Below are 56,567 nucleotides of genomic sequence, written 5' to 3' on the forward strand. Positions count from 1 at the left end.
CCAGGCGCCGACGTCGTCGAGCGGCTCGAGCCGGAGGGTGTAGTACCGCTTCTGTCCCACGGCGCGGGTGGTGACGAGGCCGGCGTCGCGGAGGACCTTGAGGTGCTTGGACACCGTCGGCTGGCTCGCAGCCAGCGCCTCGACGAGTTCGCCCACCGCCTTGTCCCCCGACCGCAGCGTGTCCAGGATGTCCCGGCGGGTGCGGTCCGCGATGACGGCGAAGATGTCAGTCACCATGCCTCCAGCCTACCCACTGTCGAGCGCCCCCTTGACCCTGCCGCCTGTTCCACCCGCTCAGTCGAACCACGGGTCGAGGCCGTGCAGGGGGAAGACCTCCTTGCGCGTGGCCATCACCGCCCGGTCCACCGGATCGTTGGGGTTGAAGCCGATCTCCCACGAACGCCACCAGGTGTCCGCGCCCTCCCCCATGAGGGTCGGGGCGTCCTTCCCGTACCGCTCGCGGACGTAGTCGCGCCACGGCTGCGGCGTGGGCGTCTGCAGGTGGACCGGGTGGCCGGCGGCGATGCCCACGAGATGGGCCCACGCCCGCGGCACGACCTGCACGACCTCGTACCCGCCCCCGCCGGTGGCGATCCACCGGCCGTCGCAGAACCGCCGGGCCAGGGCCGAGACGGACAGGGCGAGCTCGCGCTGGGCGTCGACGGTGACCTTGAGATTGGTGAGGGGGTCGAGGTGGTGGGCGTCGCAGCCGTGCTGGCTGACGATCACCTCCGGCCGGAAAGCCTCCACGAGCGGCGGGACGACGGCGTGGAACGCGCGCAGCCACCCGACGTCGCGCGTCCCGGCGGGCAGGGCCACGTTGACCGCCGTGCCCTCCGCCCCGGGTCCGCCGACCTCGCTCGGGAAGCCCGTCCCGGGGAAGAGCGTCAGGCCGCTCTCGTGGAGCGAGATGGTCATGACCCGCGGCTCGTCCCAGAAGATCCGCTCGGTGCCGTCGCCGTGGTGGGCGTCGACGTCGACGTACAGGACGCGCCCCACGCCCCGGTCCAGCAGCCGCTGGATCGCGGCCGCGGCGTCGTTGTAGATGCAGAAGCCCGAGCCGCGGTCCGCGGCTGCATGGTGCATGCCGCCAGCGAAGTTCACGGCGTGGACCGCGGAGCCCTCGAGGATCGCCTCCGCGGCGAGGAGGGAGCCTCCCACGATGCGGGCGCTCGCCTCGTGCATCCCGGCGAACGCCGGATCGTCCTCGGTCCCGAGGCCGCGTTCCGGCTCGGGCCGGTCCGGGTCGGCGCTCACCCGCCGGACGGCGGCGACGTACTCGCGCGTGTGCACGGTGGCGAGCTCGTCGTCGGAGGCGACATAGGGCTCGGCGACGCTCACCCGCGGGAGGTCGAACAGGCCGAGCTCCCGGCACAGTCGAGCCGTGAGGTCGAGGCGCGTGGGGCTCATGGGATGGTGCTTGCCGAAGTTGTACTCGAGGAGGTCCTCGCCCCACACCACGCGCGTGGTGTACTCCGTCCGGACCACGGCGCTCGCAGACGTCGGAGCCTGCTGCGGCGGTGCACCTTCGGACATGCGCCTAGGCTACCGGAAGGGCCTCCCCGTCCCGCTCCCGCGGGCGGTTGGTGGTTTACTGTGACACGTAGCGCCGCCCGGCACCCGGGCTGCCCGGACCTCCACAGGACGCGCATTCCATGCCCGAGACCCCGCCGACATGGCATCCAGCCCCTGACCGGGAGGGCCTCGGTCCGCTCACGGGGCTGCGCGACGTCGTCGACCGGCTCGCCGCGTCCTCCCCCGCCCGCCTCGCGATGCTGGCGTTCGCCGTCGTGATCGTCGTCTTCACCTTCCTGCTCTCGCTGCCGGTCTCGGCGGCCGACGGCGCGGTCACGCCGCTGCACGAGGCCCTGTTCACGGCCGCCTCCGCGGTGTGCGTCACGGGCCTCACGGTCGTCTCGACGGCGGTGCACTGGTCGTTCTTCGGCCAGTTCGTGATCCTGCTGGCCATCTTCGTCGGAGGCCTCGGAACCCTCACGATCGCCTCGCTCCTGACCCTCATGGTGAGCCGCCGGCTGGGCCTGCGCAGCAAGCTCATCGCCCAGGAGGCGCTGAACAACTCGAGCCGCCTCGGGGAGGTCGGCGAGCTTCTGCGGATCGTCATCATCACGTCGGTCGTGATCGAGGGCTCGCTCGCCGTCGTGCTCACGGGGAGGTTCCTGAGCCTGGGCGAGGACTGGTGGCAGGCGGTGTGGCACGGGGTCTTCTACTCCATCTCCTCGTTCAACAACGCGGGCTTCACGCCGCACTCCGACGGGATCGTCCCGTACGAGGAGGACCTCTGGATCCTCGTGCCGCTGTCCGTCGGAGCCTTCGTGGGATCGCTCGGCTTCCCCGTGATCCTCGGGCTGCGCCAGTCCGGGCTGCGCTGGTCGAAGTGGACCCTCCACGTGAAGCTGACAATCCAGGTCTCGGCGATCCTGGTCCTGGTCGGGAGCGTGCTGTGGGGTTGGATGGAATGGGACAACCCGCGCACCATCGGCGCCATGGGAGTGGGCGACAAGCTCATCCATGCCGTCTTCGCGTCGATCATGACGCGTTCCTGCGGCTTCAACCTCGTGGACCAGAACCAGATGGAGGGCACCACGCAGCTGCTCACCGACGCGCTCATGTTCGCCGGCGGCGGCTCGGCGTCGACCGCCGGCGGCATCAAGGTCACGACCATCGCCGTGCTGTTCCTGGCCATCGTGGCCGAGGGCCGGGGCGACTCCGACGTGAAGGTCTACGGCCGGACCATCCCCCAGAGCGCGCTGCGGGTGGCGATCTCCGTCATCGTCGCCGGAGCGACCCTCGTGCTCGTGGGCTCGTTCCTCATGTCCGCGATCACCCAGCAGTCCCTCGACAGGGTCTTGTTCGAGGTCATCTCCGCCTTCGCGACCTGTGGGCTGAGCTCCGGCCTGAGCGCCGAGTCACCGCCGGCCGGCATGTACGTCCTGACGGGCCTGATGGTCGCCGGCCGCCTCGGCACGATCACCCTCGCGTCCGCCCTCGCGGTGCGACAGCGCATCCAGCTGTACCACTACCCGGAAGAGAGGCCGATCATTGGCTAATCCCACTACCTCTGCAGCGGCCGCGAGCCGCCGCCCCAATCCCAACGCGCCCGTGCTCGTGGTCGGCCTGGGCCGGTTCGGGTCCGCCACAGCCGAGCAGCTCGTGAAGCAGGGCCGCGAGGTCCTCGCGATCGAGCGCGACGTCGACCTCGTCCAGAAGTGGTCGGGGACGCTCACGCATGTGGTGCAGGCGGACGCGACGAACATCGACGCGCTCCGGCAGCTGGGCGCCCAGGAGTTCCAGTCCGCGGTGGTGGGGGTGGGCACCTCGATCGAGTCCTCGGTGCTCATCACGGCGAACCTGGTGGACCTCGGCATCGAGCACCTGTGGGTGAAGGCGATCACGCCCTCGCACGGCAAGATCCTCGCCCGCATCGGGGCGAACCACGTGATCTATCCGGAGGCGGACGCGGGGGTGCGCGCCGCGCACCTCGTGAGCGGTCGCATGCTCGACTTCATCGAGTTCGACGACGACTTCGCCATCGTGAAGATGTACCCGCCCAAGGAGACCCAGGGATTCACGCTGGCCGAATCGGCGGTGCGCTCGAAGTACGGCGTGACCATCGTCGGCGTGAAGAGCCCCGGCGAGGACTTCACGTACGCGCAGCCCCACACCAAGGTCACGAGCCGGGACATGCTGATCGTGTCCGGCCACGTGGACCTGCTCGAGCGGTTCGCCGCACGGCCGTAGGCTGTACCGCCCCCATCCCGCACGACGGCGCGTGGCCTGCCGCCGCCCGCCGGCGGCGGGTCCGCTCACAGGCGGCGGAGCACGGCGTCGAGCATCTCCTCGGTGAGCCTGCGGGTCGAGGTGTTGTGCGGGCTCACGTGGTAGCAGCCGAGGAGCCGCACCTCGCCGCCGTTCGGCAGGCCGAGCCGCGCCTCGGCGCCGTGCCCGAACGGCGGCTTGGGCCGGGGCACGGCCCAGCCGAGCCGCCGGGCCGCGGCGAGCACGGCGTTCCACGCCACTCCCCCGAGGGCCACGACCGCGTCGAGCCCCGGGGATGCGGCGGTGAGCCCGAGGTCGCGGTCGAGCCAGTGCCCGCACGCGGCGAGCTCGGCCGGCGTCGGCCGGTTCTCGGGCGGGGCGCACCGCACTGAGGCGACGATGCGGACCCCGGTGAGCACCATCCCGTCCCCGGCGCCCGTGGAGGCGGGCTGGTTTGCGAAGCCGGTGCGGTGCAGTGCCGCGTAGAGCCAGTCGCCGGAGCGGTCTCCGGTGAACATCCGTCCCGTCCTGTTGGTGCCGTTCGCCGCCGGTGCCAGGCCCACGATGAGGCGCGACGCCGACGCGTCGCCGAACGAGGGCCCCGGCCGGCCCCAGTACGGCTGATGGGCGAAGGCGGCCCGGCGCCCCGAGACGGCCACCGACTCGCGCCACGCGACCAGGCGGGGGCATGCCCGGCACACCGAACTGAGGGCATCGAGGTCGCGGACCGTGGAGGCGGACGCCGCGAGGCTCGCGGCCTCGGCCGCGGTGTGCGCCACAGGCGTCTGCGCCGTCGCGGGGTCGCCCGGCCACCCCGTCCCCGGCGGCACGGGCGAGTCGAAGGGCTGGCCCGTGATCGGGTGGGGTTCGGCGTGCATGGGTCCACCGTAGCCTCGGCGTCCCGCGAGCCTCGGCGTCCCGCGGCTGGACCGCTGGGGGGGGTGCCGCGGCCGGGGCGGCGGGGAGATCAGCGGGCCGTGGCGGCCGTCCCCGTGCCTACGAACTCCGCGAGGGCTCCCGCGAGGAGCTCTGGGGCCGTCATGTGGGCGGCGTGGCCCTGCCGCGGAAGCACGGCAACCCGGGCGTCCGCGAAGAGGCCGGCCATGGATTCGAACCAGGACCGCCGCATCGCTTCGGTCTCGGCCCCGACGATGAGCAGCACAGGCACCGCGATCTGCTCTGTCGGCACTGGATCGGCGCCGTGCTCGGCGAGGCTTCTGAGTTCGCGCGGGATGGTGTGCGCCGACCGGAGCCGCCCCTGCCAGTTCGGCTGCGCCCTGAGAGCGGCCAGCTCCGAGGTTCGCAAGCCAGCGGCATGGGGCATGAAGAGGTCGAGTGCCTGTTCCCGGAGTCCGGCAGAGACGAGCCGGTCCAGCTCGGCGATGAATGAGGCCGAGAACAGCTGCACACCGCGCGGCAGGAGTCCGCCCTCGTACAGCGCGAGGCTCGCGAGGTTCGGAACCCGCGGTGCGGCGTGCAGGGCGAGGTATCCGCCGAACGAATGTCCATAGAGGTGCACCGGGCCGGGGAGTGCGGCGGCGACGGCGACCAGGTCGTCCACCTCAAGCCCGATCCGGTAGGGTTCGACGTCCCCGCTCTCGCCGCGGCCGCGACGGTCGACGACGGCGACTGTCGCGTGTGGCGCCAGGAGCGGCACAACCCGGTCCCACGCGGTGTGGTCGGCCGCGGTTCCGGGGACCGCGAGCAGCGTCGGGCCCACCCCGGTGATCCAGACGGCGATCAGCGTCCCGTCTGCGGAGGCGACAGTCATCCTGCGCGTCGGCTCCATCTCACGCCTCCATCCGCACGCCGCTGGCGCTCGGCGAAGTGGAAGCCTTGCTTGGGCCTGCCGGCGTGCTGCGCGCCGGAGTAGTGCGTGCTTCCGCCCAGAGCGCCGCTAGCGACGCCGCCACGCGTTCCGGCTCGACCCGGTGCGGGGGATCGAAGTGGTGGCGGCCAGGGAAGACTTCGAGCCGGAAGTGTGGGAAGACGGCCGAGAGACGCTCGGCGATCTCGCCGTAGTCGTCCGGATTCGAGAGCGCCCCGAGCGCGAAGTAGACCGGCCGGTCGAACCGGGCGAGCGCCTCCCGGTCCAAGTCGTAGGTGGCGAAGGTGGCCAGGAAGGCGCGTATGCCGGCGGGCCGCTGGGCCATCCACGGCGGCTGCTCGCCGCCGCCGGTGGGCAGCCCGGCGGTGACCCCGGGACGGACGCCGAGCCGGACGAAGCGCCGCATGAAGTCCTCCGGGCCGAGCCCCTCGAGCTGGCGGTACTGCTCCCACAGCGCCCGGTGCGCCGCGCTCCACCCCCACCGGCCCGCCCACGCGGGCTCGAGGAGTGCGAGCGACTCGAGCCGTTCGGGGTGCTTCGCGGCGACGGCGAGCGCGGAGGCTCCCCCGCCCGAGTAGCCGACGAGGTGGAACGTGTCCCACCCGAGGCCGTCGGCCGTGCGGAGGACGCCGGCGACCTCGGCGTCGAGGGAGTAGTCCCGGGGTGGCGTCGGGCCGGAGTACACCTCGAGGTCCTTCGCGACGGCCTGGACCGCGTCGCCGAGCCTGGTGCGGAGCGCGGCGAGGAGCGCGCCGTAGGCCGGCGCGGCGGGGAGGACGCTGCCGGGAAGCAGGATCACGCGGTGGGGGGATGCTGGGGTGATGTCCATGGACCGAGTGTGTGCCCGAGGCTGTCCAGGCCGCATCGCGCGTTCGCGCGCCGGGGCTATCCGCGGGCGCCGCGCGGGGCGATGATCGGACCATGACCCAGCCCCTGCGCCTCGCGGAGTTCATCGCGGCGATGTCCCTCGCGACGGACCTGGGCATGGGGCAGCCCCTCGAGCAAGGGCTGCGGACATGCCTCATCGCGCTCGAGCTTGCCGACGACGCCCGCCTCCCTCCCGAGGACCTGCGCACCGTGTACTACACCGCCCTCCTGCGGTTCCTCGGCTGCACCGCGGACGCCTCTGACGCGGCGTCCCTCGCCGGAGGCGACGAGACGGCCCTCCGCGCGGCGATCGCCCCTGTCCTCGGGGCGCCGCCCGCGCAGTTCCTCACGGCGGTGCTGCCGGCACTGGGCGGCGGGATGCCGGCCCCCCGTCGCGCGGCGCTCGCCGCCCGCTTCCTCGCCACCGGGAAGCAGCGGATGCGCGAGGGCGTGCGGGCGCACTGCGAGGCTGCGGAGATGCTCGCCGTGCGGCTCGGGCTCCCCCAAGGGACCCGGGCCTCCCTGGCCGCCTCGTTCGAGGCCTGGGACGGCAGCGGGTTCCCGCTCGGGCTCTCCGGCGAGAGGATCCCGCTCGCGGCCCGCATCGTCTTCATCGCCAGGGACGTGGAGGTGATCGGGCGGCTGCGCGGGCGCGAGGCGCTCGCAGCGGTGCTGCGTGAGCGGGCAGGCGCCGCGCTCGATCCGGAGCTGGCCTCGGCCGCCCTGGGCGCCCTAGACACCCTTATCTACGCCAGCCTGACGGACATGCCGTGGGAGGCGGTGCTCGCGCGCGAGCCCCATCCCGCCGCCTCGATCCCGGCTGATCGGCTCGACGAGGTGCTGAGCGTGTTCGCCGATTTCGCCGACCTCAAGGACCCGGCCCGCGCGGGCTTCTCCCGCGACGTGGCCGCCCTCGCCGCCGGGGCGGCGCCGGACCACCGGGCCGTCCTGCACAGCACCGGCCTGGCCCAAGATCTGGGCCGCGCCGCCGTCCCCGCCGGTCCAGCCGGCACGGCGTCCCCAGCCCGTGACGAGCGGCTCCGGCTCCACCCCTACTACAGCGAACGGATCCTCGGACGCCTCGCGGCCTCCGCTCCCCTCGCGCGGCTGGCCGGCATGCACCATGAGCGCCTCGACGGGTCCGGCTACTACCGCGGAGCCATCGCGGCCGAGATCCCGTGGGAGGCGCGCATCCTCGCCGCAGCCGACGCCTTCCAGACCCTCCTCCTCGCACCTCCGGGGCGTCCGGACGAGGCCCGGACGCCCGCCCGGGCGGCGGAGGGGCTCCTGCGGCTCGCGCCGGCCCAGCTCGACGCCGACGCGGTCGACGCCGTGCTGGCCTCCGCAGGCGTGCGGTCACGGCGGACGCGCCCCGCATGGCCCGGAGGGCTCACCGAGCGCGAGGTGGAGGTCCTGAGGCTCCTGTGCCGCGGCGCGCGGAAGAAGGACGTCGCCGCGGCCCTGCGGATCTCACCCAGCACCGCGGACCACCATGTCCGGCACATCTACGGCAAGATCGGGGTCTCCTCGCGCGCGGCGGCGACCCTGTTCGCCGTCGAGCACGATCTCCTGTAGCCCGTCCCGGTGCGGGGAGCCGGGGCTGAGTCTCTCAGTCGAGCTCGTTCGAGGGTCAGTCGAGTTCGCGGGTGATCTCCCGGGACCGCTCGGCGGCCGCGCGGGCGCCGTCGGCGATGATGGCGGGCAGGCCCCGCTCCTCGAAGACCGCGATGGCCCGCTCAGTGGTGCCCTTCGGGCTCGTGACGGCGCGGCGCAGCGCCACGGGGTCCGCACCGGGCTCGGCGAGCATGTGGGCGGCGCCCACCACCGTCTCGCGGGCCAGCTTGAGCGCGAGGTAGGGGTCAAGCCCGAGCGACTCCCCGGCCTTCGCCATGGCCTCGGCGAGGTAGAAGACGTACGCGGGGCCCGACCCGCTCAGCGCGCCCACAGCCTCGACCTGGTCCTCGGGCACTTCGACGACGAGGCCCACTGACTTGAAGAGCTTGACGACGCGTTCGACGTGGTCGCGCGAGGCGTTGGTGCCACCCGACACCGACACGACGCCGTGTCCGAGCCGCGCGGGCGTGTTGGGCATGGTGCGGACGACCGGCTGGCCGGCGGGGAGCGCCTTCTCGAGCTGGGCGATCGAGACGGCGGCGGCGACGCTGACGACGATGGCGTCGGGACGCAGCGCGGATGCTATCTCGCGGGCGACGTCGGCGATGCCGACAGGCTTGACCCCGAGGACCACGACCGAGGCGCCGCGGACCGCCTGGGCGTTGACGTCGTCGTCCTCCGCCGTGGCCATGGCGGTCACCCCGTACCGCTGGGCGAGCTCCGCGGCCCGCTCGCCCCGGCGAACGGTGGCCGTGACGTCCGACTTGGGGAAGCCCGCCGCGAGGAGCCCGGCCATGATGGCCTCGTTCATGGACCCTGTGCCGAGGAATGCGATGTGATTCGTCATGCTGCCCATCCTGCCAGTCCCGGGGTGCGGCCCGCATTCCCAGCATCCTCCCATGCGTCCCCAAGGGCCCTCACAAGGTCGGTCCTTAGAGTAGTAACTACCTCACAGGGTGCGAGTGATGGGGCGACCGGCCTCCCCCCAAGGCCGGCCGCCGCGGCACTGGCAGTTCGGGTTCCGAATCCCTCCGGATTCGCTCGACTGCCAGTGCCGAACTCATTTAAGGATCTGATGTGCGCCCTGCTGATTCTCAGACTTCTCTCAGAGAAATCGGGGCTTCCCTTGAGGGACGGCTCATACAGTGAACTCACTCATTAGGTGCGAGTGACGGGTTCCACCGGTTAGCCGGCTGGACCCCGAGCGCCGGGTGGCCAGGAGATTTCCCCCCAATGTCTCCTACCGGCCGCCCGGCGTTTCGCATCTCAGAGGTGCAACTCGGGTGCGGGTCTGCTGGCGCGTCAGACCGCCTCGACACCGGCCTGCTGGCCCAGGTGCGTGCGGGCGAAGTCGAGCGTCTGCGCCAGGAGATGTTCGCGGTCTCCCGCTCCGCGGGCCTTGCGGGTGCTGATCTCCGCGACGACCGCGCCCTCGAACCCGTTCCCCGCCAAATGTGCGAGGCACTCCCCGACGCGCTGGGTCCCCTGCCCAGGCACCAGATGCTCGTCCCGGAACGAGCGCCCCGAGCCGTCGGTGAGGTGCACGTGGCGGATCGAATCGCCGAGGGCTTTGAGTGCCGCGAGGCTGTCCATCCTGGCGGTCGCGGCGTGGGAGAAGTCCCAGGTGATGTCCTGGTAGCCCTGGCCGATCGGATCCCAGTGCGGCAGATACGCGAGGGTCTCCCGGCCGCGGACGCGCCAGGGGTACATGTTCTCCACGGCGATGTGGACGCCGAACGCCTCTGCGAGGTCCCGGACGCCCTGGGAGAAGGTCTCCGCGTACGAGCCCTGCCAGCGGAAGGGCGGATGCACGACGACGGTGTCGCATCCCACGTCGAGCGCCATCCGGCAGGACTGGCTGATCTTGTTCCACGCGGAACCCCACACCTGCTGGGTCAGCAGGAGGGTGGGGGCGTGGATGGAGACGATGGGCTGCTCGTACCGCTCCGCGAGGTGGACGAGTTCGTCGGCCTTCTGGCTCGTCGAATTGTTCGTCACCATCACCTCGACCCCGTCGAAGCCCAGGTCCGCCGCGACCGCGAAGGCGTCGTGGACGCTGAGCGGGTAGACGGATGCGCTGGAGAGCGCGACGGGGATGTGGCGGGGGGTCGGGGTGGACTCGGCAATGCTCATACGCGGGACCTCGCGGGGTGCATGCGCTCGGCGCGTTGCCGCTCGCTCTGGATCGGACCGATGTGGGCAGGCGGCTCGAGTGGCCCTTCGAAGACGAGCTGGTCGAGCCTGCGGAGGATGAGGCCTTCGCGGAGCGCCCAGGGGCAGATCTCGAGCTCATCGATGTCGAAGAGCTCCATCGCTGCCTCTGCGGCGAGCGCCCCGGCGAGGAGCTGCCTGGCGCGGGCCTCGGAGACGCCGGGAAGGTGGACCCTGTCGGAGGCGGCCATCGCGGACATCCGCTGGGCCCAGAGGCCGAGGTCGGTGCGGGTCAGCACGCGACGCACATAGGGGCCTGCACCGGAGGGCGCCGCACCGGCGATGCGCGCGAGCGAGCGAAAGGTCTTCGACGTTCCGGCGACGAGGTTGGGGACGCCCAGGTCCTTGAACTCCTTCACCACCGGCTTGAGCGTGTCCCGGACGTAGCGGCGGAGGTCCTTGATGCTCTTCGCCGTGGGCGGGTCCTCGGGGAGCCAGTCGCGGGTGAGCCTCTGGGCCCCGAGCGGCACCGAGGTCGCCGCCGCGGGGAGGGAGTCATGGCCCATCGCGAGCTCGAACGAGCCGCCGCCGATGTCGAGGTCGAGGATGGTCCCGGCACCCCAGCCGTACCAGCGGCGGACCGCGAAGAAGGTCATCGCGGCTTCCTCACGTCCGGTGAGCTCCTGGAGGACGACGTCCGCCTCACTCTGGACCCTGGCGAGGACCGCGTCGCCGTTGGCGGCCTCGCGGATGGCAGAGGTGCAGAACGCCAGGAGGTCCTCCGCCTTGTGGCGCCCGGCGAACTCCCAGGCCTCCTTGACGAAGTCGACCAGCTCGCCCTGGCCCTTCTCATTGATGCTTCCGTCATCTTCGAGGAACTTCACGAGCGAGAGCGGCCTCTTGTGCGATGCGTAGGCGACGGGCTGCGCGCCGGGATGGGCGTCCACCAGCAGCAGGTGCACGGTGTTCGAACCGATGTCGAGGACGCCTAGACGCATGAGCCCATTATTCCCCGGCCCGACCGGGCGGAACGTCTGGGTGTTCGCCCGGCTCCGCGGGCCGGAAGTCGCGCAGCACCGCGGCGACGTGCTCGGTGCTCAGCTCGAACCCGAACGCGCTGCCCGGGTTGAGCACGAGCCCGAGCTCGGTGCCGAGGTTCTGCAGCAGGAGCGCGCCCTGCGTCTCCACCACGGTCGGGGCGAACTCGAGGAAGTCCGGCCGGATGCGGGCCCGATGCGTGAAGGCTGCCACGACCGGATTCCCGTCGGCGTTGTTCAGCACGAGAGGCTCCACCGTTTCCGTCTCCCCCGTGGCCGGCTCCGGGACGAGCAGGCACACGAGGCTGTTGAGGAACTCCAGGATCGGCGCCATCGGGTCCTCCTCGGACTGGCCGCGGGAGGCCGAGTCGAGAACCTCCTCGAGGCGCGTCAATGGGGTGGGGTCGAGGTGCGCCGGAACATGCTCGCCGTCGTGCGCGCTCACTTCGCCGCCGCCTTTGTCCGGCCGGCGGTGCGCCGGGCGGGCTTCTTCACGGGCCCCTTGGCGCGCTTCTCGGCGAGCAGCTCGATGGCGCGCTCGCGCGTGAGCTCCTCGATCGAGGTCGACCGCGGGACGGTGATGTTCGTGACGCCGTCGGTGATGTACGGGCCGAAGCGGCCCTCCTTGACCACGATCGGCTTGCCCGACGTTGGGTCCTCGCCGAACTCGGCCAGGGCGGCCGCCGCCGTGCGGCCCCCGCGCGTCTTGGGCTGGGAGTAGATCTCGAGAGCCTGCTCGAGGGTGATCGTGAAGATCTCCTCCTCGGAGCCGATCGAGCGCGAGTCAGTGCCCTTCTTCAGGTACGGGCCGAAGCGGCCGTTCTGGACGGTGATGGCGTTGCCCTCCGCGTCCTCGCCGAGGCGGCGCGGCAGGCTCATCAGGTCCAGCGCCTGCTCGAGCGTGACGGTGTCCAGCGACATGGACTTGAAGAGCGAACCCGTGCGGGGCTTGACCTTCGCCGGCTTCTTGGGCGGCTTGGGCTTGCCGTTCTTGTAGTACTCCACGGGCTGGGCCGCGAGCTGCTCAGGCGTGGGCTCGGGGATGACTTCGGTGACGTATGCGCCGTACCGGCCGTTCTTCGCCACCACCGTGTGACCCGTGAGCGGGTCCGTGCCGAGCACGCGCTCTTCCGGACCGGCGCTCTCCATGAGCTCGCGCGCCTTGTCGGCGGTGAGCTCGTCGGGGGCGAGGTCCTCCGGAACGTTCGCCCGCTCGGGGGCCGTGCCCTCAGGCGCGTCTGCCGGGAGTGGCTTCTCGAGGTACGGCCCATACTTGCCCACGCGCAGCACGATGCCCGGCGCGATCTCGACCGAGTTGACCTCCCGCGCGTCGATCTCGCCGAGGCCGCCGACGATCTTGGTCAAGCCCGGGTTGTGGTCGTCGCCGAAGTAGAAGTGGCTCAGCCAGTCCGCACCGGCCTGCTCGCCTGCAGCGATCCGGTCGAGGTCCTCCTCCATCTCCGCCGTGAAGTCGTAGTCGACGTAATCGTGGAAGTGCTCCTCGAGCAGCCGCACCACCGAGAACGCGATCCAGCTCGGCACAAGGGCCGTTCCGCGGCTGCGGACATAGCCGCGGTCCATGATCGTCGAGATCGTCGCCGCGTACGTGGACGGGCGGCCGATGCCCCGCTCCTCGAGCGTCTTGACCAAGGAGGCCTCGGTGTACCGCGGGGGCGGGGAGGTCTGGTGGCCGTTCGCAGTCAGCTCGAGCGCGTCGAGTGCCTGGCCCTTGGCCAGCACCGGCAGCCGGGCGCTCTCGCCCGCAGCGGATCCGCCCGCACCGTTCTCCGAGTCTTCGCGGACCTCGTCCCGGCCTTCCTCGTAGGCCGCGAGGAACCCGCGGAACGTGATCACCGTGCCGGAGGCCGTGAACTCGGCGTCGCGCCCCGCAGCCTCGCCGGAGAGCGCCTGCGCGCCGAGCCTGACGGTCGCGGTGGAGCCCTTGGCGTCCTCCATCTGGGAGGCGACCGTGCGCTTCCAGATGAGCTCGTAGAGGCGGAACTCGTCCCCCGAGAGCTGCTTGGCGACCTGCGCCGGCGTGCGGAACGAGTCGCCCGCGGGGCGGATGGCCTCGTGGGCCTCCTGCGCGTTCTTGGACTTGGAGGCGTACACGCGCGGACGGCCGGGCACGTACTCGGGACCGTACAGCTCGGAGGCCTGCCGGCGCGCAGCCGTGACCGCCTGGTCGGAGAGCGCCGTCGAGTCGGTTCGCATGTACGTGATGTAGCCGTTCTCGTACAGGCGCTGCGCGACCTGCATCGTGACCCGGGCGGAGAAGCGGAGCTTGCGCGCCGCCTCCTGCTGGAGGGTCGACGTGGTGAACGGGGCAGCCGGCCGACGGGTGTAGGGCTTCTCCTCCACGGCCCGGACCGCGAAGGCGGCGCCCTCAAGCCCCTCGGCGAGGGCCCGTGCGGTGGCCTCGGTGAGGAGCTCGGCGTTCTTGGCGGTCAGCCGGCCGCGGTCGTCGAAGTCGCGGCCCGAGGCCACCTTCTTGCCGTCCACCTGCGCGAGGCGGGCCTGGAAGCTCTGCCGCGCGGCGGCGTCGTGCGGCTGTGAAGCGCCGCCGGACGCGGGGGCGACGATGGCCGTGAGGTCCCAGTAGTCAGCAGCACGGAACGCCATGCGCTCGCGCTCGCGCTCGACGACGAGGCGGGTCGCGACCGACTGGACACGGCCTGCGGACAGGCCGCTGGCCACCTTGCGCCACAGGACCGGCGAGATCTCGTAGCCGTAGAGGCGGTCGAGGACACGGCGGGTCTCCTGCGCGTCGACGAGCGACTCGTCGACGTCGCGCAGCTCGGCCATGGCGCGCTGGATCGCTTCCTTGGTGATCTCGGGGAAGGTCAGGCGGTGCACCGGCACCTTCGGCTTGAGGACCTCGAGGAGGTGCCACGCGATGGCCTCGCCCTCGCGATCGCCATCGGTGGCCAGGAAGAGCTCGTCGGCGTCCTTGAGCTTGGCCTTGAGCTCGGCCACCTTCTTCTTCTTGTCCGGCGAGACCACGTAATAGGGCTCGAACCCGTTCTCGATGTCGACGGCGAACTTGCCGACCGAGGTCTTCTTGAGCTCCGCCGGGAGATCGGAGGGCTGTGGGAGGTCGCGGATGTGGCCCATCGAGGCGTCGACTTCGAAGCCCTCGCCCAGGTACTGGGCGATGGTCTTGCTCTTGGCCGGCGACTCCACAATCACGAGCTTCTTGCCGGTTTTAGCCTTGGTGGCCACGGTACTCCTCGAGAACAGCTGCACCGCTCCCGCCCGATCTTGCGGGAGCGTGGGGGCGCGGCGGACCGCGCAAGTCCCTAGTTCACCATACGACTGCGGTCGGAGTGCAAGCCGCGGCCCTCACCTGTGGACAACGTCCGGCATGGCCGGCGTCGTCAGGAGCCCGCAGCACCCTTCTTCTCGGCGACCTTCTCGGCGACCCGTTTCGGCGAGGACTTGGGCCTGGCAGCCTCCCGCCCCTCGGGGAGCATCGACCAGAGGACGTACATCCGTTCCGTGCCCTCCGGGTCCGTCTCCCCTGTGTCGTCCGGCTCGAACTCGTCCAGCAGCTCCGACATGCGGCGCTTGAACTCCGCGCGCTGCTCGAGGGTGAGCTTGAGGACGTTGCCGGAGACGACCATCACCGGCGTCTCGTCGGGCTCCCCGCGGCGGCGCGCGGCGTCGCGCAGCTTCGCGTGGCTGGCGATGCGCTTGCGCAGCGCCTCCAGCTCGATGTCCACGATGGCGAGGCCCGGCGTTTGGCCGGTCGTCGCGGTGTCGAGGTTGAGGTCCGTGCCGGCAGCCTTCCACCGGCGCTCACGGCCGTCGCCGTCGCTCGGCGCATCGACCACGATGCCCCACTTCTTCAGGGCGCGCAGGTGGTAGCTCATGGCGCTCGGGGTGAGGCCCGTGAAGGCCGCCAGCTCCGTGGCCGTGCGGCTCTTCTGGCTCGAGTAGAGCTCGTTGATGGCCTCAAGCCGCGCCGCGTGCGCGAGGGCTCGGATGGCCTTGGGATCGGTGATCCGCACGGGGTTCTCGGTGCGGGGGCTGCGCTTCTTCTCAGTCATGCTGCTTTTTCGTCGTGCGGATGTTGAATGTAATTAACGCCACAGTTCCAGAGATGTCAAGCTCTTTTTTCACGCTTTACGCGGGCACGAGGAACCCGTCGGCGACCAGGTTCGCGGCCTCGGCCAGCAGGCCCGGGCGGAACGCGTCGTCGTCCCGCTCCAGGAGTGCCGCGAGCGCCGACGCGATCTGCCCAGCCGTGAGCTCGCCGTCGCACGCGGAGACGAACCCGGCCAGCTCCGTGCTCATCAGGCTCGTGCGGCGGAAGCCGGCACCCTGGCGCAGGAGGATGACCCCGGGGTGCTCGGCCCCCGGCCGCTGGTGGCGTTCCTCGGTCACGTCCTCGGCCACGACGAGGCGTTCCGGGCCGAGGTCCGGGTGTGCGGCGAGCCAGTCGGCGCGGTCGATGGCCGCAGACCAGTGGGGGCCGATGGGCTGTTCGAGGGGATGGGTCAGCTCCTCGAACCTGTCCAGACGCGCCTGCCCAGGGCCGGGGCGCCTCAGCCACACCGCGCCGAAGCCGATCGCGGCCGTTCCCCGCGAGGCGAAGTCGTCCAGATAGGCCGCGTACGCCTCCTCGTAGGCATCCGGGTCGCGCTGCTGGGACGCGTCGGCGAGCCACGTCTCCGCGTACTGTCCCGGGCCGAGCTGCTCGCGCTGGAGGACCCACGCGTCGACGCCGGGCGGCACCCACGTCCGCACACGCTCGTGCCACGGCGCGCCGTCGGGGATCTCCCAGTTGCCGAGGAGCTGGGCGGTGCCGCCTTCCGCGAGCACATCGCCCAGCCCGGCGACGAGGTCAGCCACGAGGCGGTCCCCCGGCAGGCCCCCGTCGCGGTACGTGAACCTGTCCTCGGCACTCTCCTCGGCACTGCGCGGGGTGATGACGAACGGCGGATTCGAGACCACGAGGTCGAAGCGCTCCCCCTGCACCGGCTCGAGCAGGGAGCCGTGGCGCAGCTCGATGCGCCGTTCAGGCTGGTCCGGGTCCACGCCGAGGACCTGCGCGTTGAGGAGGACGTTGAACCGCGCGAAGGCCAGGGCCCGATCGGAGACGTCCGTCGCCACGACGTGGTGCGCGTGGGCCAGCAGGTGGAATGCCTGGATCCCGCATCCCGTGCCCAGGTCCAGCGCGCGGGCGACCGGCCGGCGGGCAGTCGTCTGCACGAGCGTCGCCGACGCGTGGCCGATCCCCAGGACGTGGTCGGCCCGGAGCACACCCGGCCTCTGGTGGGCTGCAAGGTCGGACGCGACCCACATCTCGACTTGGCCCTCCGGCCCGTCCCACGCGTACGGGCGGAGGTCGAGCGTGGCGGCGAGCCGCCCGTCGTCGTGCGCCTCCGCGAGCCCGAGCGCGACCAGGCCTTCGGCGCCGAGCGTGGGCAGGGCGACGTCGAGCTCCTCCCGCGACGCGGGCCGGGCGAGCAGGAAGAAGCGCACGACGGCGGTCAGGTGCCGTCGGGCGGGATCCTCGCCGGCGCGACGGGTCGCCACGAGGGCGGGCACGATCTGGTCGCGGGAAAGCGCCGCGTGGGCCTCGGGGCCCAGGAGCCCGGCGACGGCGTCGACGCGGTACTCGGCGGCGGCCAGGTCCTCCGCGAGGGCCGCGAGAAGGCCGGGGCGGTCCGAGCGGGGGACATCCCGCAGGGCCGGGAGCGGTTCCGGACCCGGGACGGATCCGGGAGCGGGCTGGTCGGGGGGCGCGCTTGTCACCCCGAAAGTCTAGGCGGAGGCTGCCCGGCACCGGTGGTCCGGAGGCTGTAGGCCCTCGCGGGTCCAGAATGGGGGCATGGTGTCGATGCCCGCCGCGAAGGCCGCGCGGCGGCTCACCGCCGTCGTGGTGGGCCTCGCCGCGGCGGGCTGCTCCTACCAGTACGACGACGGCCTGCCGCCGCTGGGCCAGCGCGAGGCGGCAGCCCAGGCCTCGGCGGAAGCCGCTCAGGCCTCCGCCTCTGCCTCCGCTGCCGGGGAGGCGGCGCAGCGGCGGGAGCGAGCAGCCAGGAGCGCGTTGCGGGCGCCGCTGGACCAGATCCTCTCGGGCTATGCGCTGCGGGGGTGGGCCGACACCGTGCTCCCCGACGAGGGCGGGACCTCGGTTGCGTCCGGTTCCGGTGCCGTCTGGCCGGACGGGGCGAGGTTCACCCTGAGGGCGCAGGGAACTCCCGGGGATGCCACCCTGAGGTTCGCCTGCCGGGGCACGACCACGGCCAGGATCATCGCCACCGTCGAGGGCGCTCCCGCGGTCGACTTGGCCTTCGACTGCAATCGGCCCTGGGCGCGCACCGTCGCACTGGCGGGGTCCGGGGCGGTCGACATCGCCTTCGTGGCGGGGAGCACGCCGTCGAATGTCGCCTATCGGCTGGTGCGCCCCTGAGGCACGGCCGATCCCACAGGGGTGGGGGACGCGCTGTCGCAGCCCTCGGGGCAGCGGAGCGTCGCCGGGGAGGAGGCACAGTCGCTGCAGTACAGGGTGAGGCTGCGGCACGCAGGATTCGAGCAGTTGTGGAAGTCGCTCGTGGGCGAGGCGCAGCGGGCGCACCGGCCGATGGTCACGGCATCCTCGCTGAACTCCATCCGCATCCTGCGGTCGAAGACGTACAGGGAGCCTTCCCACAGTCCTGAGTCCTTGAACCGCTCGCCGTAGCGCACGATCCCCCCGTCGAGCTGGTAGACCTCCTGGAACCCGCGGGTGCGCATGTGCGCGCTCAGGACCTCGCAGCGCACCCCGCCGGTGCAGTAGGTGACGACAGGCCTGTCCTTAGGTGGTCGTACTTGCCCGAGTCGAGTTCGTCCAGGAAGTCGTGCGTCGTCGTCGTGTCCGGGACCACCGCGTCCTTGAAGCGACCGATCTGCGCCTCGAACGCGTTGCGCCCGTCGAAGAACACGACCTCGCGTCCCGCCGACCGGCCCGCGTCTACGAGATCGTGCACCTGCTCCGGCGTGAGGTGCGTGCCGCCGCCTACCACTCCCTGAGCGTCCACCGCGAGTCGGTCCGGTGCTCCGAAGGAGACGAGTTCGGGCCGGACCTTCACACTGAGCCTGGGGAAGTCCTCCGCGCCGCCCTCCGACCACTTCACGTCGAGCGCACGGAACGCCGGATACTCCTTCGTGGCGCGCACGTACCGCTTCACGGCGGTGAGCTCGCCGCCCACCGTCGCGTTGATCCCGTCCGGGGAGACGATGATGCGGCCGCGGAGTCCGAGCCCCTCGCCCAGGGCGCGCTGCCACAGCCGGACGGCTTCCGGATCCGGCAGAGGGGTGAAGCAGTAGAAAAGGACAATACGGTGCAGAGCCACCCATCAAGGGTAGCCGGGCGGTGCCTGGGCGATGCGGTGACAGTTCTGTCACGGCCCTTATCAGGCCTCGGTCGTACCCGTTATGGTCATGGCTATGGGCGAGGCAACTCTGAGCGAACTTCTGGGCATCTGGGTCGAAGGGTGGGCTTCGACGCGCCACTACCCGGTGGGAGACGTGGATGCCTTCAAGGCAGTGCAGCTCGTCGACAAGTCCGGGGACTGGGAGGTCTTCGCCGCAAACCCGAGCGATGACGAGTTCGCCCGTCTCGCAGCGTTCGTGAAGGACTCCGCGCCGCGCCTGCTGACGGTCCTCACCGACGACCACGCAGCCTACCGCTCCCTCGCTGAGAAGCACGGCCTCGCGGTCCTCGCCGCGGACCAGGAGCTCATGATCATGGACTTCGAGGGCAAGGACGTCGAAGAGCCGTGGCTCAACGACGACGAGCTGAAGCTGACCACGGACCTCGAAGACCACAGTGCGACGGTCACAGTGGGAACAGTGGACGGGACTCTGGCGGCCCGCGGACATGTCGCCGTCACCCAGGGCTACGCCGTCTTCGACCGGATTGTCACGGAGCCGAACTTCCGCCGCCGCGGGCTCGGAAGCTTCGTGATGCGCGCGCTCACTGCCGCCATGAGCGAGCACGATCTCGAGCAGGGTCTCCTGATCGCCTCCACCGACGGCCAGCACCTGTACCACCACCTCGGGTGGAGCGACATCTCCGGGGTGCTCATGCTCGCCAACCCCGGCACCACGAAGGGCGGGTCGCTCAGCGACTGACCCCGGGCACTGCAGCGCTCCCCGACGCTCTCCAGCCGAGGCTGGCAGAATGCTCGGGTGGCAGCGCATGACTCCCTCGTGACCCTCCTCGGCTTCTCCGCCGATCCTGACCAGCTGCGCCACCTCCGCGTCCTGCCTGCCCGCAGCGCCCAGTTCGCGCCGTGGCCGCAGTGGGCCCATCCCGACCTCGTCGAGGCCTACCGCACCCTGGGCATCCACGAGCCGTACACCCATCAGGTCGCCGCGGCCGATCTCGCCCATGCCGGCACCCACGTCGTCCTCGCCACCGGCACCGCCTCCGGGAAGTCGCTTGCCTACCAGCTGCCCGCCTTGGACGCCGTCCACCGGTCCGAACTGCGCACCGCCGCACATCCGGGCCGCCTTCACGACGACGGCGCCGTCGTGCTCTACCTGTCCCCCACCAAGGCGCTCGCGGCGGACCAGCTCGCCGCGATCCGGGCGCTTCGGCTCCCGACAGTCCGGGCCGAGACCTACGACGGCGACACGGAGCAGTCGGCAAGGAGGTGGATCCGCGAGCACGCGAACGTGGTCCTGGCCAACCCGGACATGCTGCATTTCGGGATCCTGCCCAATCATGCCTGGTGGTCCTCGTTCTTCCGCCGGCTCCGCTTCGTGGTGATCGACGAGGCGCACAGCTACCGGGGGGTCTTCGGCTCCCATGTGGCAAACCTGCTCCGCCGCCTGCGCCGGATCTGCCAGCACTATGGTTCCGCCCCGACCTTCATCGGCGCCTCCGCCACCTCCGGCGACCCCGAGGCGTCGATGGGGCGGCTGGTCGGCGCCGAGGTCTGCGCCGTCACCGGGGACGGCTCTCCCCACGGCGCGACGGAGGTGGCCTTCTGGGAGCCGGCGCTGACCGAGGCGAAGGGGGAGAACGGCGCCCCCCAGCGGCGCACGGCGATCGCCGAAACCGCGGACCTCCTCGCGAACCTGGTCTCCGCGCGGGTGCGGACGATCGCTTTCATCAAGTCCCGCCGCGGAGCCGAGTCCATCTCGTCGATCGCGCAGCGGCTCCTGGACGATGTGGACCCGAGCCTTCCAGGCCGCGTGGCGGCCTACCGGTCCGGATACCTGCCGGAGGAGCGCCGGGAGCTGGAGCGTCGGCTCCGCTCGGGGGAGCTCCTCGGTGTCGCCAGCACGTCGGCGCTCGAACTCGGCATCGACATCTCGGGGCTCGACGCCGTGCTCGTCGCAGGGTGGCCGGGGACCCGCGCGTCGTTCTTCCAGCAGATCGGCCGGGCCGGCCGTTCGGGCCAGGAGGCGCTTGCCGCATTTGTCGCCAGCGACGATCCGCTGGACACCTACTTTGTCAACCATCCGGAGGCCATCTTCGACACGTCGATCGAGGCGACCGTCCTCGATCCCTCCAACCCCTACGTCCTCGGGCCCCACCTGTGCGCAGCCGCGGCGGAGAAGCCGATCGGTCCGGCCGACCTGGCCCTGTTCGGCCCCGCCGCGGAGGGGCTCCTTGCCCAGCTCGAGGCCCAGGGCTACCTCCGCCGCCGACCGTCCGGCTGGTTCTGGACCCACCCGGAAAGCGCGGCGGCGATGGTCAGCCTGCGCGCAGACGGGGGTGGCCCGGTGAGCATCATCGAGGCGGAGACCGGGCTGCTGCTGGGTTCGATGGACTCGCCTCAGACCCACTACCAGGCCCACGAGGGCGCGATCTACGTCCATCAGGGCGCGAGCTACCTCGTACGCGAGCTCAACGAGGCGGAGCACTGCGTGGTGGTCGAGAGGGTGAACCCCGACTACTACACGACGGCGCGCGACATCACGACCGTCGACGTGATCAGCGAGCTCCGTGCAGAGCAGTGGGGCCCGGTAGGCGTGCACTTCGGCGAGGTCAGGGTGACGACTCAGGTGGTCTCCTTCCAGCGCAAGGCGCTCGTCTCGAATGAGGTCCTGGGCGAGGAGCCACTGGACCTCGGCGCGCGCGACCTGTTCACCAAGGCAGTCTGGCTGACCGTCCCCGCGCCGACGATCGCCTCGGGCGGCCTGCTCGAGGCCCAGTTCCCGGGAGCCCTGCATGCAGCTGAGCACGCCGCAATCGGTCTCCTCCCGCTGGTGGCGGCGAGCGACCGCTGGGACGTCGGCGGCGTCTCAACGGCTCTGCACGCCGACACCGAGCAGCCGACGATCTTCGTCTACGACGGGCACCCGGGCGGCGCCGGGTTCGCCGAGCGCGGGTACGAGAGGATCCGGGAGTGGCTCACTGCGACCCGCGAGGCCATCGAGGGCTGTGAATGCGAGGCCGGGTGCCCCTCGTGCGTCCAGAGTCCCAAGTGCGGCAACAAGAACAATCCCTTGGACAAGGCGGGGGCTGTATCCCTGCTCGCGACGGTCCTCGCCCACTCGCGTCGCCCGGAGTCGTCCGCGCAGGCCGCGCCCGCCGCAGGATAGGCCGGCAGGGGTAGATGCGCAGCGGTAGGCCCCAGGGGTAGATGCGCGAGGTAGGTGCGCAGCCTAGATCCCCCGGGCGAGCCCTGCTGTGGGGGGGTGCTCACGGCGGGGGGCCGGCTCTGGCGCGTCCGATCGCCGGCCCCCACGGTGCTCCGGTGGTGACCTGCACGACGACGCGCACGGTGCGTCCGGGGACCTCGACCTCGCACGAGGCAAGGCCTGCACCGTTGAGGGAGGCCACTGTCCCCGCGAGCTCACACGGATTCCCGCTGCGGAGGCCGCGTTCGGCGTCGGCCGCCGCAAGGGCCGCGAGATCAGCGGCGGACGCCGCCTTGGCTGCCGAGGAGAGAGCCTGCGCAAGCGTCAGCACGGCCGCGCAGGCCGCGATCAGGAGCAGGCCCAGTCCGAGGGCAAGGACGGTGCCGGCGCCGCGCTCTCGTTCGGTTCTCCTCGGGCGCATCCTTCCGAGCCGGCCCGTCATGGGTACCCGGCCGTGGTCATCGGGGTCCCTCGAGGGCCAGGGTCGCCGAGGCCGCGACGCGCAGTCCGGCGGCCGCGGCGACCGGACCCGGCACGGCAGAGGAGACCTTGACGGTCACCGTGCCCGCGCCCGGCTCGACGGTATGCTCCGCCTCCCCTCCCGCGATGCGGCGGACCTCCTGGGCCACGGCATCCGGATCGTCTCCCCGGGCAAGCGTCCTGGCCGCCGAACGGGCGGCCTCCTCGACGCGTATCTGCGCCACGCCGGCCGACACGGCTGCGAGCAGGAGGCCGAGGAGCAGAATGACCGCCGGGATGGCCACCGCGAATTCTGCGGTGACTGCTCCCCGGAGGGACGCCGGACCTTTCCCGCGCCTGACGTCCCTCGGGGTCCTGGTCACGGCAGGGCGAGGGCCGCGCGGATGATGCCGAGCAGGAAGCCGCGGACCTCGTCGCTGCGCATGATCACCACGAGCAGCCCTGCGAAGGCCACAGCGCCCAGAGTGGCGATCGCATACTCTGCGGTCGCCATGCCGGCCTGCCCAGACATCCGCCGCGCGAGTCCCCGGGCGAGCCTCTGGAGCCTGGCCGACCAGCGACGGGGCACCAGCCTGCTGGAGCGGCGGGGAGCGCCGTGGAGGCGTCGCCTGCCCGCCGCCGGATACAGCTCGACGACCTGGCCGAGGCTCCCTGCGTGCACCGGGAGTGATGCGGAGCCCCGGAGCGGTTCCGGGGTCTGGAGCGATTCTGCGGTCGTGGGCGATTCTGGGGCCGTGAGCGATTCTGGGCGCGGAAGTGCTTCTGGAGCCGGGCCGGCGCTGGGGTCGAGCCAAGCGGTTGCCATCGCGGTGGTGGACATGGTTCCTCCTTGTGGGTGGGATCCCTCCGACTGCTGTCGGAAGGAGGTGGCGTCGGGACGCCGCCTGCCGGGAAGCGGCAGGAGTCTTCGTGGCCGGTCAGGCGGGGCGTGGGTCAGGGGGAAGGAAGCATGGCGAGGAGGACGGGCACGACGCCGAGGCAGAGGAACGCCGGCAGCGAGCAGACGCCCAGGGGCACGACCAGCCGGACTCCCAGAGCGGCGGCGCGGCGTTCAAGCTCGCGGTGCCGGCGCCGGCGGATCTGGCCTGCTCTGGAGAAGAGGAGCTCGGCGGAGGGCGCGCCGGTCGAGGCGGCGAAATGCAGCGCATCCCTGATCTCACGGCCCGCCGCCGACATGTCCTGGCCCGAGACCGGCCAGGCGTGCTCCCATGCGACGCCGAGTTCGAGGGCGGCCGCCGCTCTCCCCAGGGCCTCTGACTCGGGCCCGGGAATGCGTGCCGCGACTGCCAGCGCGCGCTGCAGACTCAGTCCCGCCTGGAGCATTGCCCCCAACAGCTCCAGGAGCAGCGGGACCTCGTCGGCGCCCGAGGGGACCGACGGCGCACCCAGGAGACGGGTTCCCGCATCGCGCGCGGAAGATTGCCGCCCATGAGAGTCCGGTGGAAGATGCAGAGGGAGTCGGAAGGTGGCCCCGCGGAGCGCGAGTGAACTCCCCAGCACCCCAGCCACGATGCCGACCGCCAGGAGGACGCTCATCGGGCCTCCGATGCGGAACGAACCAGCCGGGCTGACCACCAGCGCCCGGCAAGGGTGAGAATCGCGCCGAGCGAGAGGCACGCGGCACCCACCGGCGTGGACAGCAGCACCCCGACGGGATCGGCTCCCATGAGGAACCCGAGACCGAGCCCTGCCACGGGGAGGACGCTCAGCACCTGCGCTGTGGCGCGGGGTCCGGCGAGGGCGACGGCGCGCGCAGCCGCCGCATCCGCGTCTGCCTCGAGGAGCGCAGCCAGCCGGTCGAGAACTCCTGCCAGCGGGCTGCCCGAGGCCTCCGCGGTCTCAATGCACGCTGCGACGCTGGTCCACGGCCCCTCCCACACTGCGCTGCCACGGCTTCCCCGGCGCCGGCCGACGGCCGCCGAACGGATCGCGTCGCCGACGGGTCGCCCGAGTTGCGCGGCGCGCGCAGCGGCCGAGAGGACGAACGCGGCCTCCCCCGCGGGCCCGTCCGCGCCCTCGGGGTCGGTGGCGCCGCCCGATTCGCTCCGGCCCGCCCGCGCTCCCCGTTCCTCGCTGGATCCCGGAGCGGCTTGGCTTGCCGCGGCCTGGTGCCACATCTCGACGGGGCTGCGGCCGGCCCGGAGGAGCGCCGAGAGCTGGGCCACCAGGATCGCGACGCTCTGGAGTTCCTCCGCAGGACTCGCATGCCCCCTGCCGCGCCACGGGGCCCGACCCGTGGCAACGGACGCCGGGACTCCCCTCCGCCTCCCCGCTGCCCTTCCGACGGCGCCATCGGCGGACCACAGGGGCTTCCGCAGACGGGCCGCTCCCGCACGGTGCTGGGCGAGCACGGCCCCCGCGAACAGGCCTATCGCGACAGCAGCGGAGGCACCCCAGTCGCCGCTCATGCCCCCGTCTCCCCTCCGAGGCCCGCTCCGGTCAGCGCAGCGAGCGCCGCCCATCCCGGTCCGCGCCGGCACGACCGAGACTCCCCGGGTGGCCGGACGAGGGCGTCCTCGATGACGAGCACGCCGTCCTGCTCGCGGACTGCTGCGATGCTCGCGACCCTCCGCCCCGCCGCGCCGCGCTCGAGGTGGACCACGGCGTCGAGTGCACTGGCGGCCTGCAGGGCCGTTCCCTCGGGGCCGAGCCCCGCGAGAGCGCCGAGCGCCGCGAGCCTGGCCACGACGGACCGGGCCGTGTTCGCATGGATCGTGCCTGCGCCGCTGTGGCCGGTGTTCAGGGCAGCAAGCAGCTCGCGGACCTCCGCACCCCGGCACTCGCCCACCACGAGCCAGTCCGGCCGCATCCTCAGCGCCTGCCGGACGAGGTCGGCGAGGTCCACGCTCCCGGCCCCCTCGACGTTGCCGTGGCGCACCTCCAGGGTGACGGCGTGATCGTGGTCGGGCGCCAGTTCTGCTGCGTCCTCGATCAGGACGATGCGCCCGTTCTGGGGGACGAGTCCCAAGAGGGTGCTCAGCAGTGTTGTCTTCCCCGACCCGGTGGCACCGCTGACGAGGAAGCTGCACCGCCGCTCGACCAGGGCCTCGAGGACCAGCCGTTGGTCGGGCAGGACGGTGCCCGCATCGACGAGTTCGTCGAGGGTCAGGCTGCGTTCCCGCCGGATGCGCACGGACAGGAGCGTCCCACCCGTGGAGACGGGCGGCAGGACTGCGTGGACCCGGTATCCCTCGGGAAGCCGGACATCCACGCACGGACAGCTCTCGTCCAGTCGGCGTCCAGCGGCGGCCACGAGGCGCACGGCCAGCGAGCGGACCGCGTCCTCGGACGGGAACGAGATACGGCTCCGTTCCAGACCGCGTCCCTGATCGAACCAGACGTCGTCCGGGGCATTGACGAAGATGTCCGTCACTGCGGGGTCGTTGGCGAGCACCTGCAGGGGGCCCAGTCCGCGCAGCTCCGCGGAGATGAGCTCGACGGCGGCAAGCGCACCGGCCGTCCCCAGCAGCCGGCCGCTGTCGTGGACGGCTGCCGCGATGCGCGCCGTCGTCACCGGACCCGGCTCCGACAGGACAGTCCGGCGCACGGAGTCGAGGAGGTCGCGGTCGATGCCCCGCTGCGTCCTCATCGCCCGGCCCTCCGACCGCGTGAGGCCAGCCTCGCGCCTACCGCGAGCGCCTCGCCGTCGTCCATGGGCAGGTGAGCTCCGTCCAGCACCGTGCCCGCGAGCCGGCGGAAGGCCCGGAGCCGGGAGAACTCGAGGAGGCGCCCTGCCTCCGCGGCGGCGGGGATGCCGCGGACGTGCGGCACCGTGCCCACCAGCGGGCAGTCGACCGCCTGGGCGAGCTGCTCGGCATCGATTCCCTCGGCGGGGCGTCCCCTCACCAGGGCTCCCACCGGCACCGGCGGCAGCTCGTGGAGAAGCTGCGCCGCGGACAGCGCGCCGCCCAGACGGCCCGGGACGACGACGAGGAGACGGTCGCACGCCCACGCGAAGTCCTCCAGTCCTTCCCGTCCCCGACCGACGTCCGCGACCACGAGGTCGAACGCGGACCGTGCTGCCCCGATTGCCCCCGACACCGCCGCGGCGCCGATCCTCGCTGCCCGCTGGGAGCTCGCCGGCCAGGACAGCAGCCCGACGCCCCTGACACGGGGCAGCGCCGAACGGAGCTGCTCCGGGTTGATCGTCCCGCTCGCTGAGATCAGATCCGGCCAGTGAAGCCCTTCGGCGCCGCGCTCGCTCACCGAGGCCTCAAGGCCCCCCGCCAAGCGGTCCCCGTCGACGAGGAGGACGGAAGCGCCGTCGAGCGCGGCGGCCCCGGCGATCAGGGCCGCCGCCGTGCTTGCCCCCGCTCCCCCACAGCCGCCCACCACGCCGACGACGGACCCCGATGACCGGTCCGATCCGCGGCGTCCCAGGAACTCGACCAGCCACTCGGCGGCCTCGGGCAGCTCCGCCACGTGGTCGACGCCGAGGTCCGCCGCGCGCTGCCAGAGTAGGCCGCGGTCGGACCCGCGCCCGACAAGGACCGCGGCATCCCTGCGCTGCGGCGGAAGCTCCGTCACGTCGGCACCCACGAGCACCAGGTCGGCTCGGGACCAGAGCGCCGCAGCCTCCCCCGCGGACGGCGCCGCCTCGAACGCCGCGCCCGCAACCGCCGCAGCCCGCGCGCAGTCCTCCCTCAGCCCCTCGTCCGCGGTGATGCAGCACACCGCTGCGGCAGTGCCGGGGACCCATCCCCCCGCTTCCGGCCTGCCCTGCTCTTGCCTGTCCATGCCCCCAGCCTCACGGGGCAGCGCGACCGCCGGAAGCTGGGCTGCGCCTATGTGGACAACACGCCCGACCCGCGTCTGTGGAGGAGGAAAGAGAGGGCTGATCGCAAGGAAGAATGGACGGGTGTACGAACTCGTGGCAACCACTCCGGACGGAGGCGCGGCGCTGCAGAGGCTGGACCGTGCAGGCCGCCCCGTCTCGGGACCGGACGTGGTCCCACGAAGCCGCTTCCCCGCGGAGGCTGCGCGCATCGAGGCACAGGACGGCCCGCGGTGGGTGTGGCTGCGCACCGGGGACTGGTATCCCCGGCTGCTCCACGCCGGCGTCCCCCTGGGACGGTGCCATGACCTGTCGCTCTGCGCGGCGATCCTCAGGCATTCGTCGTACGTCGCCGAAGGCCAGTACGCCCCGGCTGCCGCCGTCGCCGGATCCCCTCCCGACGCCGGCGACGGGATTCCGCACCGCCTGCCGTCAGGCGCATCGCCCTATCAGGACGCGCTCTTCGACGAGGTGCCTGTCGAGAACGGGCCAGCGGGCGGCTTCGGGCCTGAGCTGCTGGCCGAGGAGCTGCGCAGCCAGCTGTCGGCCGCCGCCGGCTCGCCCCACAGGCTCCGCCTCGCCCTGCTCCTGGCCGCCGAATCGGCCGGGGCCCTGGCCGCTGCGGAGATGCGGCACGCCGGAGTGCCCTGGGACGCCACGGTCCACGACGCCCTCCTCCGCGACCGTCTGGGGCCGCGTCCCGTGGGAACAGCCCGCCCCGCGCTGCTCGAGCAGAAGGCCCGCGAGCTCCGCTCCCTGCTGAACGCGCCTGCGCTCAACCCCGACTCGCCTCAGGAGCTCATGCGCGCCCTGCGCCGCGAGGGCATCGAGGCGCAGACAACCCGGGCGTGGGAACTCCGCAGGTACACCCACCCGGCCATCCTGCCGCTGCTGGAGTACAAGAAGATGGCTCGCCTGCTGTCCGCGCACGGCTGGGCCTGGCTCGACACATGGGTCAGCGACGGCCGTTTCCGTCCCGACTACACGGTCGGAGGTGTCGTGACCGGGCGCTGGTCCTCGCGCGGCGGCGGCGCGATGCAGATCCCCGCAGAGGTCCGGCCAGCGGCGAGGGCACGCCCGGGCCACCGCCTGATCGTCGCCGATGCCTCCCAGCTCGAGCCGCGGATCCTTGCCGCACTCGCCGGGGACAGCGCGATGGCGGAAGCCGCACGCAACCGGGACCTCTACGCCGGGATTGCCGCGGCCGGGTTCGGCGGTGACCGGTCGCAGGCGAAGGTCGCCCTGCTCGGGGCGATCTACGGCGCCACCACCGGCGAATCGGGGCGCCTCATGCCGAAGCTCGCGCGGCTCTACCCCCGCGCGGTCGGGTTCGTCGAGCAGGCCGCGCGCGACGGCGAACGCGGCCTCACGGTCACCACGCACCTCGGCCGCAGCACACCGCCGCCATCCGCGCGCTGGACGGCGTCCCAGCGCACGGGCAGCGCCGAGGAGCAGCGCCGCGCTGACGCGCTCGCTCGGGAGCGGGGGCGGTTCACGCGCAACTTCGTCATCCAGGGAACGGCCGCGGAGTGGGCCGAGTGCTGGATGGCGGAACTGCGCGGACGGCTGCGCGGGCTCCGCGAGCGGGGACTCCACGCCGAGCTCACGTACTTCCTCCACGACGAGGTCATGGTCCACGCAGAAGCGGCGGCCGCCGAGGCGTGCGCGCAAGCGGTACGGGACGCAGCGCGTGCTGCAGGGAGGCTCCTGTTCCCCGGGGCGCCGGTCGAGTTCCCGCTGAGCGTCGCCGTGGTCGACTCGTACGATCAGGCGAAATAGCGCACGCGGGCGGGACCGCGGGTCACAGCTCGAGGCGGTATTCGTGGGTGCGGTCCCACGGGACGGTCCAGCCGAGGGCGGTGAACAGCGAGTCGAGCACCATGGCGGTGAACCCCCAGACCAGCACACCGTTGACGGTGAAGCCGGGGCTCGCGAACCGGGAACCGCCCCGGTAGAACACGACCATGACCCGGTTGTCCGGGTCGAGCAGGTCCCGCACGGGGGTCCTGAAGACCTGCGCGGACTCCCGGTAGTCCACGACATCGACCGGCGACGGCGATGCCCACCACCCGATCACCGGGGTCACGAGGAACCCGGTGTACGCCATGCCCAGGGGTGGGAGTTCACCGAGAACCTCGACGCCTGCGGGGTCCAGTCCGGTCTCCTCGACCGCTTCCCGAAGGGCGCAGGCGACGAGCGTGGCGTCCTCCGGGTCCCGGCTGCCGCCGGGGAAGGCCACCTGGCCGGGGTGGGCGTCGAGCTCCGGAGCGCGCTCGAGGAGCAGCACGTCGAGGTCGGCGGGGGCGATCGGGCGCTGGGAGACGGCAGGGACTTCGTCGAGGACGCCGAAGAGGACGAGCACCGCGGCCGAGCGGTAGTCCCCCTGGAGCGTCCGGGGGTGCCACCGCCGATCGAAGGGATCCTTCTCGCCGGACAGGATTGCGGCCACGAGGGCCTGGAGGTCGCTGCGCGCGCTCACGGGGAAACCCCCGCGGCGTCGGACTCGGTCCGCTGCCGGATGGCCGCGGCGTTGTCGGTGTTCGCGAGCATCTCGGCGTGGAGTGCTTCCTTCCCCGGGGCGAGCTCGAAGCGGAGCAGTTTCCGCGCCGTCGCGGGATCGGTCTCGCCTTCCCCGAAAGAGGGGCACAGCGTCGCCACCGCGCAGGCGCCGCAGGCGGGCCGACGCGCCAGGCACACCCGTCGGCCGTGGAAGACGACCCTGTGGGAGAGCATGGTCCAGTCGCGGGGTTCGAAGAGCTCCATCACGTCGCGCTCCACCATGACGGGGTCGTCCGAGGCCGTCCACCCGAACCTCTTGGCGAGCCGCCCGAAGTGTGTGTCGACCGTGATGCCGGGAACGCCGAAGGCATTGCCGAGGACGACGTTCGCCGTCTTCCGTCCCACTCCCGGAAGCGTGACCAGCTCGGCAAGCGTGCCGGGGACGACGCCGTCGAACTCGTCCACGATGCGCTGGGAGAGGGTGTGGAGGCTCTTCGCCTTGGCCCGGAAGAACCCCGTGGGACGGATGATCTCCTCGATGTCCGGCAGCTCGGCTTCAGAGAGGGACCGCGCGTCCGGGTAGCGGGCGAAGAGGACGGGTGTCACCTGGTTCACGCGAACGTCGGTGGTCTGGGCGCTCAGGACGGTGGCGACGAGAAGCTCGAACGGATTCCCGAAGTCGAGCTCTGCGTGCGCGTACGGATACTGTTCGGCGAGCACCCGGTTGATCTTCCGGGCCCGCCGCTTGAGCGCGAGCGGGGATTCGTCCGGGGTGAGGCGGCGACGCGTCGGCGCCCCCGCCGGCCTGATCAGCCCCGCTCGATTCCGGACAGGTCGCGAAGGACTCCCACGCGCCCGTCCGTGCTCTGGACCACGAACTCGTGCCCGCGGTCCTGGAGGGCGAGGATCCATTGGCCGGGCTCGAGAGGGAACGCGGGCTGGCCAGTGGTGGGATCCACGGCAGTGCGGGGCTGGCTCACCGCGAACCAGAACGCCTCATACTGGGCTTCCGGTTCCTCATAGGGCCGGCTCGCCTCGATTCCCCGTGAACGGTCGGGCTCGTCCGCTGACTGGCTGGACCACGCCGGGAAGACTGCGGTTGCAGGTGCCGACGCCGCAGGCTCGCCAGCGGAGCGCACGGATTCCTCCGGTTCCCGCCCGACTCCAGGAGCCGTCGGTGCCACCGGCTCGGGCGCTGCCGGCCCTGGTGCTGCAGGTTCGACCGAGACCGGTTCGGCGACGGCGGGTTGCGGAGCACCGTAGGCCTCGCCGTCTGCCTGCGCGTAGGTTCCCCCACCGAGGGTGGGATCCACCGATGGTGAGACGCGAGTGGGCGGCTCCGGTTCGGTCGCGAGGATCCGCGAGGCGAGGTCGCTGTCGCCCGCGTTCGGCGCACCCGTGGGGACGGCCTCGGCGGGTGGGGCATCGGTGGGTGCGGCCTCGGCGACCTCCGCCTGCGCGGCGCCGTCGGATTCCGAGGGGGCATCTGCCGCATGGGAGCCGCCCTCAGCGCCGCGCCCGGCAGAGGGTCTCTGGTCCGTGTCGGGTGCAGCGATGTCGTCCGCGACGGGGGTGTCCTCGGGCAGCTCCCGGGCCGCCGACGAGGCGCCGCTCGGGGACGAGGCCGCCTCGGCCGGGCGCGCCCACGCCGCTGGTGGGCGTGGAGACTCGGCAGGCGACGGCTCTCCCGCGCCCTCGGGCTCGCCCGGGTGCGAGCCCCACGCTCCGGCAGTGGACGCTCCCCATGCTCCTGCGGCGGCTGCGGCGGCGGCAGCACTCCCTGCGGCCGGCGCAGCACCCCCCGCCGGCACAGCACCCCCCGCCGGCACTGAGGCTCGGGGCTCGCCCGCAGCCCGGTCTTCCGACTTCCCGTGAGGGGCCTTGGGAGCGGGGCGAGCTGCGTCACGGGCCACGATGTGCGCGGGCGACTCCGGCCGGTCGGCGAAGTCGGCCGCGAACGCCGGGATCAGCCTCGCGAAGGTCGTGGAGGCCAGGAGTCCCGCGGCGCCCAGGAGGCCGACGATGGCGCCCGGCGTAAGGGTCATGACCGTGAAGACGAAGAAGTAGGAGGCGCAGAGCACAGCCGCCACGGACGCGAACTGGTCCACCGAGAGCGACCCGACCCGCAGGGGCCGGTGCGGCTCGACGCGGCGCCATGCGAAGAGGGCAGCGGCCGCCGCCGGGACGAGGAATCCGATCGCGAGGAAGAAGATGCTCTGCGAATTCCACAGGTTCAGCAGCACGGTGCGCTCGAGGAGGGGAAGGAGCGAGCCCACGAAGAGGATGAGGACACCGCCGAAGAGGGTCAGGTCGCGGACGGTGAACGGCCCGAGAACGGCCTGGCTGTGGCGCCCCTCGGACGGGCTCTTGCTGGGAACAGACATGAGTCACTCCTTCGGTCTTCCCGTTCAGCCTAGCCAAACCCCGGCGCCTCCACCTAGATGGACGGGCCCCGGAAGGCGACCGCTCGCCGTCGGACGCGTACCGCCCGGCGCAGGGAACGGACCGCCCACCGCCGGAATGTGATCGACGCAACGTTCGTGCGACTCCAGCCGCGCTACTGTGGAAGAGGCAGCAGAAGTGCGCGGCGTCACATCTGGGGGCGGAAGTCCTCCGGCTGGGCAATGCGCCGGCTGGAACACGCGAGGAACGAGCCGAAAGGACATCAATGTCCCAGGAAACCGTCAAAGGAGACGCCTTCGAGAACCTGCTCCGCGAGGAGCGGCAGTTCCCGCCGTCGAAGGAGTTCGCGGCCTCCGCGAACGTCCAGGAGGGCATCTACGCAGAGGCCAACGCCGATCGCCCCGCGTTCTGGGCCGATCAGGCCCGGGCCCTTCTGACGTGGTCCAAGGACTTCGAGACCGCGCTCGACTGGTCCAACCCGCCGTTCGCGAAGTGGTTCGTCGGCGGCGAGGTCAACGCCGCGTACAACGCCCTGGACCGCCACGTCGAGAACGGCCTGGGCGACCGGGTGGCCATCTACTTCGAGGGCGAGCCCGGAGACACCGAGACCATCACCTACGCGGACCTGACTGAGCGGGTCAAGCGCGCGGCGAACGCCTTCGAGTCCCTCGGGGTCACCAAGGGCGACCGGGTCGCGGTCTACCTGCCGATGATCCCCGAAGCCGTCGTGACGATGCTGGCCTGCGCCCGCATCGGCGCCGTCCACTCTGTCGTGTTCGGCGGCTTCTCCTCCGAGGCGCTGCGCTCGCGCATCGACGATGCGGAGGCCAAGCTCGTGGTCACCGCGGACGGCACCTACCGCCGTGGCAAGCCCTCCTCCCTCAAGCCGGCCGTCGACGAGGCCCTGGCCGAGGACGGCCACACCGTCCAGCACGTCGTGGTGGTCAAGCGCAACGGCCAGGACGTCGAGTGGACCGAGGGCCGGGACCTGCACTGGTCCGATGTCATGGCCGCCGCCTCCCCCGAGCACGCCGCGGCGGGCCACGATTCAGAGCACCCGCTGTTCATCCTCTACACGTCCGGCACCACGGGGAAGCCCAAGGGCATCCTGCACACCACGGGCGGCTACCTCACGCAGACCGCCTTCACCCACTCCGCGGTGTTCGACCTCAAGCCGGACACGGATGTGTACTGGTGCACGGCGGACATCGGCTGGGTCACGGGCCACTCCTACGTCGCGTACGCCCCGCTCATCAACGGCGCCACCCAGGTCATGTACGAGGGCACCCCGGACTCCCCGCACCAGGGCCGCTGGTGGGAGATCGTCGAGAAGTACAAGGTCTCGATCCTCTACACCGCCCCGACGGCGATCCGCACCATGATGAAGTGGGGTCAGGACATCCCCGCGAAGTACGACCTCTCGAGCATCCGGGTGCTCGGGTCCGTGGGCGAGCCGATCAACCCCGAGGCCTGGATGTGGTACCGCGAGGTGATCGGGCACGGGAAGGCGCCCATCGTCGACACGTGGTGGCAGACCGAGACCGGCGCCATCATGGTCGCCCCGCTCCCCGGTGTGACGGCCACGAAGCCCGGCTCGGCGCAGGTCCCGCTCCCCGGCATCGCGGTGGATGTCGTGGACGAGGCCGGGCAGGCGGTCCCGAACGGGCACGGGGGCTTCCTCGTGATCCGCGAGCCCTGGCCGGCCATGCTCCGCAACATCTGGGGCGACCCGGAGCGGTTCAAGGACACCTACTGGTCCCGCTTCGAGGGCATGTACTTCGCGGGCGACGGCGCCAAGAAGGACGACGACGGCGACATCTGGCTGCTGGGCCGCGTCGACGACGTCATGAACGTCTCCGGCCACCGCCTCTCCACGACCGAGATCGAGTCTGCCCTCGTCTCCCACCCGTGGGTGGCCGAGGCCGCCGTCGTGGGCGCAGCGGACGAGACGACCGGCCAGGCCGTCGTGGCGTTCGTGATCCTGCGCGGCGAAGCGCAGATCGCCGAAGGAGAGGATCCCTCCGCTGTCCTGCGCGCCCACGTGGGCCACGAGATCGGCCCGATCGCCAAGCCGCGCCACGTCCTGGTGGTCCCCGAGCTGCCCAAGACCCGCTCAGGCAAGATCATGCGCCGCCTCCTCAAGGACGTCGCAGAGGGCCGCGATCCGGGCGACGCCACGACCCTCGCGGACCCCACCGTCATGCTGAAGATCGCCGCGGACCTGCGCAAGTAGCGCACCCGGCCAGCGCACGACGGCGGCGCCTCACCCCCCGGGGTGGGGCGCCGCCGTCGTATGGCGGGAGCACCTAGAGTGATGCCATGACGGAAGAGACCCCCCGCGGCATGATCCTCGTGGTCAACGGACCCAACCTCAACCTCCTCGGGACGCGCGAGCCCGAGAAGTACGGGACAGACACCCTCATGGATGTCGAGCGGCTGTGCGCGGAAGCGGCCGCGGCCCACGGCCTGGAGGTCCACTGCGTGCAGTCCAACCACGAGGGCGAGATCATCGACGCGATCCACGCCGCCCGGGGCACGGCCCTGGGCCTGGTCATCAACGCCGGCGCCTACACCCACACGTCGATCGCGATCCGGGACGCGATCACCGCGGCGCAGCTTCCGACGGTCGAGGTCCACATCACCAACGTCCACGCCCGCGAGCCCTTCCGCCACCACTCGTACCTGAGCGACATCGCGAAGGCCGTGATCGCGGGTGCGGGCGTCCTCGGGTACCGCTTCGGCATCGACTACCTCGCAGACCTCACGGACACGCGCCTTCCCGTCCAGGTCTGAGCCCGGCCGCGGCTCACTTGCGGGTGCAGGTCCCGGGCTGGACGGGCTGGCTCAGCGACGCAGCCTCCTGCGCCACCGGGCCCAGTTCCTCCATCGTGAGGGCGTAGCCGACGTCCGCCGTCGACTCGCTCTTGGCGAAGACCACCCCGGTGACGTGTCCGTCGAGGGTCAGGAGCGGGCCGCCGGAGTTGCCCTGCTGGACGTTGCCCGAGAGCTGGTACACGCGCTTGGGCACCTCATTGGCGCCGTAGATGTCCGGGGCGAGCACCGTAGTGGTGCCCTGGACGACGGCCGGCCGGACCTGGTACGGGCCGCCGAGCGGGTAGCCGGCGAACGCCGCGGTGGTCCCCGACGGGCTCGTCGAGGTGAGCGGGAGCTGCGGCGCGCGCAGTCCGTCGACGGCGATCACGGCGAGATCCTGGACTGCATCGAAGTACACGACACGCCCCGTCCGCGCGCCTCCCCCCTGAACCTCGACGACGGGCTCCGACACGCCCGCCACCACGTGCGCATTCGTGACGACACGCCCGGGCGAGACGACGAAGCCGCTGCCTGTCTGGTTCTGCCCGCACTGGTAGGCCGTGCCCGTGATCCTCAGCACAGACTCCGACGCCGTCCGCAGCTCCGGAGTGTCGACGGAGTCGGGCACCGGGACCGGCTGGATCGGACCGATGCCCTCGATGAGCTTGGGCAGGCCGTCCCCGATCACGAAGGCGCGCAGCCCTGCCGCCCGCTCCTTCACCGGATCGGGCGTGAGGTCGTCGATCGCGCGCACGACCCTCGAGTCGGCGATCTGCTGGGACAGGAGCGGGACTCCGATGCTCGAGACCGTGAAGGCCGTCATCGAAATCACGAGGGCGGCGACGACGACGCTCACGAGCCCGCCGAGCCCACGGTCGACGGCGGTGGCCCCCTTCCAGCGGATCCCCCGCCTGACGCGGTGGCCAAGCGCGGAGCCGACGGCGTTGCCGGCCGCCATGAGCAGGACGGCGGTGATGATGATCCCCGCGACGCGCCACCCGGAGTCCACGAGCCAGCCGCTCACGAGAGGCACGGCGAAGAACGCCGCGACCCCGCCCGCCACGAAGCCGAGGATCCCGCCGAGGCTCACGACGAACCCGGCCCGGATCCCGTTGGCCAGATAGCCGACGAGGACGAGCAGGAGGAGCACGTCGAGGAGGTTCACGCCGAGAAGCACCCTCGGAGTCTATCGGCGGCGCCTGAGCGCACACTGACCGCAATAGCGGAACAGAACGCGAGGGCTTTACGTTTGCTATAGCTGTGGTGCCGCCCAATTCGGGTTCGCCGCCCCTGTGTCGCCTGCCAAGTACGTCACAAACCCGCGCGGAATCTGAAACAATGACCGCAGCGCCTGCACTGAACATCACCAGAGGAGATTGAATTGGACATCGAAGTACTGCGCCGGGCCCCCCTCTTCGCGACTCTCGACGACGACGCCTTCCGCCTGCTGACGGACGAGCTCACCGAGGTGGACCTGTCCCGCGGCGCGTCGGTGTTCCGCGAGGGCGACCAGGGCGACCAGCTCTACTTCATCGTCTCCGGAAAGGTGAAGCTCGGGCGCACCTCCCCCGACGGCCGCGAATCCCTCCTCGCCATCCTCGGCCCCGGCGAACTGTTCGGCGAGATGGCCCTCTTCGACCCGGCTCCGCGCAACGCGACGGCCACCGCCGTCTCCGAGACTCGCCTCGCCGGCCTCAAGAACGAGTCCCTCAACGCCCTGCTCCGTTCGCGTCCCGAGGTCTCGGCCCAGCTGCTCCAGGCCCTCGCACGGCGCCTGCGGCGCACGAACGACTCGCTCTCGGACCTGGTCTTCTCCGACGTCCCGGGCCGCGTCGCGAAGGCCCTCCTGGACCTCGCGGACCGCTTCGGCCGTCCCGCGACGGACGGGGTCCTCGTGGCCCACGAGCTCACGCAGGAGGAACTGGCCCAGCTGGTGGGCGCCTCCCGCGAGACCGTCAACAAGGCCCTCGCCGAGTTCGTCCAGCGCGGCTGGATCCGCCTCGAGGCCCGCGCCGTGGTGATCCTGGACATGCAGCGCCTCCGCCAGCGCTCGCGCTGACCGCCCGGCCGCCGCAAGGCGCCGCCGACAAGACAAGGAGCCGGTCCCCTGCAGGGGACCGGCTCCTTGTTTCGTTGTTCGCCGCGCCCCATGCTCGGGCGAGGACGCAGCGGCGGTCAGGCCCCGCCGTCGTGCGCCACCGCGGACGGGTGCGCAGCGCCGCCGTGCGGAACGGTGTGGAGCGCCTCGGTGGGCGGCGCGACCGCGCCCGGTGCCTCGACCTCGAGGAAGAGCTGGCCCGAGTCCTCGGCCAGCTGGGCCTGGTAGGTGTGGGTGGTGCGCCGGATGTTGAGGTAGGCGATGCAGCCCTTGGCCTTGGCCATCTTGGCCAGGATGATCTCCGTGGCCGGCACCAGCAGCTCGGGCAGCGGCAGCCCGCGGGTGTCCGGCTGGCCGATCTCGTCTCCGAGGGCAGGGGTCTCGCGCTCGGCGACGACCTTCCCGGCGCACACCCACTGGCCCCACACGCCCTTGCTCGGCAGCATGGTCGGGGTCTGCCCGACCGGCAGGGTCGCTGCGAAGTAGCGCGTGTCGAAGCGGCGGTGGGCGAAGTCCGGTGTGACCCAGTGGACGAGCGGCCGCAGGAGGTCCGTGCGCAGCCCGAGTCCCCTCTTGGCGAGGAGTTCGGCGAAGCTGATCTCCTGCCCGGCGAGGGCCTCGCGGGCGCGCGTCCAGTCCGGGGTGCTCGTGCCCTCGACCACGACGGACTCGTCGGACCCGGCAAGGAGGACGCCGGATTCCTCGAAGAGCTCGCGGATGGCCGCGACGACGTGCGTGCGGGCCAGCGCGTAGTCCTCGGTGCCGAGGAGTTCGGCCCACTGGCCCACGGAGGGGCCGAACCAGTCGAAGCTGTCGAGGTCGGTGTTCTCGACCGAACCGCCGGGGAAGCCCACGACGCCGAGCGGCGACTCACCCCCGCGGTAGCTCAGCCAGGTCTCGGTCCCGTCAGCGGAATCGCGCACGAGCGCCACGGACGAGGCGAAGCGGGGTTTGCGGGGCGCGCGCTCGACCTCGTCGAGCCAGCTGCGCGCCGCGCCCTGCAGGCGCTTGGGCAGGATGAAACGGCGCCTAAGCGAAGTCGGCAATCAACTCAACCTCCACTGGGGCGTCGAGCGGCAGGACCGCGACGCCGACGGCGGAGCGGGCGTGGGTCCCCGCATCGCCGAAGACCTTGCCGAGCAGCTCCGAAGCCCCGTTGACGACCCCGGGCTGGCCGGTGAACTGCGGATCGGAGGCCACGAAGCCCACGACCTTGACGATCCGCGTGATGCGGTCGAGGTCCCCGATCTGGGCCTTGACCGCGGCAAGCGCGTTGATGATGCACAGTTCGGCGTACTTCTTCGCGTCGTCCGCGGTCACCTCGGCGCCCACCTTTCCGGTGGCGGGAAGCTGGCCGGAGACAAAGGGCAGCTGGCCGGACGTGTACACGGTCGAGCCGGTCACCACGGCGGGGACGTACGCGGCAACGGGGGCGGCGACCTCCGGCAGCGCGAGGCCGAGGTCTGCCAGCCGCCGCTCGACGGCGCTGGCCACCTCGGCGTCCGTGCCGGTCTTGGATGCCTCCTGGGTCATGCCTGCTTCTCCCTCTTCATGTAGGCGACGAGCCCGTTTCCGCCGGGCCCGGGAACGACCTGGACGAGTTCCCAGCCGTCCGCGCCCCACTGGTCGAGGATCTGCTTCGTGGCGTGCACGATCAGCGGCACGGTGGCGTATTCCCAGGCGGTCATGAGGCCAGATTAGCCCCTCCCGGTAGACTGGCACACATGGCGTCTGGCAAGAACCCTGTCTTTGACACGGCCACCACCTTGGGCAAGATCCTCGCATTCCTTGGCGTGAGTGCGATCTGCGGCGTGCTCGTGGCCGGGCTCATGGTGCCCGCGGCCGCGGTCACGGGCAGTGCGGCGAACGGCTCCGTCCAGTTCTTCGACAGCCTCCCGGGCGAGCTCAAGGTGGACCAGCCGGGGCAGGTGACCCGGGTGCTCGCCGCGGACGGCTCCGAGATCGCGAGCCTCTACGCGGAGAACCGCACGCGCGTCCCGCTGGACCAGATGTCGCCGAACATCAAGGACGCCATCATTGCGATCGAGGATGCGCGCTTCTACGAGCACGGCGGCGTCGACACCACCGGCATCCTGCGCGCCCTCGCGGCCAACGTCCGCGGCAGCCGCCAGGGCGCCTCGACGATCACCCAGCAGTACGTGACCAACGTGATCAACGAGTCGCTCGTGGCCCAGGGCAAGGACGCCGACGTCGTGCTCAACGGCCAGAAGGGCGTGGGCGACAAGCTGCGCGAGATGAAGCTCTCGATCGCACTCGAGAAGCAGTACTCGAAGGACCAGATCCTCGAGGGCTACCTCAACATCGTGTTCTTCAACCGCAACGCGTACGGCATCCAGGCAGCGAGCCAGTACTTCTTCTCGACGGACGCCAAGAACCTGACGATCCCGCAGGCCGCGATGCTCGCGGGGCTGGTGAACAGCCCGACGATGTACAACCCGGAGATCAACCCGGACAACGCGCTGCAGCGGCGCAACCTCGTGATCGACGCGATGCTCCAGCACGGCAAGATCAACCAGCAGCAGCACGACGAGGCCATCGCCACGCCGATCCAGCTGAAGGTCAACCCGCCGAAGCAGGGCTGCGCGTACGCATCCCAGGCCGCGTACTTCTGCGACTACGTCCTGCACCAGATCCTCAATGACCCGGCCTACGGGGCCACGCCGGACGATCGCGAGAAGAAGGTCTTCCGCGGCGGCCTGACGATCAAGACCACCCTCGACCCGCGGCTCCAGGCCCCGGCCCAGGCCCGGGTGGACGCGACCGCCGGCGCGAACCCTGACAAGTGGGGCGCCTCGCTCCTGACCATCGAGCCGGGCACCGGCAAGGTCCTCGCGATGGCGCAGAACTCCCGGATGCTGGCGGGCCAAGGCTCCAACTTCTCAACCGTCTACAACTTCAACGTGGACCGCAAGGACGCCAACGGCAATGACATCGGAGGGGCCGGCGGGTTCCAGCCCGGCTCGACGATGAAGCCGTTCACGTTCTCCGCGTGGCTCACGGAGGGCAAGTCCGCGACGCAGACGATCGATGCGTCCCGGCGGGTGTACCCGCTGAACTACCCGTGGAAGACCACGTGCAACCGGGTCACCGGCGCCTTCAACAGCGCCGAGGAGAGCCTCGGCGCCGCCCCGACGCTGCAGAACAACGACGAGGGCTTCTACCGGTCGATGCCGATCAACTACGGCCTCTACAACTCGATCAACACCGCCACGTACGCGACGGCCGCGGGGCTGAACGACTTCTGCGACATCCAGCGGATCGCGGACGCCGTCCAGCTCCATGACGGCGAGGGCAAGGAGAAGCTGGACATGTCCACGCTCTCGAGCCTCCTCGGCCCGTACAACGTCTCCCCGATGACCATGGCGAGCGCGTTCGCGGTGTTCGCGAGCGGCGGCACCTACTGCGCCCCGATGAGCATCGCCGAAGTGACGGACGTCAAGGGCGACAAGATCGGCGGGCAGGCCCCGAGCTGCCAGCAGAACGTCATCAAGCCGGACGTCGCCAAGGGCGTGAACTTCGCGCTCCAGGACGTCCTGATCCGCGGCTCCGGCTATCAGATCCCGAAGATCGGCGCGCCTTCGGCCGCGAAGACCGGTACGAACAACTTCAACAGCCAGACGTGGGTGCTCGGCTTCACCACGGGTCTCGTCACGGCGTCGTTCTTCGGCGAGGCGCTCCAGGATCCGAGCTCGCGGCTGGGCCGAAACGTGACGATCAACGGCAAGTTCTACCCGGTGGTCGACGGCGCGTACATCGCCGGTCCGCAGTGGGGCGACTACATGGCCCAGGTTGCCAAGCTGTACAAGACCGACCCCTTCGAGGCCCCGCCCGCCTCGATGACCGGCGGCAGCACCACGAACAGGACCACCACGTCCCCGCAGGCGTCCACGCCTGAGCAGCAGCCGGCACAGCCGCAGGCCCCCCAGCCCGCGCCTGCTCCGGCGCCCGGCGGGAACAGCACCAAGCGCAACAACGGCAACGGCAACGGCTAGCCGCCGCATGCACCGCACCGCACCGCGCACGACGGCGGCCCGGCTGTCCGCGGCCACGCTCACCGGGGCTCGCCGGGCTGCGCTGGCCGCCGGACTCTGCGCCAGTGCCGGCGCCGCCGCGGCCGCCTACGGATGGTGGGAGAAGGAGCAGTTCGTGCTCCGCGAGGAGACCGTCCAAGTCCTCCCAGCCGGGTCGCGGCCCGTCCGGGTCCTGCACCTGAGCGACATCCACTTCGTGCCCGGCCAGGAGAAGAAGGCGCGGTGGCTCTCCAGCCTGGCCGACCTCGAGCCGGACCTCGTGGTCAACACCGGGGACAACCTGAGCCACCCCGACGCGGTGGCACCGCTGCTCGCGGCGGTCGCACCGCTGCTGCGGTTCCCCGGGGTCTTCGTCCCCGGGTCCAACGACTACTATGCCCCCGTCCTGAAGAACCCGGCCGGCTACCTCGTCGGGCCCTCGAACAGGAAGCCGCTGCCGCGGAGGATCGAGCTCGACTGGCGGCGCCTCTTCACCGGCTTCGGCGCCGGCGGGTGGATCGACCTGACGAACCGCTCCCAGTCGCTGAACCTGGGCGACGTCCGCTTCGACTTCTCGGGAGTCGACGACCCCCATCTCAGGCGCGAGCGGTACGCCGACTGGCCCCGCGGAGCGTCGGGCCACGAGACGAAGCCCAACGTCAGGGTCGCGGTGATCCACGCCCCGTACCAGCGCGTCCTGGACCACTTCACCGACGCCGGCGCGGACCTGATCCTGGCCGGCCACACGCACGGGGGCCAGATCTGCCTCCCCGGCTTCGGCGCCCTGGTCTCCAACTGCGACCTGCCCACGTGGCGGGCCAAGGGCCTGACGCCGTGGGAGAACGACGGCCGCGTCGTGCCGCTCAACGTCTCGGGCGGCATCGGGACCTCCCGCTTCGCGCCCGTCCGCATCGCCTGCCGGCCCGAGGCCGTCCTGCTGACCCTCACCGCCCGCCCCTGACGTCGGCGCGCCGGAGCCCGGTTCTCGGGCGTAGGGTAGGTACCCCCAGCTGACTTCCTCCTCCCCGGAAGGTCGTGAGCGCCGGCATGCGCCAGCAGGTCCCGCAGAGTTCGTTCATCCGTTCCATCGCCCGTCTCGGGCCGACCGTGCGCCCCATCGTGCCCCGGCTCGTCCTCGGCCTCGTCGTCGCCCTCGCCGGGGCCGCCCTCGCCCTGTCGATCCCGCAGGTGCTGCGCCGCGTCATCGACGAGCTCGTGCGCCCCGGGACCCAGCCGTCCGCCGTGTGGTGGGCGGCCGGCGTCGTGCTCGTGCTGGGTGCCGCGGAGGCGGGGATGATGGTGCTGCGCCGGCGCCTCGTGATCGAGCCGAGCGTCCGGCTCGAGCGCGAGATGCGCCTGAAGATGTACGGCCACCTGCAGGACCTGCCGGTGGCCTTCCACGACCGCTGGGGCTCGGGGCAGCTGCTCTCGCGCTCGGTCGCCGACCTCGGGTTCCTGCGCCGCTGGCTCGCCTTCGGAGCGATCTTCCTCGTCGTCTCCGTCAGCACGGTGGCACTCGGGGTGGTGCTCCTGTTCTCGATCTCGTGGCAGCTCGCACTCATCTTCCTCGCCGCGGCGCTGCCCATCATGGTGTACGGGGCCGTGTTCCGCCGGCGGTTCTCCCTTGCGACACGACGCAGCCAGGACCAGGCCGGCGACCTCGCCACGACCGTCGAGGAGTCCGTGCACGGCATCCGCGTGCTCAAGGCGTTCGGCCGCGCACGGGAGGCGCTCGAGAACTTCGCGGAGCAGGCTGAGCAGCTGCGCGACACGGAGGTCGCGAAGGCCCGGCACCAGGCCCTGTTCAGCCTCGTGGTGACGCTCCTGCCCGAGCTCGCCCTCGGCGCCGGGCTCGTGACCGGGATCTGGCTGGCCTCCACAGGGCAGATCTCGATCGGGTCCCTCGCGGCCTTCTTCGCCACGGCCGCAGCCGTCGCGCAGCCGGTCGAGGCCAGCGGCATGCTCGTGGGCATGGCGCTCACCGCGAAGACCGCCGTGGACCGGCACTTCGAGGTCATGGACGCCCGCAGCACCGTCACCGACCCTGCGGAGCCGGTGCACCTTCCGTCCCCCCGCGGTGCGCTCACCTTCCGCGGGGTGCGGTTCGGGTTCGCGCACGACGGCGCCGCCCGGCCGGGCGCGGACGGGACTGAGGCGGGAGCCGGCTCGTCCGGGGAGGTGCTGCGCCGCGTCGACCTCGAGGTGCGTGCGGGCGAGACGATGGCGCTCGTCGGGGCGACGGGCTCCGGGAAGAGCACCCTCCTGCAGCTCGTCCCGCGGCTCTACGACGTGACCGGCGGTGCCGTGGAGATCGACGGCGTCGACGTCCGCCGGCTGCCGCTCGCGGAACTGCGGAGACTGGTCGCCGTGGCGTTCGAGGACACGACCCTCTTCTCCTCCTCCGTGCGGGACAACGTCCTGCTCGGGGCTCCGGTGCGGGAAGGGCCCGAGGCGGATGCCGCGCTCGAGGAGGCGCTCGAGGTCGCCCAGGCCCAGTTCGCGCACTCGCTCCCAGACGGCCTCGCGACGACGATCGGCGAGGAGGGGCTCAGCCTCTCGGGCGGCCAGCGGCAGCGCGTCGCGCTGGCGAGGGCCATCGCGGCCAGGCCTGCCGTGCTCGTCCTCGACGACCCGCTCTCCGCACTGGACGTCGCCACCGAGGAGCGCGTCTCGGCACGCCTGCGCGACGCCCTCGCCCACGTGACGACCCTCATCGTGGCCCACCGGCCCTCGACCGTTGCCCTCGCGGACCGCGTCGCGCTCCTGCGCGACGGCGTGGTCGCGGACGTGGGGACCCACACGGAGCTGCTCGGGCGCAGCGCCCACTACCGCTGGGTCATCGCGAGCCTCCCGGCCGGACCGCGCGACCTGGACGGCCGCGCGGACCCGGACCTCGACGAGACGCTGGAGGAGGCACGGTGAGCCACGGGACAGGCCCAGGGCACGGGACAGGCGCGGGGCATGGGCAGCCGCGGCGGCCGGTGGGCCGCGGCACCGCGGCGGAAGACGCCGTCGACCTCTCCCGGGAGGAGAGCCGCGCCGCGCGGCGGCGCTCGCTCAGGCTCCTCGGCGACCTCATCCGGCCGGTGCGGGCCCGGCTGTGGGCGACGCTCGCGATGGTGGTCGTCTCGCAGGCAGCGCGGGCCACCGGCCCGGCGCTCATCGCGTTCGGGATCGACCGGGCGCTTCCCGCTCTCACGGCCGGCGACTCCGCGCCCCTCTGGCTCGCGGGGGGCGGCTACCTCGCGGCCGCGCTCACGACGGCGCTGCTCACCGCGGGCTACGTCACCTCCACCGCGAGGATGAGCCAGAGCATGCTCCTCGACCTGCGTGTGCGTGTGTTCCGGCACACCCAGCGGCTGAGCCTGGACTTCCACGAGTCGTACACCTCGGGGCGGATCATCTCCCGACAGACCTCCGACCTCGAGGCCCTGCGCGAGCTCCTGGACTCGGGGGTGAGCGCGCTCGCGTCCGGGCTGCTGTTCATGGGCTTCACGGCGGTGACCGTCTTCCTGCTCGACTGGCGCTCGGGGCTGATCATGCTCGGCGCCGCGGTCCCCATGGCGCTGCTGGCCCGCTGGTACCAGATCCGCTCGCAGCGGGCCTTCCGGGCGTCGCGGGTGGTGTCGGCGCGGCTGATCGTGCACTTCGTGGAGACGATGACGGGGATCCGCGCCGTCAAGGCGTTCCGGAAGGAGCGCGAGAACGCGGACGCGTACGGGCGGCTCGCCGACGACTATGCCGGCGTGACCCTCCGCTCGATCAGGCTGCACGGGGTGTTCCAGCCGGGCCTCGTGCTGATCGGGAATGTGACGGTCGCGGTGGTGCTCCTGGTCGCGGGCTTCCGTGTGCTCGGGGGAAGCCTCGAGGTCGGCGTGCTCCTCGCCGTCGTGCTCTCGACGAAGCGGTTCTTCGCCCCGCTGGAGCAGATGGCGATGTTCTACAACTCCTTCCAGAGCGCCCAGGCCGCCCTCGAGAAGGTGTCGGGACTGCTCGAGGAGGTCCCGACAGTCCAGCCGCCCCGGGACCCGATCCCCCTCCCCCAGGCCCGCGGCGACATCGCATTCGAGTCGGTCGCGTTCGCCTACGGCCAGGGTCCAGAGGTCCTGCCGGAGTTCTCGCTGCGGATCCCTGCCGGGCAGACCGTCGCGCTCGTCGGCGCGACCGGTGCGGGGAAGTCGACCCTTGCCAAACTCGTGGCCCGGTTCTACGACCCCGCGGCAGGCTCGGTGACGCTCGACGGCGTCGACCTCCGCAGGCTCTCGACGCGGGACCTGCGCCGGGCGGTGGTCATGGTCACGCAGGAGGCGTTCCTCTTCTCGGGCTCCGTCGCGGACAATATCGCGCTCGGCCGGCCCGAGGCGTCCCGGACCGAGATCGAGGAGGCGGCCCGCGCCGTCGGCGCCCACGACTTCATCGCCGCCCTCCCCGAGGGTTACGACACGGACGTGACCAAGCGCGGCGGCCGCGTCTCGGCGGGGCAGCGGCAGCTCATCTCGTTCGCGCGGGCGGTGCTCGCGGACCCGGCCGTGCTCATCCTCGACGAGGCCACGAGCTCGCTCGACATCCCCTCGGAGCGGCTCGTCCAGGCCGGGCTGGCGCGGCTGCTGGGCGGTAGCGCGCACGACGGCGCCCGCTCGCCCGGGGCTGGCAGCGGACGTCCGGCGCCACCCGCAGCCCGGACGGCGATCATCATCGCGCACCGGCTCTCGACGGTGGAGATCGCCGACCGGGTGCTCGTCATGGAGGGGGGCCGGATCGTCGAGGACGGCTCCCCCGCAGACCTCCTTTCCGGCGGCGGCCGCTTCGCAGCGCTGCACGGCGCGTGGCGCGACTCGCTCGTCTGACCCCCGCGGCCCCTCCTCGCACAGCATGGACCCGGCCCGCCCTGCGCTGAGGAAATGACCCCTCGACGCGGGGACATGACCCCTCAACGCGGGGTGCGCCGATTTCGCCTTCAGGGGCGAATCGGGTACTCTGGATGAGTTGCTCCGGGGAGACTCGGGTGACGGATCGGGATGTAGCGCAGCTTGGTAGCGCGCTTCGTTCGGGACGAAGAGGTCGCAGGTTCAAATCCTGTCATCCCGACCACAGAGAGGCCCCGCAGCCAGAGCTGCGGGGCCTCTCGCATGCCCGGACCGCGCCCGAAGTCGGCGGGGTCAGTGGTGCGGCAGCACGGGATGCGTGAGTCCCCGTCCGAGCCGGTGGCGGGACCACTTGTGCAGCGCGTCCACGGCGAGGACTCCCGGGATCGCGAGCGCCGCGAGGATGAACCCCGCCAATGGCGGCGGCGCCTGGCCCAGGAGCTGGGCGATCGGCCCCACGAAGAGGAACACCGCGAGGAGGGCCCCCTCGACCGCGACGGCCCAGAGCAGGAGCGGGTTCCCTGCCCAGGGAAGCCGCCAGGCGGGCCTGCTCGCCGTCCGGCACGCGAAGGCGTTGGCGAGCTGGCCGAGCACCACGGCGGTGAACGCGGCCCCCGAGGCGACCGCCACGACGTCGGGCGCCGGGAGGTCCCCGCCCGGCCGCCAGCCCCCGAGCCACAGGACCACGGTGAACGCGGCCATCTCGAACAGCACCTCGACGGGGCCGAGGACCGCGAACACGCGGAACAGGAGGCTCCCGTCCATGAGGTGCCGCCGCTCGGGAGGCCGCTTGAGCACCCCTTCGCTCGGCCGCTCGCTCCCGAGGGCGAGCGCCGGGAACAGGTCGGTGCCGATGTCGAGGAAGAGGATCTGCAGGACGCCGATCGCGAGCGGGAAGTGCCCGGCCGAGAGCGCCCAGACGATGAACGGCGTCAGCTCGGCGACGTTGTCGGTGAGGTGGTAGGTGAGGAAGCGCCGGATGTTGGCGTAGGTCGCCCGGCCCTGCTCGACAGCGGCGATGATGGTCGCGAAGTCGTCGTCGAGGAGCACGAGGTCGGCCGCGTTCCGCGCCACGTCGGTCCCGCTGCGGCCCATCGCCACCCCGATGTCGGCTGCCTCGAGCGCCGGGCCGTCGTTGACGCCGTCGCCGGTCATCGCGACGACATGCCCACGGGCCTGCAGCGCCCGCGCGACGTCGAGCTTCTGCTCGGGGCTCACCCGGGAGATGACCACGCCGTCCCGGTCCAGGAGTGCGCCGAGGACCTGGAGGTCCTCCGGCAGCGAACCGCCCTCGATCACCGCGTCCGTGCCGCGGCCGGGCCCGATGAGGCCGATCTCGCGGGCGATCGCCGCCGCGGTCGTCGGGTGGTCCCCGGTCACCATGGCGAGGCGGATCCCGGCGTCCCGCGCCTGCCGGATCGCTCCCGCGACGGCGGGCCGGGGCGGGTCGTGCAGCCCGATGAGCCCGCGCAGCACGAGCCGTTCCTCGAGCACGACGGCGTCCGCCCGGCCCTGCTCGGCGTCGGCCGCCTCGGCGGGGGCGAGCCCGCGGGACGCCACGGCAAGCACGCGCAGGCCCCGCGAGGCGAGCGCCTCGAGGGCCTCCTCGGCCCGGGCGAGCCACGCGCCGTCGTCCGCTCCGCCCTGCACGCCGCGCTCCACGCCGTCGCCGGTGCAGAGCCCGAGCAGGGTCTCGGGCGCGCCCTTGACCCACAGTTCCGCGGCGCCCGCATCCGCCAGGACCGCGCTCTGGCGCTTGCGTTCCTCGTCGAAGGCGAAGCCCGCCGTGGGAACGGCGCCGGCCTCCGTCCCGCCGAGTCGCCGGTCCAGGGCCACGAGGGCCGCCTCCATCGGGTCGCCCACGGCGCGCCACTCGCCGTCGTGCTCCTCGACGTCGCCCTGCGAGGCGGCCCGGGCGCCCGTCGCGAGCCGCGCAGCCGCCGACCGCGCGGCGTCCGTGCCTTCGACCGCCGCGGTGGGGGCGTACCCGGTCCCCTCGAGGAGGACGGTGCCGTGCGGGGTCCAGACCTCGACGGCGCTCATGCGGTTCTGGGTGAGCGTCCCGGTCTTGTCGGTGCAGATGAACGTGGTCGACCCGAGCGTCTCGACGGCCTCGAGGTTGCGGACGAGGGCGTGCCTGCGGCTCATGCGCTGGGCACCCATGGCGAGCGAGAGCGTCACCGTCGGGAGGAGCCCCTCGGGCACGAGCGCCACGGTCACTCCGATGGCGAACAGGAACGCCCCTGTGATCGGGTTCCCGATCAGGAGCGAGATGACGAAGAACACCGCGCCCACTGTCACCGCGACGATGGCGATGATCCTCACGATGCGGCGCAGTTCGAGGTCGAGCGGGCTCGCCGGCGGCACCGCGCGCGTGGTGAGGCTGGCGATCTCCGCGAGCTTCGTGGCCGCTCCGGTGGCGCTGACGCGTCCGACGGCGTCTCCCGCCGCGACGAACGTTCCGCCGGCTGCTGCCTCGCCCGCCTCGCGGGGGACCGGAAGGCTCTCGCCGGTCAGCATTGACTCGTCGAGGGTGAGGGACGAGGCGGAGACGAGGTCGAGGTCGGCCGGCACCCTGTCCCCCGCCGCGAGGAGGACGATGTCCCCGGGCACGAGCTCCGCGGCGTCGACCACGCGCGTGTGTCCCCCGCGCCTGACCTGGACCCGGTTCGGGAGCAGCTCGCGCAGCTTCGCCGACGCGCGCTCTGCCCTGGCCTCCTGGAGGAACGCGAAGAGCCCGTTCACCACGACGACGGCGGCGATGGCCCAGCCGAGCTCGGGCATCCCGGCGACGAACGACAGGATCGACGCCGCCCACAGCATGAGCGCGAAGAAGTGGCCCAGCTCGGCGCCGAGCCGGACCCACCAGGGACGCGGCCTCTCCCGCGGGAGGACATTCGGTCCCACCCGTTCCCTGAGCGCTGCGGCGGCGGCCTCGTCCAGCCCGGCGGGAATGCCATGCGCGGCGGAGTGAGGACGGCGGGACCCGACCGGTGCATGGTCCGTTGCGCTCACGCCATTCATTCTTCGTCAGCAGGGCCGGGGCGGGAAGGGGACGAAGGTCCCGCGGCGGCGCGCTCGGAACCACGGCGGACAACCCGGAGACAGCCGCCCCCGGACACAGCAGAGGGGCGCTCCGGAGAATGTCTCCGAAGCGCCCCTCTGGAAGCCCCCTGAAGTGCGTGCCTCTTACATCGGGTCCGGCCAGTTGCCGATCATCGGGGTCGTCGAGCCGCCCTTGGCGGAGCCGGCGACCGGGGCGCTCATCGGGTCAGGCCAGTTGCCGATCGCGGTGGGAGCAACGGCAACCCCGGAGATCGCGAGAGAACCGGCCACGGCCAGGGCGGCAATGAGTTTCTTGAGCATGATCATGTCCTTGTGGGTTCATCCCGGGAACGACCCGGGAAAGGGTGCGTGGATCGGGCAGAGCGTGCTTTGTCATGATTGACACACCAAGTAAAATAATTTCCACATGGCCTGTCAAGACGCGGCGGGGTCCGCGATGATCGTCCATAGTAGAAGGTGTTGATGGCCGGTACTACCCGGCGCAGGGGGCCAGGAGGACAGTGTGGGCAGTGGATTCGGCGAGAAGCTGCGCGCGGAGCGGCTCGAACGCGGGCTCACGCAGGCCGAACTCGGTAAAGACCTGTACTCGCCCAGCTACATCTCCCTCCTGGAGACCGGCCGCCGCGAGCCCACGGCCGAGGTGATCCAGGAGCTGGCCCGCCGGCTGCAGCTCGCGCCCAAGGCGCTCGAGGCCTGGAGCCAGCCTGTGAGCGCCAACGATGCCGAGTACGTGCTGGCCGGCCTCTACGCGCGCCAGGCGTGGGACCTGAGGGACTACGCGCAGGCCGCGACCCACGCCGCCACCGCGGCCCAGTTCGCCCTCGAGGGGAAGAACAACAGCGCGTGGTGGAACATGACCTACATGCAGGCCGAGTGCCTCATGAAGCAGGGCGAGCTCGCGGAGTGCCAGCGGATCGTCCAGCACCTCCTCGAGCATCCGATCGTCTCGGAGTCCAAAGGCCTGGCCGTGCGCGCGCGCCAGATGCTCGCTGCCGTCTGCCACGGGCTCGGGCAGCTCGGGACCGCGATCGAGCACGCGCGCGAGGCGGTGCGGCTCGGCGCGCAGCTGCCGGCCGGCTCGACCATCTACGTCGGGGCGCTCCGCGCCCTCATCGGCGCCCTCGCGGAGAGCGGGAAGCTCGAGGAGGCGTGGGACCAGTGCCGCATCCTCGCAACCCTCATCGACGAGGACTCCATGGGCCAGCTCGCCGGCGAGGTCGAATGGGTGATCGGGAACGTCGCCTTCATGCGCGCCGACTACGAGGAGGGCGTCAAGCACCACGAGCGTGCGGCCAAGCTCCTCTCCCCCGCGAACGACATCGAGCTGTGGGCCCGGTTCAACAAGGCCTCCGCGGCCGTCCGCCTCTCGGGCGGCATCATCGAGCCGGAGACCCTCGCCGCGATCGAGCGCGCCGAACTCGCCCTGAGCATCGTGGGCGGCTCGCGCACCGAGCAGCTCGAGGTGAGCTTCATCCGCGCGCGCTGGCTCTACCTCAACGGGGAGATCTCGCGCGCCATCGAGATCCTGAAGTCGATCCACGCCGAGAAGTCAGTGCTCGGGCGGCACACGGCCGGCGAGGTCGCGCTGCTCTACGGTCGCGCACTCAAGGCCCTCGCCCGGAACGACGAAGCCCTCGAGATGCTCAAGGACGCCCGCGAGCAGTTCAGCTACGCGGGCGCCTCGGACAAGGTCCAGCAGACCATGGACGCGATCCTCGAGATCCGCCTCGCCGAGCAGCGGGCCGAGAAGGGCGCGGTCTCGAACGGAAGCTGAGCGCCTCCGCCGCGCACGCGGCCCGGGGGATGCGTCAGGCGGCCGGTCCGCGCCAGCTGGTCACGCGAAGGTGCGGCCGGTGAGCTTCTCGTAGGCCTCGACATAGCGGGCGCGGGTGCGCTCGACGACGGCGGCCGGCAGCGCGGGCGGCTCCTGGCCGGAGGCGCGGTCCCACCCGGACTCGGCCGAGGTGAGCCAGTCGCGGACGTACTGCTTGTCGAACGAGGGCTGCGCCTTCCCCGGCTCCCAGGTCCGGGAGTCCCAGAAGCGCGACGAGTCCGGCGTGAGCACCTCGTCGCCGAGGGTGATGTACCCGGTCACCGGGTCGAGACCGAACTCCACCTTCGTGTCCGCGAGGATGATGCCCCGCTCGCGGGCGATCTTCTCGGCTTCCCGGTAGATCTCGAGGGTGAGGTCGCGCAGCTGGACGGCGGCGTCGTCGCCCACCATCCCGGTCACGTCCTCATAGGTGATGTTCTCGTCGTGCTCTCCCACGGCGGCCTTGGCCGAGGGCGTGAAGATGGCCTCGGGCAGGCGCGAGCCGTCCACGAGCCCGGCGGGCAGCGGGATCTCGCAGACCGTGCCGGATTCGCGGTACTCGGCGAGGCCGGATCCCGTGAGATAGCCGCGCGCGATGCACTCCACGGGGTACATCTCGAGCCGGCGGCAGATCATGGCACGGCCCTCGACCTCCGCGGGGACGCCGTCGTCGGCGGTCGAGCCGAGCACGTGGTTGGCCACGTTGAGCTGGTCGAACCACCACAGGCTCAGCTGGGTGAGGATGCGGCCCTTGTCCGGGATGGTGCTGGCGAGCACGAAGTCGTAGGCGGAGATGCGGTCGCTCGCGACCACGAGGACGCGGTCGCTCTCGCCCGGCCCGGAGTCCGCCGGCTCGTACAGGTCGCGGACCTTGCCGGAGTAGACGTGGCGCCACCCCGGGAGATCGAGCGTCTTGGTCTGGTAGCCGGCCATCACTCGGCCCCCGTCCCGGCAGCACCGGACTCGACCGGATGGTGCCCTCCCGGCACGGTGATCTCGCCGCGCTCGGCCTTGGCGGCGATGTCCGTGCGGTACTGGCCCCCGTCGAGCTCGATCAGGGCGATGCCCTCGTACGCGCGCCGGCGCGCCTGGGCCAGCCCGTCCCCGAGGGCGACGACCGCGAGGATTCGGCCGCCCGAGGAGACGACCTTGCCGGCGTCGTTGAGCTTCGTCCCCGCGTGGAGCACGTGCACCCCCTCGAGGGCGTTGGCCTTCTTCAGGCCGCGGATGCGGTCGCCCGTGCGGGGCGTGTCGGGGTAGTCCTTCGAGGCGAGCACGACGGCGACCGCGGTCTCGGGCGCCCAGCGCAGCTCCTCGGCCCGGTCCAGCCGCCCGGTCGCGGCCGCGAGCAGGAGCCCGCCGAGCGGCGTCGTGAGCCGGGCGAGCACGGCCTGGGTCTCCGGGTCGCCGAAGCGCGCGTTGAACTCGATGACGCGCGTGCCGCGGGAGGTGAGGGCGAGGCCGCAGTAGAGGACGCCCACGAACGGGGTGCCGCGCTTGGCCATCTCGTCCACGGTGGGCTGGGCGACCCGCTCGACCACCTCGTCGACGAGGCCCTCGGGGGCCCACTCGAGCGGCGTGTAGGCGCCCATTCCGCCGGTGTTGGGACCCTCGTCATTGTCGAAGATCCGCTTGAAGTCCTGGGCCGGGGCCAGCGGGACCACTGTCGAGCCGTCGGAGAGGACGAAGAGGGAGACCTCGGGCCCGTCGAGGAACTCCTCGATCACCACCGAGCCGCCCGCGTCGAAGCAGGCCTGCGCGTGGGCGAGCGCCGCGTCACGGTCCGAGGTCACGACGACGCCCTTGCCGGCGGCGAGCCCGTCGTCCTTGACGACGTAGGGGGCGCCGAACGCGTCGAGGGCGTCAGCGGCCTCCTGGGCATTCACAGCCACGCGTGCCATTGCCGTCGGGACCCCGGCCTCGGCCATGACCTGCTTGGCGAAGGACTTCGAGGCCTCGAGCTGCGCCGCGGCCCGGCTCGGGCCGAAGACGGGGATGCCGGCCGCCCGGACGGCGTCGGAGACCCCGGCGGCCAGCGGCGCCTCGGGGCCGACCACCACGAGGTCCACGCCGAGCTCCTGCGCGAGGGCCGTGACGGCCTCGGGGCTGTTGGCGTCGATGGTGTGCACGGGGACGTCCTGCGCGATTCCGGCGTTGCCCGGCGCCGCGTGGACCTCGGAGACGCCCGGGTCGGCGAGGAGAGAGCGGACAATGGCGTGTTCGCGGCCACCCGGGCCGATCACGAGAACCTTCACGCCCCCAAGGGTATCCCGACCATAGACTGTCGCCATGGCCTCTCACGCAACCTTCGCGGCGGACGACGCGGTCGAGCTCGCCGTGATCGAGCGCAGCGGCTTCATCGAGTCGCGGCACCTCGGCGCGGGCGTCGTGGTCGCCGGGGACGGCAGCGTCGTCACCGAGCTGGGCGACATCCGCAGCCCGATCCTCGCCCGGTCCACGCTCAAGCCCTTCCAGGCGCTCACGTCCATGATCTCGGGCGTCCCGCTGCGGGGCAGCCAGGTGGCGCTCGCGTGCGCCTCGCACACCGGCTCGCTGGACCACATGGAAGTCGTGGAGGGCATGCTGCATGCCGCGGGCCTGCGTGAGGACGACCTCCTCTGCCCGGCGGACTGGCCGGCCGACGAGAACGCCCGCGCGTGGCTCGTCCGGGCCGGGCAGGGCCGGCGGAAGCTTGCCTACAACTGCTCCGGCGAGCACGCGGCGTTCCTCTGGGCGTGCGTGGAGAACGGATGGGACCGGCGCAGCTACCTTGAGCCGAACCACCCCCTCCAGCACCGGGTCCGGGCCACCATCGAGGAGTACGCCGAGGAGCTCATCGCCCACCTGGGGATCGACGGGTGCGGCGCGCCGGTGGCCGCCCTCTCGCTCCAGGGCCTGGCCAGGGCGTACTCGAAGCTCGCGAAGGCCCCGGGAGACCCCGGGGCGAACGCCCGGGCGGCAACGGTCGCGACGTCGATGCTCGACTACCCGTGGGCCGTCCAGGGCCGCGACAGGGAGAACACCGTGGTCATGGAGGAGCTCGGGATCCTGGCCAAGATCGGGGCCGAGGGCGTCCTCGTGCTCGCGACCCCGCAGGGAGCCGCCGCCGCGGTCAAGGTCCTCGACGGCAGCCTCCGCGCCACGACGCTCGTGGGCCTGACCATGCTCGCCGCCGCCGACGCCGTGGATGTCCCCGAGGTGGCCCGCGTCCTCGAGCGCGTCGTCGAACCGGTCATGGGCGGCGGGCGCCAGGTGGGCCGCATCCGCCTCGGACGCGCCGTCTCGGCGCTGCTGGACTAGGAGGACTGACGCCCATGGCTGTCCGCCGCAGGATCGCGCACGACGCCGGCCGCGCCGCCGTCGCCGACTGGCGCGCCGCGCGCTCGGGTGACGGCAGCGGGGAAGGCGACCAGGGCGCCGTCGTGCGCGGGACCGTTCCCGGGCAGACGCTCGCGACGGCGGTGCGCTACCTCCTCGAGGAGCTCGCCGAGCGGGCCCCGGGGAACTCGGTCGAGGTGCGGGTGCCGCCGTTCGGGGTCGCGCAGTGCGTCGAGGGGCCGCGGCACACGCGCGGCACTCCCCCGAACGTGGTGGAGACCGACGCCGAGACCTGGCTCGCGCTCGCGACGGGGGCCCAGGCATGGCCCGAGGCGCTGGCGTCCGGGAAGCTCAGCGCCTCGGGCATCAGGACGGACCTGAGCGAGTTCCTGCCGCTCGCGTAGCTACCCGCGGCCGACGAAGGGCATGCCCGCCGCCGTGATGAGCAGGTTCCCGACCGTCGCCTCCGGGGGCAGCGACGCCATGAACGCCACGGCCTTCGCGGCCTCCTCGACGGCGAACGTGGGCTCGACCCGCCGCGTGCCGTCGGCCTGGAGGGCGCCCTCGCCGACGCCGAGCGTCGTCATGATCTCGGTACGGGTGTTGCCGATGTCGATCTGCCCGCAGCTGATCCCGTGGGGGCGGCCGTCGAGTTCGATGCTCTTGGTCAGGCCCGTGATGGCGTGCTTCGTCGTGGTGTACGCGACGGACCGGGGCCGCGGGCTGTGCGCGGAGATCGAGCCGTTGTTGATGATCCTGCCGCCCTGGGGCTCCTGCGCCTTCATCACCCGGAAGGCTGCCGCCGCGCACAGGAAGCTCCCCGTGAGGTTCACGGCGAGGGTCGACTCCCAGTCGGCGAGGTCGATCTCGCCCACGTCCCCGGCGGGCCCGAACGTCCCGGCGTTGTTGAAGAGGACGTCCACGCGGCCGAAGGCGGCCTTCGCCTCGGCGAAGAGGCGCTCGACGTCGTGGGGCCGGGTCACGTCGCAGGGCACGACGAGCGCGCGGCCCGGAGCAGGGACGGCAGCCGCCGTCTCGCTGAGCTGCGCCTCGCGGCGCCCGGCGAGCGCCACGCTCCAGCCCTCGGCGAGCAGCCGGCGGGCGACCGCTCGCCCGATCCCGCTTCCAGCGCCCGTCACGACGGCCACACGGGACCCCGCGGTGTCTGTCATCGTTTGTCTCCGTTCGTCGCGAATTTGACGGGCATCACGTCAGGACGCCAGTCTAGTTTCACATCGTAGTATTTACGTTCCGTATTACGGAATTTTGGGGATGACGAGGTCCCCCCAGACTCCGCGCGCACCACCTGAGCGCGCAGAAAGAGGTTGGACGTGTTGACTGGAGAGCCTACCCAGTTCCTCAGCGGCCAGGTTGGCGGCAGCGCAGCTGCCGGACTGGACCGTGACCCGGAAGAGACCGCGGAGTGGATCGAGTCCTTCGACTCGCTCGTCGCGGAGCGCGGCACCGAACGCGCCCAGTTCATGGTCAAGAGCATCCTGCAGCGCGCGGGCGCCCAGAGCGTCGGCGTGCCGATGGTGCACACCACCGACTACGTCAACAGCATCCCCGCGGACCAGGAGCCCGAGTACCCGGGCGACGAGGAGACCGAGCGCCGCTACCGCGCGTGGATGCGCTGGAACGCGGCCGTGCTCGTGCACCGGGCGCAGCGTCCCGGCATCGGCGTGGGCGGGCACATCTCCACCTACGCCGGCGCGGCGACCCTGTACGAGGTCGGGTTCAACCACTTCTTCCGGGGCAAGGACCACCCCGGCGGCGGCGACCAGGTCTTCTTCCAGGGGCACGCCTCCCCCGGCATGTACGCGCGCGCGTTCATGGAGGGGCGCCTGTCCGAGGAGGACCTCGACGGCTTCCGCCAGGAGAAGTCCCGCGAGGGCCACGCCCTCTCCTCCTACCCGCACCCCCGCCTCATGCCGGAGTTCTGGGAGTTCCCGACCGTCTCGATGGGCATCGGGCCGATGAACGCCATCTACCAGGCCCAGTCCAACCGCTACCTGCACAACCGCGGGATCAAGGACACCTCGGACCAGCACGTGTGGGCCTTCCTCGGCGACGGCGAGATGGACGAGCCCGAGTCCCGCGGCCTGCTCCAGCTCGCCGCCAACGAGAACCTCGACAACCTCACCTTCGTGGTCAACTGCAACCTGCAGCGCCTCGACGGCCCGGTGCGCGGCAACGGGAAGGTCATGCAGGAGCTCGAGGCGTTCTTCCGCGGCGCTGGCTGGAACGTCATCAAGGTCGTCTGGGGCCGCGAGTGGGACTCGCTCCTGTCCAAGGACCGCGAGGGGCACCTCGTGCGCATCATGAACGAGACCCCCGACGGCGACTACCAGACCTACAAGGCGGAGAACGGCGCGTTCGTGAGGGACCACTTCTTCGGCAAGTCGCCGGAGACGAAGGAGCTCGTCGCGGACCTCACGGACGAGCAGATCTGGAACCTCAAGCGCGGCGGCCACGACTACCACAAGGTCTACGCGGCCTACCGGGCGGCCGTCGAGCACAAGGGACAGCCCACCGTCATCCTCGC

General features: G+C 71.8%; 49 protein-coding genes, 1 tRNA gene and 1 pseudogene (2 of these 51 cut by a window edge). 19 read left to right on the forward strand and 32 right to left on the reverse strand.

What is annotated here, in order from left to right:
• Positions 1–237 carry the 5' portion of an ArsR/SmtB family transcription factor gene (locus tag ACQ5BE_RS15555; RefSeq protein ID WP_430297912.1) on the reverse strand. Its footprint begins 483 nt before the window's first position, so 237 of the gene's 720 nt are visible here — the first part of the coding sequence; its start codon is at positions 235–237; its stop codon lies beyond the left edge, outside the window.
• A 57-nt stretch (positions 238–294) separates the two neighbouring features.
• Complete coding sequence (locus tag ACQ5BE_RS15560) at positions 295–1,536, reverse strand: acetoin utilization protein AcuC (protein ID WP_430297913.1); 1,242 nt, start codon at positions 1,534–1,536, stop codon at positions 295–297.
• A 119-nt stretch (positions 1,537–1,655) separates the two neighbouring features.
• Here ACQ5BE_RS15560 and ACQ5BE_RS15565 point away from each other — a divergent pair, with 119 nt between their 5' ends.
• On the forward strand, positions 1,656–3,068 hold the full coding sequence (locus ACQ5BE_RS15565; protein ID WP_430297914.1) for a TrkH family potassium uptake protein: 1,413 nt from the start codon (positions 1,656–1,658) through the stop codon (positions 3,066–3,068).
• Positions 3,069–3,120: 52 nt separating this feature from the next.
• Entirely contained in the window at positions 3,121–3,759 is a 639-nt protein-coding gene (locus tag ACQ5BE_RS15570) for a potassium channel family protein (RefSeq protein WP_208713080.1), read from the forward strand.
• Positions 3,760–3,824: 65 nt separating this feature from the next.
• On the opposite strand, the gene ACQ5BE_RS15575 is transcribed toward ACQ5BE_RS15570, so the two are convergent.
• From ACQ5BE_RS15575 to ACQ5BE_RS15585, 3 genes are all read right to left on the reverse strand, one after another.
• Entirely contained in the window at positions 3,825–4,655 is an 831-nt protein-coding gene (locus ACQ5BE_RS15575) for a uracil-DNA glycosylase (protein ID WP_430297915.1), read from the reverse strand.
• Between the two features lie 89 nt (positions 4,656–4,744).
• On the reverse strand, positions 4,745–5,566 hold the full coding sequence (locus tag ACQ5BE_RS15580) for an alpha/beta fold hydrolase (protein ID WP_430297916.1): 822 nt from the start codon (positions 5,564–5,566) through the stop codon (positions 4,745–4,747).
• A 1-nt stretch (position 5,567) separates the two neighbouring features.
• Positions 5,568–6,434: an alpha/beta fold hydrolase gene (locus ACQ5BE_RS15585; protein WP_430297917.1), complete on the reverse strand. Its 867-nt coding sequence runs from the start codon at positions 6,432–6,434 to the stop codon at positions 5,568–5,570.
• Between the two features lie 92 nt (positions 6,435–6,526).
• Between ACQ5BE_RS15585 and ACQ5BE_RS15590 the strand changes: the two genes are divergently transcribed.
• Positions 6,527–8,047 carry an HD domain-containing phosphohydrolase gene (locus tag ACQ5BE_RS15590; RefSeq protein WP_430297918.1) on the forward strand — a complete coding sequence of 507 codons (1,521 nt, stop codon included), beginning with the start codon at positions 6,527–6,529 and terminating at the stop codon, positions 8,045–8,047.
• A 55-nt stretch (positions 8,048–8,102) separates the two neighbouring features.
• Here the strand turns inward: ACQ5BE_RS15590 and proC are convergent, their stop codons facing one another.
• The 7 genes from proC to ACQ5BE_RS15625 all read right to left on the reverse strand — a co-directional run bounded on the left by proC (position 8,103) and on the right by ACQ5BE_RS15625 (position 16,968).
• Positions 8,103–8,933 (reverse strand): pyrroline-5-carboxylate reductase, encoded by an 831-nt coding sequence (gene proC / locus ACQ5BE_RS15595; RefSeq protein WP_344300377.1) that lies wholly within the window; start codon positions 8,931–8,933, stop codon positions 8,103–8,105.
• Positions 8,934–9,388: 455 nt separating this feature from the next.
• A complete protein-coding gene (locus ACQ5BE_RS15600) occupies positions 9,389–10,219 on the reverse strand; it encodes a sugar phosphate isomerase/epimerase family protein (RefSeq protein WP_344300376.1) in 831 nt (276 codons plus the stop codon).
• Positions 10,216–11,235 carry a Ppx/GppA family phosphatase gene (locus tag ACQ5BE_RS15605; RefSeq protein ID WP_344300375.1) on the reverse strand — a complete coding sequence of 340 codons (1,020 nt, stop codon included), beginning with the start codon at positions 11,233–11,235 and terminating at the stop codon, positions 10,216–10,218. Before ACQ5BE_RS15605 ends, ACQ5BE_RS15600 begins: the two co-directional genes overlap by 4 nt.
• Positions 11,236–11,242: 7 nt before the next feature.
• Positions 11,243–11,719, reverse strand: coding sequence for an SseB family protein (locus tag ACQ5BE_RS15610; protein ID WP_344300374.1), 477 nt, complete (start codon positions 11,717–11,719; stop codon positions 11,243–11,245).
• A complete protein-coding gene (gene topA / locus ACQ5BE_RS15615; RefSeq protein WP_344300373.1) occupies positions 11,716–14,496 on the reverse strand; it encodes a type I DNA topoisomerase in 2,781 nt (926 codons plus the stop codon). The genes ACQ5BE_RS15610 and topA overlap by 4 nt, the downstream gene beginning before the upstream one ends.
• Before the next feature lie 155 nt (positions 14,497–14,651).
• On the reverse strand, positions 14,652–15,323 hold the full coding sequence (locus ACQ5BE_RS15620; RefSeq protein ID WP_344300371.1) for a MarR family transcriptional regulator: 672 nt from the start codon (positions 15,321–15,323) through the stop codon (positions 14,652–14,654).
• A 76-nt stretch (positions 15,324–15,399) separates the two neighbouring features.
• Positions 15,400–16,968, reverse strand: coding sequence for a DUF7059 domain-containing protein (locus ACQ5BE_RS15625; RefSeq protein ID WP_344300444.1), 1,569 nt, complete (start codon positions 16,966–16,968; stop codon positions 15,400–15,402).
• Positions 16,969–17,110: 142 nt separating this feature from the next.
• Here ACQ5BE_RS15625 and ACQ5BE_RS15630 point away from each other — a divergent pair, with 142 nt between their 5' ends.
• Positions 17,111–17,695, forward strand: a complete 585-nt coding sequence (locus ACQ5BE_RS15630; RefSeq protein WP_344300370.1) for a hypothetical protein — start codon at positions 17,111–17,113, stop codon at positions 17,693–17,695.
• On the opposite strand, the pseudogene ACQ5BE_RS15635 reads toward ACQ5BE_RS15630, so the two are convergent.
• Positions 17,674–18,617, reverse strand: a pseudogene (locus ACQ5BE_RS15635) (rhodanese-related sulfurtransferase). The gene ACQ5BE_RS15630 and the pseudogene ACQ5BE_RS15635 overlap by 22 nt on opposite strands.
• A gap of 94 nt (positions 18,618–18,711) precedes the next feature.
• On the opposite strand from ACQ5BE_RS15635, the gene ACQ5BE_RS15640 reads away from it, so the two are divergent.
• Together ACQ5BE_RS15640 and ACQ5BE_RS15645 are read left to right on the forward strand one after the other, a co-directional pair.
• Positions 18,712–19,398 carry a GNAT family N-acetyltransferase gene (locus ACQ5BE_RS15640; protein WP_344300368.1) on the forward strand — a complete coding sequence of 229 codons (687 nt, stop codon included), beginning with the start codon at positions 18,712–18,714 and terminating at the stop codon, positions 19,396–19,398.
• A 57-nt stretch (positions 19,399–19,455) separates the two neighbouring features.
• Positions 19,456–21,822, forward strand: a complete 2,367-nt coding sequence (locus tag ACQ5BE_RS15645) for a DEAD/DEAH box helicase (RefSeq protein ID WP_430297919.1) — start codon at positions 19,456–19,458, stop codon at positions 21,820–21,822.
• 100 nt (positions 21,823–21,922) lie between these two features.
• Here the strand turns inward: ACQ5BE_RS15645 and ACQ5BE_RS15650 are convergent, their stop codons facing one another.
• The 7 genes from ACQ5BE_RS15650 to ssd all read right to left on the reverse strand — a co-directional run bounded on the left by ACQ5BE_RS15650 (position 21,923) and on the right by ssd (position 27,078).
• On the reverse strand, positions 21,923–22,282 hold the full coding sequence (locus tag ACQ5BE_RS15650) for an Rv3654c family TadE-like protein (protein ID WP_430297920.1): 360 nt from the start codon (positions 22,280–22,282) through the stop codon (positions 21,923–21,925).
• Between the two features lie 37 nt (positions 22,283–22,319).
• Positions 22,320–22,625 (reverse strand): TadE family type IV pilus minor pilin, encoded by a 306-nt coding sequence (locus ACQ5BE_RS15655; RefSeq protein WP_430297921.1) that lies wholly within the window; start codon positions 22,623–22,625, stop codon positions 22,320–22,322.
• A 74-nt stretch (positions 22,626–22,699) separates the two neighbouring features.
• A complete protein-coding gene (locus tag ACQ5BE_RS15660) occupies positions 22,700–23,161 on the reverse strand; it encodes a DUF4244 domain-containing protein (RefSeq protein WP_430297922.1) in 462 nt (153 codons plus the stop codon).
• A 113-nt stretch (positions 23,162–23,274) separates the two neighbouring features.
• The gene (locus ACQ5BE_RS15665; RefSeq protein ID WP_430297923.1) at positions 23,275–23,877 is read right to left on the reverse strand and encodes a type II secretion system F family protein; all 603 of its coding nucleotides are present in this window, start codon (positions 23,875–23,877) and stop codon (positions 23,275–23,277) included.
• Positions 23,874–24,749, reverse strand: coding sequence for a hypothetical protein (locus tag ACQ5BE_RS15670; RefSeq protein ID WP_430297924.1), 876 nt, complete (start codon positions 24,747–24,749; stop codon positions 23,874–23,876). The genes ACQ5BE_RS15665 and ACQ5BE_RS15670 overlap by 4 nt, the downstream gene beginning before the upstream one ends.
• Positions 24,746–25,930: a TadA family conjugal transfer-associated ATPase gene (locus ACQ5BE_RS15675; RefSeq protein WP_430297925.1), complete on the reverse strand. Its 1,185-nt coding sequence runs from the start codon at positions 25,928–25,930 to the stop codon at positions 24,746–24,748. The genes ACQ5BE_RS15670 and ACQ5BE_RS15675 overlap by 4 nt, the downstream gene beginning before the upstream one ends.
• Complete coding sequence (ssd, locus tag ACQ5BE_RS15680; protein WP_430297926.1) at positions 25,927–27,078, reverse strand: septum site-determining protein Ssd; 1,152 nt, start codon at positions 27,076–27,078, stop codon at positions 25,927–25,929. Before ssd ends, ACQ5BE_RS15675 begins: the two co-directional genes overlap by 4 nt.
• A gap of 121 nt (positions 27,079–27,199) precedes the next feature.
• Here ssd and ACQ5BE_RS15685 point away from each other — a divergent pair, with 121 nt between their 5' ends.
• The gene (locus tag ACQ5BE_RS15685; protein ID WP_430297927.1) at positions 27,200–28,894 is read left to right on the forward strand and encodes a bifunctional 3'-5' exonuclease/DNA polymerase; all 1,695 of its coding nucleotides are present in this window, start codon (positions 27,200–27,202) and stop codon (positions 28,892–28,894) included.
• Positions 28,895–28,916: 22 nt separating this feature from the next.
• Here ACQ5BE_RS15685 and ACQ5BE_RS15690 read toward each other — a convergent pair whose 3' ends face one another.
• The 3 genes from ACQ5BE_RS15690 to ACQ5BE_RS15700 form a co-directional block, all read right to left on the reverse strand.
• Positions 28,917–29,594 (reverse strand): NUDIX hydrolase, encoded by a 678-nt coding sequence (locus ACQ5BE_RS15690; RefSeq protein ID WP_430297928.1) that lies wholly within the window; start codon positions 29,592–29,594, stop codon positions 28,917–28,919.
• On the reverse strand, positions 29,591–30,334 hold the full coding sequence (nth, locus tag ACQ5BE_RS15695) for an endonuclease III (protein WP_430297929.1): 744 nt from the start codon (positions 30,332–30,334) through the stop codon (positions 29,591–29,593). Before nth ends, ACQ5BE_RS15690 begins: the two co-directional genes overlap by 4 nt.
• An 89-nt stretch (positions 30,335–30,423) precedes the next feature.
• Complete coding sequence (locus ACQ5BE_RS15700; protein WP_430297930.1) at positions 30,424–31,998, reverse strand: hypothetical protein; 1,575 nt, start codon at positions 31,996–31,998, stop codon at positions 30,424–30,426.
• Between the two features lie 284 nt (positions 31,999–32,282).
• On the opposite strand from ACQ5BE_RS15700, the gene acs reads away from it, so the two are divergent.
• Positions 32,283–34,250 carry an acetate--CoA ligase gene (gene acs, locus ACQ5BE_RS15705; protein ID WP_430297931.1) on the forward strand — a complete coding sequence of 656 codons (1,968 nt, stop codon included), beginning with the start codon at positions 32,283–32,285 and terminating at the stop codon, positions 34,248–34,250.
• Positions 34,251–34,336: 86 nt separating this feature from the next.
• Entirely contained in the window at positions 34,337–34,810 is a 474-nt protein-coding gene (gene aroQ / locus ACQ5BE_RS15710) for a type II 3-dehydroquinate dehydratase (RefSeq protein WP_430297932.1), read from the forward strand.
• A 13-nt stretch (positions 34,811–34,823) separates the two neighbouring features.
• On the opposite strand, the gene ACQ5BE_RS15715 is transcribed toward aroQ, so the two are convergent.
• Positions 34,824–36,008, reverse strand: coding sequence for a MarP family serine protease (locus tag ACQ5BE_RS15715; protein WP_430297933.1), 1,185 nt, complete (start codon positions 36,006–36,008; stop codon positions 34,824–34,826).
• A gap of 204 nt (positions 36,009–36,212) precedes the next feature.
• On the opposite strand from ACQ5BE_RS15715, the gene ACQ5BE_RS15720 reads away from it, so the two are divergent.
• Positions 36,213–36,890, forward strand: a complete 678-nt coding sequence (locus ACQ5BE_RS15720) for a Crp/Fnr family transcriptional regulator (protein WP_208710340.1) — start codon at positions 36,213–36,215, stop codon at positions 36,888–36,890.
• A 116-nt stretch (positions 36,891–37,006) separates the two neighbouring features.
• Here the strand turns inward: ACQ5BE_RS15720 and ACQ5BE_RS15725 are convergent, their stop codons facing one another.
• The 3 genes from ACQ5BE_RS15725 to ACQ5BE_RS15735 are packed head-to-tail and all read right to left on the reverse strand — an operon-like array spanning position 37,007 to position 38,617.
• Positions 37,007–37,975: an NUDIX hydrolase gene (locus ACQ5BE_RS15725; protein ID WP_430297934.1), complete on the reverse strand. Its 969-nt coding sequence runs from the start codon at positions 37,973–37,975 to the stop codon at positions 37,007–37,009.
• Positions 37,959–38,462, reverse strand: coding sequence for a RidA family protein (locus ACQ5BE_RS15730; RefSeq protein WP_344300350.1), 504 nt, complete (start codon positions 38,460–38,462; stop codon positions 37,959–37,961). Before ACQ5BE_RS15730 ends, ACQ5BE_RS15725 begins: the two co-directional genes overlap by 17 nt.
• On the reverse strand, positions 38,459–38,617 hold the full coding sequence (locus tag ACQ5BE_RS15735) for a DUF4177 domain-containing protein (protein WP_208710342.1): 159 nt from the start codon (positions 38,615–38,617) through the stop codon (positions 38,459–38,461). Before ACQ5BE_RS15735 ends, ACQ5BE_RS15730 begins: the two co-directional genes overlap by 4 nt.
• 36 nt (positions 38,618–38,653) lie before the next feature.
• Between ACQ5BE_RS15735 and ACQ5BE_RS15740 the strand changes: the two genes are divergently transcribed.
• The 5 genes from ACQ5BE_RS15740 (at position 38,654) to ACQ5BE_RS15760 (ending at position 46,051) form a co-directional block, all read left to right on the forward strand.
• The gene (locus ACQ5BE_RS15740) at positions 38,654–40,942 is read left to right on the forward strand and encodes a transglycosylase domain-containing protein (RefSeq protein ID WP_430297936.1); all 2,289 of its coding nucleotides are present in this window, start codon (positions 38,654–38,656) and stop codon (positions 40,940–40,942) included.
• A gap of 7 nt (positions 40,943–40,949) precedes the next feature.
• Entirely contained in the window at positions 40,950–41,921 is a 972-nt protein-coding gene (locus ACQ5BE_RS15745; protein ID WP_430297937.1) for a metallophosphoesterase, read from the forward strand.
• Between the two features lie 86 nt (positions 41,922–42,007).
• On the forward strand, positions 42,008–43,882 hold the full coding sequence (locus tag ACQ5BE_RS15750) for an ABC transporter ATP-binding protein (RefSeq protein WP_430297975.1): 1,875 nt from the start codon (positions 42,008–42,010) through the stop codon (positions 43,880–43,882).
• Between the two features lie 59 nt (positions 43,883–43,941).
• Positions 43,942–45,807: an ABC transporter ATP-binding protein gene (locus ACQ5BE_RS15755; RefSeq protein ID WP_430297976.1), complete on the forward strand. Its 1,866-nt coding sequence runs from the start codon at positions 43,942–43,944 to the stop codon at positions 45,805–45,807.
• Between the two features lie 167 nt (positions 45,808–45,974).
• Positions 45,975–46,051, forward strand: a tRNA-Pro gene (locus ACQ5BE_RS15760).
• Between the two features lie 68 nt (positions 46,052–46,119).
• Here the strand turns inward: ACQ5BE_RS15760 and ACQ5BE_RS15765 are convergent.
• Both ACQ5BE_RS15765 and ACQ5BE_RS15770 read right to left on the reverse strand, forming a co-directional pair.
• Entirely contained in the window at positions 46,120–48,840 is a 2,721-nt protein-coding gene (locus ACQ5BE_RS15765; RefSeq protein WP_430297938.1) for a cation-translocating P-type ATPase, read from the reverse strand.
• 174 nt (positions 48,841–49,014) lie between these two features.
• Positions 49,015–49,191: a hypothetical protein gene (locus tag ACQ5BE_RS15770; RefSeq protein ID WP_344300346.1), complete on the reverse strand. Its 177-nt coding sequence runs from the start codon at positions 49,189–49,191 to the stop codon at positions 49,015–49,017.
• Between the two features lie 202 nt (positions 49,192–49,393).
• Here ACQ5BE_RS15770 and ACQ5BE_RS15775 point away from each other — a divergent pair, with 202 nt between their 5' ends.
• Positions 49,394–50,665, forward strand: a complete 1,272-nt coding sequence (locus ACQ5BE_RS15775; RefSeq protein ID WP_430297939.1) for a helix-turn-helix domain-containing protein — start codon at positions 49,394–49,396, stop codon at positions 50,663–50,665.
• Positions 50,666–50,725: 60 nt separating this feature from the next.
• Here ACQ5BE_RS15775 and ACQ5BE_RS15780 read toward each other — a convergent pair whose 3' ends face one another.
• Positions 50,726–51,637, reverse strand: coding sequence for a phosphoribosylaminoimidazolesuccinocarboxamide synthase (locus ACQ5BE_RS15780; RefSeq protein WP_430297940.1), 912 nt, complete (start codon positions 51,635–51,637; stop codon positions 50,726–50,728).
• Positions 51,637–52,959 carry a phosphoribosylamine--glycine ligase gene (gene purD, locus ACQ5BE_RS15785; protein WP_430297941.1) on the reverse strand — a complete coding sequence of 441 codons (1,323 nt, stop codon included), beginning with the start codon at positions 52,957–52,959 and terminating at the stop codon, positions 51,637–51,639. The genes ACQ5BE_RS15780 and purD overlap by 1 nt, the downstream gene beginning before the upstream one ends.
• A gap of 34 nt (positions 52,960–52,993) precedes the next feature.
• Here purD and ACQ5BE_RS15790 point away from each other — a divergent pair, with 34 nt between their 5' ends.
• Positions 52,994–54,004: an asparaginase gene (locus ACQ5BE_RS15790; RefSeq protein WP_430297942.1), complete on the forward strand. Its 1,011-nt coding sequence runs from the start codon at positions 52,994–52,996 to the stop codon at positions 54,002–54,004.
• Positions 54,005–54,018: 14 nt separating this feature from the next.
• Positions 54,019–54,426 carry a sterol carrier family protein gene (locus ACQ5BE_RS15795; protein WP_430297943.1) on the forward strand — a complete coding sequence of 136 codons (408 nt, stop codon included), beginning with the start codon at positions 54,019–54,021 and terminating at the stop codon, positions 54,424–54,426.
• Here ACQ5BE_RS15795 and ACQ5BE_RS15800 read toward each other — a convergent pair whose 3' ends face one another.
• Entirely contained in the window at positions 54,427–55,194 is a 768-nt protein-coding gene (locus ACQ5BE_RS15800; protein WP_430297944.1) for an SDR family oxidoreductase, read from the reverse strand. It abuts the gene before it with no gap.
• A gap of 159 nt (positions 55,195–55,353) precedes the next feature.
• Here ACQ5BE_RS15800 and aceE point away from each other — a divergent pair, with 159 nt between their 5' ends.
• Positions 55,354–56,567: the start of a pyruvate dehydrogenase (acetyl-transferring), homodimeric type gene (gene aceE / locus ACQ5BE_RS15805; protein ID WP_430297945.1), read on the forward strand. Its footprint extends 1,597 nt past the window's final position; 1,214 of the gene's 2,811 nt are visible here — the first part of the coding sequence; the start codon lies at positions 55,354–55,356; its stop codon lies off the right edge, out of view.

Origin of the sequence: Sinomonas sp. B1-1, assembly GCF_050474465.1 — a bacterium.
GTDB lineage: Bacteria > Actinomycetota > Actinomycetes > Actinomycetales > Micrococcaceae > Sinomonas > Sinomonas flava.

Excerpts from the sequence above, each read along its gene's own strand:
- ACQ5BE_RS15560 (WP_430297913.1), bottom strand. The coding sequence starts at position 1,536 with ATGTCCGAAGGTGCACCGCCGCAGCAGGCTCCGACGTCTGCGAGCGCC.
- ACQ5BE_RS15565 (WP_430297914.1), top strand. The coding sequence starts at position 1,656 with ATGCCCGAGACCCCGCCGACATGGCATCCAGCCCCTGACCGGGAGGGC.
- ACQ5BE_RS15575 (WP_430297915.1), bottom strand. The coding sequence starts at position 4,655 with ATGCACGCCGAACCCCACCCGATCACGGGCCAGCCCTTCGACTCGCCC.
- ACQ5BE_RS15580 (WP_430297916.1), bottom strand. The coding sequence starts at position 5,566 with ATGGAGCCGACGCGCAGGATGACTGTCGCCTCCGCAGACGGGACGCTG.
- ACQ5BE_RS15585 (WP_430297917.1), bottom strand. The coding sequence starts at position 6,434 with ATGGACATCACCCCAGCATCCCCCCACCGCGTGATCCTGCTTCCCGGC.
- ACQ5BE_RS15590 (WP_430297918.1), top strand. The coding sequence starts at position 6,527 with ATGACCCAGCCCCTGCGCCTCGCGGAGTTCATCGCGGCGATGTCCCTC.
- proC (WP_344300377.1), bottom strand. The coding sequence starts at position 8,933 with ATGACGAATCACATCGCATTCCTCGGCACAGGGTCCATGAACGAGGCC.
- ACQ5BE_RS15600 (WP_344300376.1), bottom strand. The coding sequence starts at position 10,219 with ATGAGCATTGCCGAGTCCACCCCGACCCCCCGCCACATCCCCGTCGCG.
- ACQ5BE_RS15605 (WP_344300375.1), bottom strand. The coding sequence starts at position 11,235 with ATGCGTCTAGGCGTCCTCGACATCGGTTCGAACACCGTGCACCTGCTG.
- ACQ5BE_RS15620 (WP_344300371.1), bottom strand. The coding sequence starts at position 15,323 with ATGACTGAGAAGAAGCGCAGCCCCCGCACCGAGAACCCCGTGCGGATC.
- ACQ5BE_RS15630 (WP_344300370.1), top strand. The coding sequence starts at position 17,111 with ATGGTGTCGATGCCCGCCGCGAAGGCCGCGCGGCGGCTCACCGCCGTC.
- ACQ5BE_RS15640 (WP_344300368.1), top strand. The coding sequence starts at position 18,712 with ATGGGCGAGGCAACTCTGAGCGAACTTCTGGGCATCTGGGTCGAAGGG.
- ACQ5BE_RS15650 (WP_430297920.1), bottom strand. The coding sequence starts at position 22,282 with ATGCGCCCGAGGAGAACCGAACGAGAGCGCGGCGCCGGCACCGTCCTT.
- ACQ5BE_RS15660 (WP_430297922.1), bottom strand. The coding sequence starts at position 23,161 with ATGTCCACCACCGCGATGGCAACCGCTTGGCTCGACCCCAGCGCCGGC.
- ACQ5BE_RS15665 (WP_430297923.1), bottom strand. The coding sequence starts at position 23,877 with ATGAGCGTCCTCCTGGCGGTCGGCATCGTGGCTGGGGTGCTGGGGAGT.
- ACQ5BE_RS15670 (WP_430297924.1), bottom strand. The coding sequence starts at position 24,749 with ATGAGCGGCGACTGGGGTGCCTCCGCTGCTGTCGCGATAGGCCTGTTC.
- ACQ5BE_RS15675 (WP_430297925.1), bottom strand. The coding sequence starts at position 25,930 with ATGAGGACGCAGCGGGGCATCGACCGCGACCTCCTCGACTCCGTGCGC.
- ssd (WP_430297926.1), bottom strand. The coding sequence starts at position 27,078 with ATGGACAGGCAAGAGCAGGGCAGGCCGGAAGCGGGGGGATGGGTCCCC.
- ACQ5BE_RS15700 (WP_430297930.1), bottom strand. The coding sequence starts at position 31,998 with ATGTCTGTTCCCAGCAAGAGCCCGTCCGAGGGGCGCCACAGCCAGGCC.
- acs (WP_430297931.1), top strand. The coding sequence starts at position 32,283 with ATGTCCCAGGAAACCGTCAAAGGAGACGCCTTCGAGAACCTGCTCCGC.
- aroQ (WP_430297932.1), top strand. The coding sequence starts at position 34,337 with ATGACGGAAGAGACCCCCCGCGGCATGATCCTCGTGGTCAACGGACCC.
- ACQ5BE_RS15730 (WP_344300350.1), bottom strand. The coding sequence starts at position 38,462 with ATGACCCAGGAGGCATCCAAGACCGGCACGGACGCCGAGGTGGCCAGC.
- ACQ5BE_RS15735 (WP_208710342.1), bottom strand. The coding sequence starts at position 38,617 with ATGACCGCCTGGGAATACGCCACCGTGCCGCTGATCGTGCACGCCACG.
- ACQ5BE_RS15740 (WP_430297936.1), top strand. The coding sequence starts at position 38,654 with ATGGCGTCTGGCAAGAACCCTGTCTTTGACACGGCCACCACCTTGGGC.
- ACQ5BE_RS15745 (WP_430297937.1), top strand. The coding sequence starts at position 40,950 with ATGCACCGCACCGCACCGCGCACGACGGCGGCCCGGCTGTCCGCGGCC.
- ACQ5BE_RS15750 (WP_430297975.1), top strand. The coding sequence starts at position 42,008 with ATGCGCCAGCAGGTCCCGCAGAGTTCGTTCATCCGTTCCATCGCCCGT.
- ACQ5BE_RS15770 (WP_344300346.1), bottom strand. The coding sequence starts at position 49,191 with ATGCTCAAGAAACTCATTGCCGCCCTGGCCGTGGCCGGTTCTCTCGCG.
- ACQ5BE_RS15780 (WP_430297940.1), bottom strand. The coding sequence starts at position 51,637 with ATGGCCGGCTACCAGACCAAGACGCTCGATCTCCCGGGGTGGCGCCAC.
- ACQ5BE_RS15790 (WP_430297942.1), top strand. The coding sequence starts at position 52,994 with ATGGCCTCTCACGCAACCTTCGCGGCGGACGACGCGGTCGAGCTCGCC.
- ACQ5BE_RS15795 (WP_430297943.1), top strand. The coding sequence starts at position 54,019 with ATGGCTGTCCGCCGCAGGATCGCGCACGACGCCGGCCGCGCCGCCGTC.
- ACQ5BE_RS15800 (WP_430297944.1), bottom strand. The coding sequence starts at position 55,194 with ATGACAGACACCGCGGGGTCCCGTGTGGCCGTCGTGACGGGCGCTGGA.